This is a genomic window from Roseomonas indoligenes, from assembly GCF_017813365.1.
GTDB lineage: Bacteria > Pseudomonadota > Alphaproteobacteria > Acetobacterales > Acetobacteraceae > Roseomonas > Roseomonas indoligenes.
Window position 1 is genome coordinate 1 of record NZ_JAGIZA010000025.1, and the last position, 53,734, is coordinate 53,734.

At 64.0% G+C, this 53,734-nt stretch carries 38 protein-coding genes and 2 pseudogenes; 25 read left to right on the plus strand and 15 right to left on the minus strand.

Annotated features, from left to right (window positions below):
* Positions 1-17: 17 nt before the first annotated feature.
* The 3 genes from J5Y10_RS24695 to J5Y10_RS24705 are packed head-to-tail and all read left to right on the plus strand — an operon-like array spanning position 18 to position 12,341.
* On the plus strand, positions 18-5,903 hold the full coding sequence (locus J5Y10_RS24695) for a methyl-accepting chemotaxis protein (protein ID WP_209376799.1): 5,886 nt from the start codon (positions 18-20) through the stop codon (positions 5,901-5,903).
* A 1-nt stretch (position 5,904) separates the two neighbouring features.
* On the plus strand, positions 5,905-11,919 hold the full coding sequence (locus J5Y10_RS24700; RefSeq protein WP_209376800.1) for a hypothetical protein: 6,015 nt from the start codon (positions 5,905-5,907) through the stop codon (positions 11,917-11,919).
* A 26-nt stretch (positions 11,920-11,945) separates the two neighbouring features.
* Positions 11,946-12,341 carry a hypothetical protein gene (locus J5Y10_RS24705; protein WP_209376801.1) on the plus strand — a complete coding sequence of 132 codons (396 nt, stop codon included), beginning with the start codon at positions 11,946-11,948 and terminating at the stop codon, positions 12,339-12,341.
* 10 nt (positions 12,342-12,351) lie between these two features.
* On the opposite strand, the gene J5Y10_RS24710 is transcribed toward J5Y10_RS24705, so the two are convergent.
* The 4 genes and pseudogenes from J5Y10_RS24710 to J5Y10_RS24725 form a co-directional block, all read right to left on the minus strand.
* Entirely contained in the window at positions 12,352-12,510 is a 159-nt protein-coding gene (locus J5Y10_RS24710; RefSeq protein WP_209376802.1) for a hypothetical protein, read from the minus strand.
* A gap of 44 nt (positions 12,511-12,554) precedes the next feature.
* A pseudogene (locus tag J5Y10_RS24715) lies at positions 12,555-12,799 on the minus strand (transposase domain-containing protein); the annotation flags it as partial.
* A 135-nt stretch (positions 12,800-12,934) separates the two neighbouring features.
* Positions 12,935-13,471 (minus strand): hypothetical protein, encoded by a 537-nt coding sequence (locus tag J5Y10_RS24720; protein WP_209376803.1) that lies wholly within the window; start codon positions 13,469-13,471, stop codon positions 12,935-12,937.
* A 75-nt stretch (positions 13,472-13,546) separates the two neighbouring features.
* Positions 13,547-14,077 (minus strand): hypothetical protein, encoded by a 531-nt coding sequence (locus J5Y10_RS24725; RefSeq protein ID WP_209376804.1) that lies wholly within the window; start codon positions 14,075-14,077, stop codon positions 13,547-13,549.
* A gap of 289 nt (positions 14,078-14,366) precedes the next feature.
* Between J5Y10_RS24725 and J5Y10_RS24730 the strand changes: the two genes are divergently transcribed.
* The gene (locus tag J5Y10_RS24730) at positions 14,367-14,660 is read left to right on the plus strand and encodes a hypothetical protein (protein WP_209376805.1); all 294 of its coding nucleotides are present in this window, start codon (positions 14,367-14,369) and stop codon (positions 14,658-14,660) included.
* A 68-nt stretch (positions 14,661-14,728) separates the two neighbouring features.
* The gene (locus J5Y10_RS24735) at positions 14,729-15,139 is read left to right on the plus strand and encodes a very short patch repair endonuclease (RefSeq protein ID WP_342453011.1); all 411 of its coding nucleotides are present in this window, start codon (positions 14,729-14,731) and stop codon (positions 15,137-15,139) included.
* Between the two features lie 65 nt (positions 15,140-15,204).
* Here J5Y10_RS24735 and J5Y10_RS24740 read toward each other — a convergent pair whose 3' ends face one another.
* The 4 genes from J5Y10_RS24740 to J5Y10_RS24755 are packed head-to-tail and all read right to left on the minus strand — an operon-like array spanning position 15,205 to position 21,966.
* Complete coding sequence (locus J5Y10_RS24740; protein ID WP_209376807.1) at positions 15,205-18,108, minus strand: Z1 domain-containing protein; 2,904 nt, start codon at positions 18,106-18,108, stop codon at positions 15,205-15,207.
* Positions 18,101-19,126: a PD-(D/E)XK motif protein gene (locus tag J5Y10_RS24745; protein ID WP_209376808.1), complete on the minus strand. Its 1,026-nt coding sequence runs from the start codon at positions 19,124-19,126 to the stop codon at positions 18,101-18,103. The genes J5Y10_RS24740 and J5Y10_RS24745 overlap by 8 nt, the downstream gene beginning before the upstream one ends.
* A 2-nt stretch (positions 19,127-19,128) precedes the next feature.
* Positions 19,129-20,622 (minus strand): ATP-binding protein, encoded by a 1,494-nt coding sequence (locus tag J5Y10_RS24750; RefSeq protein ID WP_209376809.1) that lies wholly within the window; start codon positions 20,620-20,622, stop codon positions 19,129-19,131.
* Positions 20,623-20,664: 42 nt separating this feature from the next.
* Positions 20,665-21,966: a DNA cytosine methyltransferase gene (locus J5Y10_RS24755; protein ID WP_209376810.1), complete on the minus strand. Its 1,302-nt coding sequence runs from the start codon at positions 21,964-21,966 to the stop codon at positions 20,665-20,667.
* A gap of 617 nt (positions 21,967-22,583) precedes the next feature.
* Here J5Y10_RS24755 and J5Y10_RS24760 point away from each other — a divergent pair.
* The 11 genes from J5Y10_RS24760 to J5Y10_RS24810 all read left to right on the plus strand — a co-directional run bounded on the left by J5Y10_RS24760 (position 22,584) and on the right by J5Y10_RS24810 (position 37,025).
* Entirely contained in the window at positions 22,584-25,058 is a 2,475-nt protein-coding gene (locus tag J5Y10_RS24760) for a hypothetical protein (protein ID WP_209376811.1), read from the plus strand.
* 67 nt (positions 25,059-25,125) lie between these two features.
* A complete protein-coding gene (locus J5Y10_RS24765) occupies positions 25,126-28,047 on the plus strand; it encodes an ATP-binding protein (protein WP_209376812.1) in 2,922 nt (973 codons plus the stop codon).
* Entirely contained in the window at positions 28,040-29,857 is a 1,818-nt protein-coding gene (locus J5Y10_RS24770) for a response regulator receiver domain (protein ID WP_209376813.1), read from the plus strand. The genes J5Y10_RS24765 and J5Y10_RS24770 overlap by 8 nt, the downstream gene beginning before the upstream one ends.
* Positions 29,858-30,172: 315 nt before the next feature.
* Entirely contained in the window at positions 30,173-30,562 is a 390-nt protein-coding gene (locus tag J5Y10_RS24775) for a nucleotidyltransferase family protein (RefSeq protein WP_245215069.1), read from the plus strand.
* 2 nt (positions 30,563-30,564) lie between these two features.
* Positions 30,565-30,930 (plus strand): HepT-like ribonuclease domain-containing protein, encoded by a 366-nt coding sequence (locus J5Y10_RS24780; RefSeq protein WP_209376815.1) that lies wholly within the window; start codon positions 30,565-30,567, stop codon positions 30,928-30,930.
* Between the two features lie 377 nt (positions 30,931-31,307).
* Positions 31,308-32,336, plus strand: a complete 1,029-nt coding sequence (locus J5Y10_RS24785) for a hypothetical protein (RefSeq protein WP_209376816.1) — start codon at positions 31,308-31,310, stop codon at positions 32,334-32,336.
* Between the two features lie 78 nt (positions 32,337-32,414).
* The gene (locus J5Y10_RS24790; RefSeq protein ID WP_209376817.1) at positions 32,415-33,983 is read left to right on the plus strand and encodes a hypothetical protein; all 1,569 of its coding nucleotides are present in this window, start codon (positions 32,415-32,417) and stop codon (positions 33,981-33,983) included.
* Between the two features lie 2 nt (positions 33,984-33,985).
* A complete protein-coding gene (locus tag J5Y10_RS28955; RefSeq protein WP_209376818.1) occupies positions 33,986-34,462 on the plus strand; it encodes a transposase in 477 nt (158 codons plus the stop codon).
* 267 nt (positions 34,463-34,729) lie between these two features.
* A protein-coding gene (locus J5Y10_RS24800; protein WP_408901602.1) for an IS630 family transposase occupies positions 34,730-35,628 on the plus strand; the annotation gives its coding sequence in 2 pieces (ribosomal slippage) (positions 34,730-35,036 and positions 35,036-35,628; 900 coding nt in all).
* A 415-nt stretch (positions 35,629-36,043) separates the two neighbouring features.
* Positions 36,044-36,466 carry a hypothetical protein gene (locus J5Y10_RS24805; protein WP_209376819.1) on the plus strand — a complete coding sequence of 141 codons (423 nt, stop codon included), beginning with the start codon at positions 36,044-36,046 and terminating at the stop codon, positions 36,464-36,466.
* A 388-nt stretch (positions 36,467-36,854) separates the two neighbouring features.
* On the plus strand, positions 36,855-37,025 hold the full coding sequence (locus tag J5Y10_RS24810) for a hypothetical protein (RefSeq protein WP_209376820.1): 171 nt from the start codon (positions 36,855-36,857) through the stop codon (positions 37,023-37,025).
* Positions 37,026-37,157: 132 nt separating this feature from the next.
* On the opposite strand, the gene istB is transcribed toward J5Y10_RS24810, so the two are convergent.
* The 3 genes from istB to J5Y10_RS24825 all read right to left on the minus strand — a co-directional run bounded on the left by istB (position 37,158) and on the right by J5Y10_RS24825 (position 40,679).
* A complete protein-coding gene (gene istB, locus J5Y10_RS24815) occupies positions 37,158-37,928 on the minus strand; it encodes an IS21-like element helper ATPase IstB (protein ID WP_209376821.1) in 771 nt (256 codons plus the stop codon).
* Positions 37,925-38,956: an IS21 family transposase gene (istA, locus tag J5Y10_RS24820; RefSeq protein WP_209376822.1), complete on the minus strand. Its 1,032-nt coding sequence runs from the start codon at positions 38,954-38,956 to the stop codon at positions 37,925-37,927. The genes istB and istA overlap by 4 nt, the downstream gene beginning before the upstream one ends.
* Positions 38,957-39,236: 280 nt before the next feature.
* Entirely contained in the window at positions 39,237-40,679 is a 1,443-nt protein-coding gene (locus J5Y10_RS24825; protein WP_209376823.1) for a peptidoglycan-binding domain-containing protein, read from the minus strand.
* Between the two features lie 37 nt (positions 40,680-40,716).
* On the opposite strand from J5Y10_RS24825, the gene J5Y10_RS24830 reads away from it, so the two are divergent.
* A protein-coding gene (locus tag J5Y10_RS24830; protein WP_209376824.1) for an IS5 family transposase occupies positions 40,717-41,489 on the plus strand; the annotation gives its coding sequence in 2 pieces (ribosomal slippage) (positions 40,717-41,035 and positions 41,035-41,489; 774 coding nt in all).
* A gap of 122 nt (positions 41,490-41,611) precedes the next feature.
* On the opposite strand, the gene J5Y10_RS24835 is transcribed toward J5Y10_RS24830, so the two are convergent.
* The 3 genes from J5Y10_RS24835 to J5Y10_RS24845 are packed head-to-tail and all read right to left on the minus strand — an operon-like array spanning position 41,612 to position 44,970.
* A complete protein-coding gene (locus tag J5Y10_RS24835; protein WP_209376825.1) occupies positions 41,612-42,511 on the minus strand; it encodes a plasmid partitioning protein RepB C-terminal domain-containing protein in 900 nt (299 codons plus the stop codon).
* A gap of 3 nt (positions 42,512-42,514) precedes the next feature.
* Entirely contained in the window at positions 42,515-43,405 is an 891-nt protein-coding gene (locus J5Y10_RS24840) for a plasmid partitioning protein RepB C-terminal domain-containing protein (protein WP_209376826.1), read from the minus strand.
* Positions 43,405-44,970, minus strand: coding sequence for a recombinase family protein (locus J5Y10_RS24845; protein ID WP_342453013.1), 1,566 nt, complete (start codon positions 44,968-44,970; stop codon positions 43,405-43,407). Before J5Y10_RS24845 ends, J5Y10_RS24840 begins: the two co-directional genes overlap by 1 nt.
* Before the next feature lie 334 nt (positions 44,971-45,304).
* On the opposite strand from J5Y10_RS24845, the gene J5Y10_RS24850 reads away from it, so the two are divergent.
* The 4 genes from J5Y10_RS24850 to J5Y10_RS24865 all read left to right on the plus strand — a co-directional run bounded on the left by J5Y10_RS24850 (position 45,305) and on the right by J5Y10_RS24865 (position 49,016).
* Positions 45,305-46,330: a PGN_0703 family putative restriction endonuclease gene (locus J5Y10_RS24850; protein WP_209376827.1), complete on the plus strand. Its 1,026-nt coding sequence runs from the start codon at positions 45,305-45,307 to the stop codon at positions 46,328-46,330.
* 6 nt (positions 46,331-46,336) lie between these two features.
* A complete protein-coding gene (locus tag J5Y10_RS24855; protein ID WP_209376828.1) occupies positions 46,337-46,714 on the plus strand; it encodes a hypothetical protein in 378 nt (125 codons plus the stop codon).
* Positions 46,714-47,718: an ArdC family protein gene (locus tag J5Y10_RS24860; RefSeq protein ID WP_209376829.1), complete on the plus strand. Its 1,005-nt coding sequence runs from the start codon at positions 46,714-46,716 to the stop codon at positions 47,716-47,718. Before J5Y10_RS24855 ends, J5Y10_RS24860 begins: the two co-directional genes overlap by 1 nt.
* A 389-nt stretch (positions 47,719-48,107) precedes the next feature.
* A complete protein-coding gene (locus J5Y10_RS24865) occupies positions 48,108-49,016 on the plus strand; it encodes a replication protein RepA (protein ID WP_342453014.1) in 909 nt (302 codons plus the stop codon).
* Positions 49,017-49,574: 558 nt separating this feature from the next.
* Here J5Y10_RS24865 and J5Y10_RS24870 read toward each other — a convergent pair.
* Positions 49,575-50,228, minus strand: coding sequence for a division plane positioning ATPase MipZ (locus J5Y10_RS24870; RefSeq protein ID WP_209376831.1), 654 nt, complete (start codon positions 50,226-50,228; stop codon positions 49,575-49,577).
* A gap of 573 nt (positions 50,229-50,801) precedes the next feature.
* On the opposite strand from J5Y10_RS24870, the gene J5Y10_RS24875 reads away from it, so the two are divergent.
* The 4 genes and pseudogenes from J5Y10_RS24875 to J5Y10_RS28160 all read left to right on the plus strand — a co-directional run.
* Positions 50,802-51,302, plus strand: coding sequence for a hypothetical protein (locus J5Y10_RS24875; RefSeq protein WP_209376832.1), 501 nt, complete (start codon positions 50,802-50,804; stop codon positions 51,300-51,302).
* A gap of 73 nt (positions 51,303-51,375) precedes the next feature.
* A complete protein-coding gene (locus tag J5Y10_RS28150; protein WP_245215075.1) occupies positions 51,376-51,801 on the plus strand; it encodes a site-specific integrase in 426 nt (141 codons plus the stop codon).
* Positions 51,780-51,986 (plus strand): annotated as a pseudogene (locus tag J5Y10_RS28610) (ATP-binding protein); the annotation flags it as partial. The gene J5Y10_RS28150 and the pseudogene J5Y10_RS28610, both read left to right, overlap by 22 nt.
* Positions 51,987-52,176: 190 nt before the next feature.
* A partial coding sequence (locus J5Y10_RS28160; protein ID WP_245215076.1) for a hypothetical protein occupies positions 52,177-53,734 on the plus strand: 1,558 nt, incomplete at its 3' end.

Below are 53,734 nucleotides of genomic sequence, written 5' to 3' on the forward strand. Positions count from 1 at the left end.
CGTGGCGGCGGCCGCCGATGCGGTTGACCCTCGCCAGATCCGACGACCTGATCGCATCGACGCCCGAGGCAAAGGACGGGCAAACCCTGTCCGTCGTCGCGACGAACATCAGCTTCTTCGACCAGAACGTCGCTATCCCGCTCGAACTGTGCTGCGACACGCTCGTCCCAACCGTCTCGGGTGCGGATCCGGACGGCTTCTTCGCCTCGTTCAAGCTGCAAGTGTCCGGGCCCGTCACGTCATGGCACGGACGGCTCGGGTCGCTCGATTTCTTGCTTGCCGAGACGTACCGAAGTGTCAATCAACGCGAGGGTCACGTCCGCGTCGGCGGCAAGGGCAGCGGCGACGGCTTCGGCGGCAGCCTCGCCACGCGCTATATCGACGGCCGGATCGCGGCCGAGATTCGGCTTCCGCTCGCTGTGACGAGCGTGGAGCCGCGCGGCGTCGATGTGCCTCGCTTCGACCGGAGCGGCCGCGCGGCGCCGCTGCTCATCCCGATCCGTACTCCCTCGCCCGTTAGCGATACGGAGCGGGTCGCGAACGAGGATGTGCCGTATTGGCTGGAGGCGACCGAGACCGTCCTGCTGCGCCAGGACCGGCGGCTTACCGCCGAGATCTTCGACACCGCCGCCGAGGTTAGCACCCGCTCCTACGCCGTGCTGACGACCCAGCCCTTTGCGGCGTTCCGGTTCAGCCACCAGCCGCTCTCAAATCGCGGGAACGAGGAGCGGACATCGGTCGCCACCTACTCCGGCGATGACCGGATGTGGCAATACTCAGTCGTATCCCCGCTCTACCGATACGTCCTGCCGCCGCAGGCCATCGGCGAAAGCGCGGACAAGCCGGGCCGCCTTGAACTCCACGACTTGCCTGCTGCCGAGACGCCGAGTGAGACTCCCTGGCGGCCCTTCGTGCCAGACGATTGGACGAAGCCCGGCACCAGCGAAAGCGGATTGCGGCGGCGGGCGGTGGAATACCGGCTCACCCCCTCTGCCGAGATCTGGATCGCGCCGAGCGATGTGGCGCGCGGCTATTTTATGCCGGAGGCGTCCAGCCACGACATCTTCCGTCAAGCCGGCGCTTATGGCATCGGCGCAGCGCTCGCCTTTCTTCGCGCCGAGTTCCTGTACGGCATGCCGGTGGGAATCGACGTGTCCCGTGAGCGCTCGGTCGCGCGGGGCGCCCGTGTTGCGGAGATCGAGGCGCTGGTCGGGCGTCCGACGGACCGGCAGCCCGACCCCAACGCGGAACCAATTCTTAAGGGGCGCTGGGATGCGGTCCGTTCCGCGATCCTGCGTCGTCCCGAGCGGCTGGAGATTTGGGCGCGCGATTTCGACGGGGCCGTCGACTTCACGCCCGCGCGGTTCACCGACGGGGTGCGCTTTGCCCTGCGCGGCACCGCTCTGCACCGTGCACCGGTGGTCGACGCGGACGGTGAGGGAAAGACGGCACATGTCGGCTGGCCGACCGTGGGCGGGATGGAGAAAGCGGAGGTCATGGACGGCATCCCGGACCGTCCTCGCATCCATCCCCAAGGGTTGAGCGGCGGCGCGCTCTGGCCGGTGGAATCGCTCAACCTCCTGAACGTGCTGCTCGAGGCGCCGCAATCGCGCGGCGGGATGATCGAGAACATCGCGCTCTCCCCGACCGGCGGCGATGCGTCCCAGAAAGCCGAGTTCCTCGACGGCAAGATGACGATCATCAGCGAAACGCGGAACGGGCGCGTACAGCGGCAGCAGGTCGAGGTGATCGGGCGGATCTGCGCCCTGTGGCATCGCGCCAAGCACGTCGTCGTCTATGAACGGACGGTCAACCCGTCTGCCCAGTTCGCCCCCAAGGCGGAAGACGATCCGCACCGCACCCGCTCTCGACGCCCGATCCTGCGCAAGGTCCGGGAATATGTCGAGCTGCTGCAACCCGAGCGGAGCTATCCGGACTTTTCGGCGGCCGCGGAGCGGAGCGCCGGGTTCCTCGATCGCGTTCGCTTCAACGCCCGGATGATCAACGTCGACAGCGCTTGGGCAAGCGATGTCGGCACCTTCGGCTGGCAGGTGCCGTTGTGGAACCGGGTGGCGGCGCGGGAACGGCCGCAGGTGTATCCGCGGCCGGACATCGCCTTCGTCACCGCGGCGGAAGGGGAAGGCGACCGCCCAGTCGTTGCGCAGGAAACGACAGATCCTGACTACGTTTATTTCTTTGCGGACTTCAAGGCTGCCACCAGCGACACCGACCTGTGGGTCTCGCGTCCCGCTCTCGATTTCCCGAACGTCCCGGACGCGGAGGCGCTGCGGAAAGAGGCCGATCCCAGGCCAGAGGTGATACCGGGCGGCGCCGACCCACGCCAGCCGCCGGTGGACCGCGTGCTGCCGGGAATGCGGCGCTTCACGTGGCGGTTGATGCCGGGCGCGCAGAAGACCGCGATCAATGCCGGACGGGCCGGCAAGCCGGTCTATGTCGGCGTCGAGAGCGTCAGCTTCATGCGCGCGAGCCATCGCGTCGGGCAGGAACCGCCCGACCAAGGTAAGACCCTCGTTCCGGCGCTGCAATACAGTGCGGGCGCCATCGACGGGGCGGGCTTGTCGCAACTGGGACACTGGCCGGCAGCCGAAGCAATCCCACCCAAGGCGAAGGATATTGCTGCACAACTGGAGGAGTTCAAAAGCAAGATCGTGCCGGGCAACATCTCCGCCGCCAAGAAGGCGTTTGACGACGCCTGGACGGGATTCGTGGGCGAGATCAAGGCGTCCGCTGCCGGAGCCAAGTTCCCAAAAATGCCGCTCGCCAAGGATGCCGTCGGCGGCAACGCGCTGTGCGCCCGACTGAAGGACGATGCGGCCGGCCTCATCCGCCGAAAGGAGATGCTGGCGCGATCGGAACTCTCGGATTGGGCTGCAGAAACGAACCGGCAACTCGCCACGCTTCCGCCGACGAAGGCCGAGCTTGTAGCGGACTGGAGCAAGGTGGGGATCGAGCAGATCCGGCCCTTGTTCGCGCAGGCGACGCAGGACGTCGCCAAGGCAGAGGAAACGGTCGAGCGCGCAAAGGCGATCCTTGCGGATACGCAAGCCGACGTGGACGCGCTGTTAGCAACCCTCCGGCAGCGCGTGCTGCAAATTCGGGCCGGGTATGACGAAGGCAAGCCGTGGTCCAAGGAGCGGCGCGAGGCTTTCAGGGACGGCATTCAGGCCAGCGTCAACAGCGCCGGCGCGGAACTCCAGAGCGCCGTGGATGAGGCGGGGCAGCGGTTCAGCACGGAACTCGGTGATCTCGGGCAGGGCATCGCCGGCCACCTGACGCAATACCTGCGCCAGATACAGCTTGTGGCCGGCGATGCAATCAGCACGGTCGCATCGCTCAGCCGTGTGTTCGAGGGCGTTATGGCGGCGTTCGATAGGCAGCTGGCAGCGTTGCTTGGATCTCAAGGAACGCTGGCCTCGCTTATGACGAGCGTCAACGCGAATTCCGGGCTCGACGCGGGACAGAAGACGACGCTGCTCGGTCTGATCCAAGAGGCCGAGATGGCGGCCAAGGATGCCCGAGACCAGTTCGAGTCGGTGCGTATGCAGTCGGCAGACGTCAATGTCGCGGCAAAGGCCGCAAAGGACGCGATCAACGATCTATCTGCCGTGATGGAGCGGCAAGCGGGCGAGGTCCGAAACGCGGTCGACGCCCTTGAAACCAGGATCGGCACGCTGGCCGGGGACGCCTTCGACGGCCTCAAGACCGCGGCCGCGGACATCAAGGCGAATTTGGAAGCCGCCGGTCAGGACCTGCTCGCCGGAATAGACGGAAAGTTCAAGCGTTTCGGGTCGGATGCGGATGCCATCGTGCTTCCGGCGCTGGACTGGATCGCTGAGCAGTCGGTCCGGGTGCAGGAAACGCTCGCCCAAGCTCCGCAAGCGCTCATGTCGGTCGCCTCCGATCTAACGGACGGCATGAAGGACCTCCGCGCCAAGCTGGCGCCGGATGCCCTGCTTGAGACACAGGTGAAGAAACTTATCACGGACGGCATCGAGACCGTCCTCAAGCCGCTCCCCGACACGCTCGATCCTCAAAAGCATCTCGCGACCGTACGCGAAAGTCTGCGCCTCGTTGCGGACGAGATCGGCACGCGGATGCGGGAGTTCTCGTCGGCTGCCCTCGATGCGGTGTCCGATGTGTCGGACATGTGCCAGCGGCTTGCAGGCAGCGTCGAGCAGGCCCGCTCCCTCCTGGAGGACCTCGGGAAGGGCGCCGAAGCCTATCTGGACAGTACCTTCCAGTCGCTCAAGGAGGAGTTCAACGAGTCCTATAAGGACGTAATCGACACGGAGGAGCAAGCCAGAGCTCTGATCGCCGCCGTCGATCGTCTAGGGAATGCGGCGCGCTCGGTGTTCAACGATGTGTCGCGTGCGGCCGAGACGGCAAAGGCCTTTGGCGACCGCGTCGCCGACGCCTTGTCCAAGCTCAGCGAAGGCGGGTTGATGGCTGCGCCGAGCAACATCCTGAAGCTCTACTCCGCCGTGACCAGCGCGCCGGAACTGGGTGGGCTCAAGGCCGATATAGACCGCATCCGCGCAACATTCGGTGAGATCGACGATCTAATTCAAACTACCAAGGCAACGGCGCTGTTCAACCGGCTGGGGGACGAACTCAAGGCGCTCGGCTTGTCTATCCCGTTTGATGGCATCGCCGACCGCCTGTTGCCGTGCGATCTGTCCGGTTTCGACATCGGCACCGTGTTTCGCAGCTGCGGCGGTGCGAAGCTCGATCACCTGCTCCGCGGCTACAAGATCCCGTCGGGCGTCGCGAACGCGGTCAAGATCACCCATGATTTCGACCAGGCGCATGCGCGAGCCTGGGTGCAGGTCGATATCGACGCCCCGTTTCCCGGACGACGCAGCCTGTTCAGCATCGGCGTCTTCCAGGTCGATTTCGTCGACATGACGCTGACCGGACGGCTGCGGCTCGAAGCGTCCAAGGACGATCCGAACGTCACCTCGACGGGGTTCGGCCGCATCGGCACGACGCTCGACGCCGTGGTGTCCGGCCAGTCGATGGTGAGCTTCGAAAATTTTGGCCTGTCCTTCACCAAGGAGCGCGGGATCGACATCGACTTCGATCCCACCCATGTCCGGCTGAACCCGCAGTTCAAGTGGATCCAGGACTTCCTTTCGTCCATGTTCCCGGATCTCCCCGGCGGGCTGGAATGGATCAAGGAGAACGGCATCCCGGTCGGGGTCCAGCACGCGATCGAGCTGCCGCCATTTGCACTCACTTTCGGCACCAGCGGCGTTTCGAACATTTCGCTCGGCAACCACTTTAAGCTGGTCGCATTCCCGAATTTCGTGCTGGCCAACCGCTTCAACCTGTCCTCGATTGAACGCCCGTTCATCTTCTCGGTGTTCATCCTGGGCGGCACCGGCTTCATCCAGATCGAGTCGGAATACAACCCGATCCGTGACGAGCTGTCGGTCCTGGTGGAGGCGGGCGCTGGCGCATCGGCGCAGCTCGCCTTCGCGGCCGGGCCGTTCGTCGGCCAGGTCTTCATCACGCTCTCCGGCACGCTGTCCTACCGCAAGCTAATCAGCGGTTCCGGTGGCAGCCTCGCCATCGCCATGGTGCTGGTCATCGCCGGCCATGTCGTCGTGTGCGGCATCGCGACCATCGGCATTACGCTCAACCTGCGACTGTCTTATCGCGACAACGGTCAGATCGATGCAGACGGATCGCTGACGGCTACCATCCGCATATCACGCGTTTTCGAGCTGAAGGCACGCGGCCAGGCGAATTACATGATGCGCGGCGGAGAGTCCAAGCTTACGACCAGCGGCACAGTCAAAGGCGAGCCCACCGGCGAAGCGAAACAGAAGATCGACCAGATGAAATCGGCGGCGGAAACGCTCCAGAAGGCGGTGGCTTAATATGAACCTGCTAACTCCGATTATCCATTGCCTGGTCGAGCGCGAACCGGACAGCTTCCACAACGAGTTGCGGTATGCCGTCAACCTTGCGTTCGAGGTTCCTTCCGACGCGCAAGGCAACGTGGCAACAGACGAGGCAAAAGCAAAGACTCAGTTTACGGCATTCCTTCATGCCCTGACCACAGTTCGGTTCTACGCCTACGATCACGCTGGCACGTCCGTGCCTCTTACCGCCGTCTCGGATCGGCCTGGTTCCGCCGATATCGTCAAGTGGCTCGCTGCGCACAGGTTGGCCAAAAAGACAGAATGGTTTTGGACGTCGGCTGCATCGCAAGGGAGCGTCGATGCGGAAGCGGCCGGCGCGTTTCCGATGCTGCGGTCGGTGCAGTCATGGAACGCACCGGTCGGGCATCGCATCGGCCTGACGCATCTCGTCATCATCCCTGATGAGCTGAAGAACCGGCCGCTAGTCATCCTGCCGCATTTCAGCGGGTCGGTGAACGAACCAAGCCTGGGCTTCAGGGCGGGGTTCGTCTTCGAAGCGGACCCGAACGAGGAGGTGCAGTTCGACTACGATCCAGGTCTCGGCTTCGAGGTTGTCGGTCGGACGACCATCGTCGATCCCATGACCGCATCTCCCCTGCCGCTCCTTTCCAGCCCAAAGACGGACGAGGACGGGTTCCTCGGCGTGAACAAGGAAGCCGAAGCGATCTATCGGTTCCTGGCGCGGTTCGAGGAACGCGCGCCATCCCTTTTCGTGACGAACGCCGTCCTCCTGCCTGAAAGGCCGGGCGATTTGGAATGCGTGTTCGGCATTGACCAAGAGGCCAGTCGCTGGAGCAGGACGATCCGGTTTGTCGTCGCGCGTCTGGTGACGGCCCTCGATACGCTCGTGATCGCTGTCATGAAGCCCGGAGATGAGCGGAGCGAGGGTGAACTCCTGGGCCCGCTGGTGTCGGCGCTGCTCGACTCTGGCGCCGCGCCGGATCCGGTCAAGGCGCTGGAGTCAGTCCGGACCGTGCTGCGCGAGCATTGCGCCCTGATCGACCACAGGGCTAAGGCGCCGGCGATCGCACAAGCGCTTCGGCACATCTTCGGCATCAAGGATGCCGTCCTCCCCGTCGCGCCGGGAGACCTCGACTCTCTGATCTCCCTAATGCTGAAGGACTACGCAGGCGGCGGTGACGGCGTGGTGCCGGAGCAGGCGAAAGCGGCCGTCGCGGAGCTGAAGGATCGGTCGGTCGGTCTGCTGTCGGCGCAGCTCCTCACAAAGGAGCAGGATCTGTCCGGCGAAGCCTGGACTGAGCAGACCTTATTCCGACTGTTTGAGACGGCGGGGACGACGGCAAGGCCCTTTCCCGCACTTCTGGCTGATGAACTTGGCGCAGGGCCCGATCTGACCGAGCAAGCATTTGCGAACTTCCGCAAGGTGATCGACGGCTCCTTCAACGGTGCGGAGGCGGCGCGCCGCGCTGTCGGTTCGGCCTTTGTCAAGGCGCTCGTAAGGGCCGCTGGCGAGGACGCGACGCTCGCTGATATTCGCGCACGGGTGGAGGACTCCGATTTCTTCAGGCACCGCCTGTCCGGGAGCAACACTCCGTTGGATGAGATTCTGGTGGGACTGAAGCCGGTCGACCTGCACGATCTCCTGCTGGACCAGCGCCTGACACAAGCCTACGGGCGTGCGGTCACACCGCTGCTGGCCGACCCCGAAATGGGGCGCTTCATCCCGGATGCCTTCCCACAGCCGCTGCCGATCCAAATCGCGTCCGGCATGGGCGCCGACACGCTGGACCGCTTCGCCGAGGCTTTCAACGGCATTTGCGTCGCCATTCGAAGGCTCGACAACCCGAATTCACCCTGGGCCTACGCGAACCTTACGGATCTCTCATTTCCGGTCGCAACGGAAGATAGCCCCGACACGGTTTCAGGCGCGCTCCATCCGTTTCTGCCGGGCGTCGTCGATGGACGCTCGCCGATGTTCATCCGCTATGAAGGTAGGCCGTTCTCGGACAACGTGCATGTGGACGCATTGCGGGCTGATGACGACGATCAGAAGACCAGGCCGCAACCCTTCTACCGCTACCAGCCGCACGCTTTTCCGAATAAATCGAAGTTCCAGAAGACACCGCAACTCGCCTATGGGCGCTGCTTCGAAAGCTTCAGCTTTGCCGTCAGCAAGGCCGGGACGTTGCCGAAGCCACTCCAGGCTCAGAGCGCGCCATGGCTGCCGGAACCAACGATACAAGCGCCCGGCCCGGATCGGATCTGCCCTGCCGACTGCAGCCGCCGGACACCAATTGCGCAGATGGCCATGGTCGAACGGCCGATCAGCGGCCGGCCGGCGCGTGTCGGTGAAAGCATTCCCGGTGTCCATCCTTTGGCGGCAGACTATCCCCGCGTCGGTGCCTTAGCTGTCGACGGCTGCGACGGAGTCATCGACCTGTTCCGGGATGGGGACGGGCACGGACGCATGGCTTTGCCCGAGACGGAGGGCGTGGCCGGAGAATGGACGCTCGTCGAATTCGCCTGGAGCGGCCATCCGGGGATCGTGACAATCTGCCTGTTCGGCGAGCCGTTCGCGAAGCCCGGAGCGGGCGGCACAATGGTCACGATCCCCACCCCCGCGTTCAGCAGCCTGCGCATCCGTATCGAGAGGACATCCGCAGCTTCCTTCGTCCTCGCCTTCAGCGATGACGCGCAGCAGCGGCAAACCGTGTCGTTTCAAACCGACTCCGAGCTCTGCTGGCTCCGTCTCGTGCTGTCGGTGGACAGTGGCACCGGCGCGACGGCAACCGTGTCGCTTGCCGATCCGGACGGGCGCAGGCCCGCGGCGGCCACCCTGCCGCTCCTTCTTCTGGCGCCCCCCGGAAAAAGCGGGACCTGGCAGCCCGGGCTTTCGGATGCGGTGACGCTCGACATGCGCACGCCGCGCGTGGGTTATGCCGATTTCATGCGCTGGATGGGGAATGAAGATTTATGCAGTGATGCCTATGGTAAGGCTGCAAGTCTCACCGACGTCAGGCGGTTCCATCTTTGCCTCATGACGGCAGCGCGCATGCGCCATCTGGACTACCGGCTGGGAGAGTATCTCGACCGATTGCCCGACCCGGCGGTGACGCGGATCCTGATTGAGCTCCATGCAACCGATCGGCTCGTCGAAAGGGATCCCGATCCGGTCGTCAAATCGCTCGATCTCCGGAGCATTCTGGGTACGATTGTGAAGACTGTGCCCGCAAATTTCACGCCGGATGTCCTGATCAACGAACTGTTCAAGCCGCTCGATCAGGCCTTCGCCTTCAGCATCACGGCGCGCTCGGCACCATCATCGGCAAGTGTGAACGCCGCGAAAGTCGTGGATGTGATCGTCCCCAAAGGGATCGTGGCGAAGCTCAGTCTGCACGCCTGCGTCAACAGCGGGCATTTCGTGACCTCGGGCGCACATCCACCCGTGGTCCACACGAACATGGTCCAGTTCGCTGCCCGGACTAGCGCGAGCGAGTACATCTTCCCAGCTGGTGGCCTGCGCATCGAGACGATGGATGACCAAGTTCCCGGCAACGACGATGCTATCCGACTTGTGAACGGGATGCTCGAGGCAAGGGCTGTTCCGGGCAGCCGCCGGTTCGACATCGTCAGCAAGGGGGAGACGGGCGCGGACAGGAATACCTGGCGTCGTCTCGGCGAGATCGACGTCGGTACGCAGCGCTGGCGACCGAGCGGGCGACCGATCTACCACTTCATTGATCCGCGCCAAAAGGCCACAAGGCCGAAGGATCTTCACGTCGCGATACCGTTGATCAAGCCGGACCGCGAGATGGATCTCTTCGAGCGCGAAGCGTTTTTCGATCGGTCCGACGCCGATGCGGTCACCGTCACCCAGCGGCTCGCCCCGTTGCCCGCCGAAACTCTGCTGCAACAACACGTATGGGATCCGCCATCCGCCACCTATTTCCGCCACCGCTTCACGCTGCGGTCGCGCTATGCGGGGGCGCTGCTGACATCGCGCACCGCGGCGGCTTGGCAGCAGAACATGCAGGGCAGGGCGCAGGCGTGGACGCTCCGCGTCGCCATGCTCGCAGACCGCTCGCGGCTGGAGCTGACCCGGCCGCAACTGCGCTCCGTGGTCCCGCTGACGAATGCCCCCAGCAGCGAGGAAGGACGGGTGCCGGTACCGCCGGTCGCCGCTATCCTTCAGGAACCGCCCTTCGCGCGCGGCGGCCTGGCTGACCGCATCACAGCCGAGTTCAAGACGGGCTTTGGCTACGGCTTTGAGAGGACGAAGGTAGCGGACGGGAAGATCACATCGGTGCTGCCGGTCGAGATCCTCGACTCCAGGAAGGAGATCGGTCCCAACCCGCAGCTCACGTATCGCAGCCTTGATGCGGGCGCGGCGCTCGGCCTCGCCTTGCGCATCGAGGGACCCGTGGGCCTCACCTTCGACGCGACCAACACGCAAGCTCCCGCGTTTCCGAATGCGCTGTTCCTGATGCGTCCGCGTTCGCTCAACGGCCCGGAGCCGCAGTTGCAGGAGGCGCTGGCCGGCTTTGCCATGCGCCGCTACATTGATCCGGACTGGCTCGAAAGCGCAGGCGGTGAGGACGCGCCGTCGCATCTCGCGATTGACAGGACGTGGTGGATCGACCTGTCCGATCCGGACGTCACGCTGTGCTACGAAAACGGTTTGTCTGGACGGCTGGGTGCGGTGCTTGAAATCCGGACCTCGCCGGAATCGACGAGCATCTACGCGAGGAAAATAACGGTCGATGGCGTTCCGGGATCCGAAAAGCAAAGCGTGGAGGTCGCACGGATCGCGTCTGCGATGGGATCAGCCCTCAGCATCCTGCACCAGCCGAGCGCGCCTGGGCATTTCTCACTGTCTGTGTTCCTGCGCGTGGAGACGCCGCGGACGGAACAGGGCGACGGAACCGCCCCGCTGCTGGTGTGCAGCTATGAATGGACGCTGCCGGGCGGGCAGAAGGATGGCGTGGGAAAGTCTCTGGTGCTGACCGGAAACGGGGCGAAGCAGTCCCGGGTGCGTCCGACGCTCGCAAGCGGCGCCACTTCCCTGAAGTGGACGCAGTTCAGCAAGGATTTCGATTTCATCAGCATCTTCGATTCGGAGACAATCGAGGCGAGGCGCGTGCGCTCCACCTCCTTGCGGGCAAGCCGGACGGAGAACACGCTCGCTTTTACGGTCAACGGAACCGGCACGCCAGCGCTCCTCGTTTCCTCAACCCTCACGAGCGTCTTCCCGTCGCATGTCCACCGGCATCTCGCCGTGATCGCATCACGGACTTCCGTCGAACCGGGCCGCCCATTTGATGTATTCGTCGCAGCGACGTTGATCGAGCAAGCCTCCGCCAAGATCGCGCTGGCCCGATCCGCGGTACCCGACGTGGTGCGTATCGTGGAAATCGAAACGCCTGCATCCATTCTGTGCGATAATGCGACGGCCGCGCCGCTTCACTTCAAGCAGGCGTATTTCGACCTGCTCGCAACCGGCTATCGCAGGGATAGCACCATCCTGCTGACGGTCCGGCCGGTCGGCCTGCCGATCGGCGTGACAAAGCTCCGGATGCTGCTGTCGCAACCGGGCGGACCGAACCTTGATGTCGGTGTCGATTTCGCCGCGAAGCGGCCGCTCTGCATCCGGCTCTTGTTGCGACCAGTCGGGACGACGATTGATGCTGCGGGCGGGGTCATCTTTACGGACGGCACGCTGGGACCGATCAAGCAGGTGTCGGCAGCCTTCGATTCGGGCAGGCTCGGTTTCCTGCTCCAGATGGAGAAGGCGTCGGCCGCGGCCGGCGAGGTCTGGGCCGATGTCTCGCTGCTGCACGGAGGGACGGCCGGCACGCTGGACGCCATGTTCGATTTCAATTGGGACTGGCTGTTTGCGGCCGACGATGCGGGAGAACCGGCACAGAAGGTCGGCGCCGTTGGCTTGTCCGCCATGGTGGAAGCGCAGGCGCGCATCATCAGCGTATCGCCGCCCATCGCCGTCATGGGCTGAACAGTCGGCCGGAAAGGACCATCGTCATGCCCGACACGAACACGGCGTTCTGGATTAGCCTCATCTTGATGACGGTGGTCCTGTTGTGGGGACTTGGCCTGATCGCCAGGGCGCTTTTGGGCGGCCCGTCCGGCGATGCCCGGGAGCCGCTCATCCGGAGCATGCTGTCGGAACCGGCGGACCAGCCGGCGAAAACCGTCAAAGGCAGCTTCAGCCGCACGGCCGGTGCATTCGGCGCGATGGGACTAGCCGCAAGCGTAGTGGGCATCTCGTATTGGGTCATATTCGATCTGTTCAGCACGAACGGCGATAATCTAGGCAAGCTCAAGGACGTTGGATGGTTCTTCCTCGCCGGATCGGCCCTGTTCGCGCCCTACGCCTTCAATCGACTCTCGAAGCTGTTCGGTGCCGTGTCGACCTGACGCAATGGTCTCATCCCACGCGCGATCGGCGCAGCCCGTTCCATTCCGTGCCGCGGCGGAGCAGCTTGCCCGCCACCATCAGCACGATCCGGGTGATGTCGCACACCGGGCGGAAATAGTTCGCCCTCCAGTCTGCGCCGCCATATATAGACGGGATCGGCTCGCTCACGGCGGGATGGCCGGTACCCATGCGGTGAGGGCCGCGATCGACGTTCACGCAGCGGCTGGCAGCGCTGTGGCCTTGGGCGTCCAGTTCCACGGCAGGAGCTGACCGGGCCTTGAGGCAGGGTAATCGGCGATGCGGGCGAGCACGTCAGCGAACGACGCCTCGGGATCGACGTCTTTCAGCTTGGCGGTGGTGATCAGCGAGTGCATCATTGCCGCGCGCTCGCCACCCCGGTCGGAGCCCGCGAACAGCCAGCCTTGCGGCCGAGGGCGACGCCGCGAGACCCAGCCTCGCGAAGGCCACGGAGTTGCCGGCTTTCGGTTCGACGGCCAGTTCATTCACAGGCGGTGCAGCTGAAGGACCTGCAAAATCAATTGTGAAGAACGCGCCACCGCTCGATCGTTCGTATACCCGGATCGTACGCGCGTCACCCTCGCGTTGCCACGTTTTTCGGGACGAGCACCTCGAGGTCGAAGCTCTTCCCCCCTGAGACGGTGACGTCGATGCCTACAGGTGGCGACGGAAGGCTCCAAAGGTGGCTGAGGATCGTCTCGGAGCGGTCACAGATGCAGCCATGTGTCCAGTCCTTCGGCCGCTTCTTGCCGTGGATGTAATCTCCGTGGTCCGGAGCACCGGCGGCTGGGTTCAGCCGGGAGCGGATAGTGCCCCACTCGACCTGCATGTCCCAGACACCGCCCTGGGCATCTTTGACGTTGGTCCCGACCTTTTGGATCCCGTAGAATGGCTTCAAGGTGCCGTCCGTGTTGGCTTCGTTGGTCGTCTCGTCGCCTCGAATGTCGAGGCGCAGACGGTACTTGCCGTCGTCCAGCGGATTGAAGCCCTTGCCACCGGAGAACGCGGTCGACCTCTTAACGACGGTGGCACCATCAAAGAGTGTCAACTCGCCCGTCACGGCGTTCTCCGCGTTCGTCCCGGTCTTCACGAAGGTTATCTTGAGCGCCATCCACATTCCCCTCGGTCGCGGAAGGATTCCGAAGTGCCCAGGCATTCTGCAGTCGAAACTAATGGCTGCCTAGCATTAGTTTGTTAGGCTGCTGGGATCTGAAAGTCGGCCGGGCGCCCTGAACTGGGAGGCATTGTCATGTCGTTGAGCTCTGGCCGGAACGACGTGGCTGGGCGAGATACCGGAACCCGCGGCCGTGCCGATCGTGCCCGAGGTTGCTATGTGGCCCATGGTGGCGCCGGTGAGAGTGGCCGTGTCGGTGCGTGTGGTGTAGCCGGTCCAACCGCCACTCCGGTAGTCTGCCTCGCGCGCGTCGAGATCCACAGCCCCATGCTGCTCGAAGACGTCCATAGCGTGGTCGACCTGGAACTCGTCGACCTCGGCGGAGACGACATACCCGCCACGGCGGATGCCCTCTGCAAAGGCGACGCGATCCTCCTCCGGCATAAACAAATTGCCCAGGGAAGTACCGGCGGTGTCTTCGCTGCTGGGTGCGAGCAACAAGATGCGGTCGCGGTCGAGGCCGAGCTGCCCGATAAGGTGCTCGACTGCGAGTTCCGCCTCGGCGCGAGTGTCGAATAGCCCCGTGATGGTCCGGGTCGCCATCCCAGCCCTCCTCTCAGCGGATCCAGGTACAGCGCTCCGCAATCGTGACGTGTTCGGTTTAGGTGAGTACGGTCTGCGTACCCCGCAGTCAGGAGCACACTACGTACGAAACCGTAGCAACGGCTCAGAAAACGCCGGACCTACTCTGTTTTCACGTGTTGTTTCTAGAAGCTGGTTGTCCGGAAGCTAAACGATCGTTTGAAGGAATGTGAACCGGCTGGGGACGCGATCAGATGTTATGATAACCTTTGATGCAGTACCCTACAGTTGACGGGCGGAGGGCAGGGCAATGGCGAAGGGACGCAACCGAGAGCGACGCTGGATCGTGCTCGGCACGGACGGCCGCCACGTAACCCTCGGCCGGCAATCCGACCCGACTGAGGAGGAGGTTCTCGCAGCCGAGCGCTCCCTCGCAGCTGGCGGCCTCTCTGGCTGGCTCGCGGTAATGGAGGGCGACTATTACGCCCGCCGCGACAAGCCAGCGGTGATGATGGTGCGCTCGCTCGCGGCGCCAGCCAGCACTTTCGAGGACGCGGCGGCTGCCTTCGAGGCTGTGCGCACCCGGACATTGCAGTCGGCGTAGTGCCAGCGCTCGCGTTCCACTGAAGCCATCACCACCTGACGCGTATGCCGCAGCAGCCCTGGGCCGACGTGCCCGACGCGCGACGCGCCGTCATGCGCGCCAACAAGGCGAAGAACACGAAGCCCGAGATAGTCGTGCGGCGGATGCTGCACGCGATGGGCTATCGCTTCCGGCTGCATCGCCGCGACCTTCCCGGAACGCCCGACATTGTCTTCCCGGGACGACGCAAGGCAATCCAAGTACATGGTTGCTTCTGGCACCAGCACGAGGGCTGCCGGCGGGCTACCCTTCCTGCCACGCGACGGGAATTCTGGGTGCCGAAGCTTGCGCGGAACAAGCAACGCGACGCCGATGCCGAAGCACGGCTCCGCGCGTTAGGATGGAAAGTTATCAACGTTTGGGAATGCGAGCTCCAAGATTTAGGAAGGCTGGAAGCCAAGCTCCAGAGTTTTCTCGCCGTTGCCAACGACGAACTGTAGGTAGCCACTATAAGATTTGATACACGCCAGCACGACGGTAACATCGTGCTGGCGCTTCAACTCGGTCACACGTTAACTACCGCGGCATCGCTAAGGTCGGCGCGGTGTACCGAAAACCTGACGGGTGCTACGATACCATTACTCGGGAACAGGAGCGTAAAGCCAACCGTGAACGGCGGCTTCGGCTTTCCGGTCTTCGGTTTTGTTTCAAAGATCGGATAGTAGATTAGGACGCCGCGTCTCGGCTGGCGGAGCGCCGTCAATTCAGCATTCGCGTTTTGCAGCGTCGTCAGGCACGCAATGTGTTCAGCAAAACGACGATGAATTGGGTCATTGTAAGTGTTGAAGCGGTACTTTTCGTTATCACGCCGTGACCGGAATACGACGTCGAAATCAACACCGGCGAGCGGACGGACAGCGCTGGCCTTCTCTATGCGGGGACCGAGGAGTAGCCAATCGTCAATCTGTGGATCTTCCGCGCCGCGCTTGCGCAAGAACTCCATCTGTAGTCGCATCGGGTTCGTGCCGCGTGGAGCGCCTCGTTCGGTTCCGTACCAACGATATTTTTCCAGGAGTTCAACGACGGCCGCAGGCGACAACTCCACGACGTTCGCGGAGAGCTCGTGAAACTTAGGCTTGTCCTTATCTTTGCCCACAAGATGCGTCGCCGCAAGTTTGACGGGGCGGGCCTTAGCCGTACCGACAATCTTGTCCAACAGTGTATTGTTATAAGCGATGTCGTCGGGTTCGTTAGGCGCAATCGTTGACTCCGAAAGCTTGCCTCCGAAGTTGATATAGGTCAGGATCGCATTATACATTTTATTCGAAGCCGTCGGCCGCAACATGTGCTGCGGTACCAGAGGAGGGATTTGTGCTGGAGTGATACGCGGCTCCGTCACCTCCGCGTAGCGTTTCAGTTCTTCCCGAAAAGCTTCCTCATCACGGCACACAGCACCGAATGCTTCGTAGAGGTTGATGATTCCCCGACCACTCCCAGGTAAGGGCTCCTTCGTCCCTATATGAAGGCGGACAAGATCGCCATACCCACGACGGAAGCCGAACCAGCGTCCCATTTGCATCAACGTGTCCGCCGACTGTGCACGGCGGCGGTAGTAGCTCACCGTAAGGCCCTCGACAGTGTAGCCACGAGAAAGTTTGGTTCCGCCAACCACGAACTTCCAAATGGCTTGGCGTTCGAAGTCTGGTGTCTGATCCTTATTAAGGTTGTTGACGATCCTCACCGCTCCGCGTGCCGGGCCGATAGCGCCGAGGCACTCCCCGATGAACGGCGCAAGTTCCTCGAAACTGCCCGGGAACGGTAGCTCCGCTCCCCTAGCCGCGTGAACACGTTTGAAATCCTCGTCGAAGAGCTTTTCGAGTCTTTCGACTCCTCGACCTCCTTCATAGCCTGCTTTCGCATAGATCTTTCGCACTTGGTCAGCGAGGTTCGCTTGCTCCGCTACTTTTTCAGACGAGTGCACGAGCATGGTGTGGTGACGAAAGGAGGCGGCTAGGCGGGAGTCAACCGTTGCGCGAAACCGTTTAATGGCACCACTCAGCACAAAAGCATCGATCGCAGCTTGGAGGTTTTTTGGCTCTGCATCATCGCCGACTACAGGGCGTACGTAATCTCGCTCATTTGATTTAGAGTCCTTATCTTCCTGACTGCCTTCGAGATCGTAGAAATCGCTCACACCCATATACCCGGTCGGCCGGGGAAGTGAGATAAGGAAGTCTTTAGGAAAGATGTCTTCTTCGTTGTTCGGGTCGACGAAGACATTAGCAAAGGGTGTGGCAGTGTAGCCCACGTATTGCGCACGCGGAAGAAGACCGAGAAGGTGGACAATGGCCTGATTTGTTGGTTTCCGATCCACGGAATCGGCGTCTGCGGTTGGCTTGCTCACGTTGATGGAGGCTTGGTCGGATTCGTCATCAATGATAAGTGCGGGTATCTGATCCAGCGGAGCTCCTTGCCCCGAATCCCTCGTTCTCCGCAAGTCAGTCAGCAAGCGCTTAAGGATCTTGGAATTTTTCTTGACGATCGCAATCCTGGTGCGCGCCCTAAAGATATTTTCCTTGTCAAAAAGAGGCTTTGATTTTTCGGCTGCCTCGAACTGCAACGCTTCCAATCCCGCCTTTAGGCTTTGGTAATCGGAATCTGGTCCCGTGAGACGATGGAAATCAAAACTTCCAAGTTTACTGGGAAGGTTACCATGCTTCAGAAAGCGACTCCAGTCGGCGTCGCTCGCGTAGTTGTCGTCGAGAAGCTCCTGACCAATCAAATCCTTGTCGATACGACGCTGAGTCTGAAATCTCAAAACGTCCAGCGTGCCTGCCAATACGATGATTAGTTTGTAGCCGGCATCTGCGGCTTTCGCGATTACACCAGTGAAATTTGCGGTCTTACCGCTCTGGACGTAGCCGACCACCAGCCCTTTCGACTGGTAAGCCGCCACCGACGTGGGATCCGCCAGTCGCTCGACCACACTCGTCGTGCTGGTGTCGAATTGCCGAATGCTCTCGTCCGTCCACCCCTGCGCCCTCAGCTGGCCCACATACGCGTTCCAGTAGAAGCTGCGCGGCGCGCGAACCTTTTCGTCGTACCAAGCGGTGTGTTCCCTTGCGATCACCACGGGTGGGCTGACGCTATGGAAAGGGAACTTCGTCTCGCAAACGCGGATCCATTCTGGGTCGAAGCCCAGCTTAGTATAGATCGCATCCCTCCGGGCCCGTGAATTGCGTTCTACGCCACCAGTCCAGGCAGCCTCCTCGTTGTCCCATCCCGCCAAAGCCCGGCGGAATACGGTCACCACGTCGTCACCAGCGGGGGCACTTTCCAAATGCCCCCGCAATGTGCCGGGATCGATTGCCTCGACGTCGTTCATCATCGCGCTTGCGACCAATGCCTTGGTCAGCGGCTTGGGCCCGGCTTGCATGCCACTCAGAGCGCCGTTGAGCAGCTCAAACATTGGGAGACTCTCCTGCGTCTACCGGCAAGGCCGGCAGTACTTCCAAAAACCGTGGATCACCGTCCGGCACGCCCAGCCCATGCAAGTCGATCCGATACGTCACGTCACGGATGCGCTCGGCAGCGAACGACGAGGGTATGACGGCAATTGCTTCCGGGGTTAGGCGCGGGAATCCGGCTACGACGGGAACCAGCAGTGATGGCCCTAGTAGACGCCGGCGGCGCGGGTAGCGTGGCGCGTCCGTGGAATGGTAGCCGGATAAAGTCAGCAGCTCGAAGAAGGTCCGCTCCGCTTCGGATCCGAGGCCGAGCTCCGCTGCGATTTCCTCGACAGCCTCCGCGAGCGTCGCGCCACCAGAGCCGGCATGCGTAATCTGAAGCGACACGACGTAGAGGTCGAAACCCGTGCTTGGTACCAGCTGCCCCAATCCATTCACGGTGTGGATGCGCCCAGAGCCAGAAGTCGTCTTCACCTCGAACTCGCTGTGGGCCAAGCGGAAATCATGCGATTGTCGGCGCGGCCCGGTCCAGGCCTGAAGCGCTGCCACTCCCAACGAGCGGACGAGACGCCGCAGAAGCCAAAGCTCCCCAAAGAGCCCTATCTGCCGTTCCTCGCTTAGCGTCTCTGGGTGCCTGAGCAACGCGCTCCAATTCCGCAGCGAACGATCCAGAGACGCGATCGGGGACTCCCCATCCAACACAGCACCCGAAGCCACTTCGGCAAGCATGAAAAAGAAGGTTCGGTAAAGCTCTGGTCTGCACGTCGAGAGTTCGAGACAGCGTCTTCCATCAAACAGAACCTCAAGGAAGCTCACCTCTTCCAAAGGGCTGATGGGGATCGCCGTTGTGGGAGCGATCTCGAGATGCCCGCCGAGGCGCGTAGCACCTTCGTCCAGGAACACCGTGACATAGGGTGTGGCTCGCACCACGACGACGCACGGGATTCCTGTCTCTATGTAGTCACGGCTGAACGCCTCCCATGCTGGTACGACCACGTCAGATGTACCGACGGGCTCCATACTCAAAGCGAACCCACCAAAGCGAACAGCACGCGATTGATGTCGTCCAAGCGCGCTACTTGCTGTTGCGACGACCGGGACCGCTTGAGATCCTCGCGCAGAAGCAGGAAGAGCAGTGTCTTCACCACCGGCACATCGGCGCTGGAACCCCTTGCACCACCGAGGATGCGCGGCCGGTATTTGCTGTTGAGGAGTATTAAATCCTCGGCGGGTTCTAGATCGAACACTTGGCCAGTTGGGAGGGTACGCCATTGGAAATCGATCGTCCGGACGCCACCTTTCTTGGCGACTTGGTCGCGGATGCGGGCTCGCGCGACAGACGGGACTCCGGCACCAATGGTTAAGGGTAGGCCATCGGCCTGCTGAGGTACGCGCCTTGCGGCTGCATACACCTTCCGGGCATCTTCCACGAAGCCAGAGAAGGTTCGCCTGCCGGCATGGGCACGTGATAGCGCCAGCGCTGCGGAAGCCGGAAACTGCACCGCCGACTTCTGCACATTCACATCGATTCCGCCCGGCGGAAGGTCCACTGCGACACGCGCGAGTGACAGGTCCGCGGTATTCCCATCGGGCAATGCCCCATTCCACCCACCCGCCTGGACCAAACGATCGTTGCGATAAAAATAAAAACCCTGGGCATGTGTGCCGGTACGCCTTCCAAGGAGAAAAGCGGGGTCAGCCGAGCGCGCAGGCCAAACGTGCGCGGAGAGAACCAGCTTCCCAAGACCAGGCATCGAGGCTTCCAAGTCGACCGGGTAGGTAGGCTTGCCGCTGACTGCATAGCCGAATGGATTAAGGGCACGGACTTGCCTGGGGAAATGCATCTTGCGGTCAACACGACGGACAGTGAGATGAAGGACCAGCCGTTTTGCACTGATGAAACGGTGGAAGATCAGGCCAAGGTGCACTTCCAGGCGGCCTAGCAGGTCATCGAGGAACTCATCGAGGTCGCTCTCCCCGACGCCCGTTTTCATTCGGTCCAAGTCCTCCCACAGGACGACGGCCCCTCCTCGATGTGGGATGCCTAGTGCAGAGTATGCAGCTGCGAAGCGCTCCGATGCGCTGGACTCCTCGAGCAGTTCGCAAGCCCAGGATCTCATCGAGGCATGCGTCCATCGGCACGCGGAGATAGTTGTTCCGGTCCGGGCAATCACCGCCATCGAGCGGCATTGACTGAAGGACGCCGTCTTCATCCCCATGCCGAAGGTACCAAGGTCGGAGGTCTCGTGACTGGTTTGCGTGGCGAAGCGCATGCCTTCGTGCAGGCGCTCAGCCGTCATGCCACGTCCGTCGTCCGCCACCGATACAGAAACGATACCTTTGTCATCGCGGAAGAGGGTTATTTCGACGCCATGGGCGCCCGCATCGATGGAGTTATCTATGAGGTCTGCGAGCGCGTTTTCTATCTCATAGCCGATTCGCGAGAACGCTCGGGCTGCGCCTTGTCCATCCGGTGGCAATGTCAGCTTACCAACTGACACCAAAGCTTTCAGCATTCGTTGTGCCCCAACAAAACCCAAGCGATCTTAGCGGGCGGATCACTGCCTTCTAGGGGGCGCGGGGTCAGCAGATGGCTTCCACTCGCTCCACTTCCAGAAATTACTGGAGAGGGAATTCACGAGATAGGAAGCAAAAAATCGAGCCAGCTTGGGCGGAACTGCGTTCCCCACCATGCGGGCACCCGCCTCCATCTCGTCGAGAGGATGGAAACGGTACGTCTCTGGGAACGATTGGATCAACGCTGCCTCACGGACCGTGATTGCCCGGATCTGATTGACATCGTAATGGCCAAACCGTCCATTTGAGATGCTGATGCAGCGGGTAGTAATCGTTGGGGAGGGTTGGTGTGGCCGCATGCGTGTGTACACGTCGCCAAAACACCGGTCTTGGAACTTGTCGTTGACCCTTTGATGGCAGGGCAGCGTCAAATCACCATACTCCGTGTCCGCCATGTAAGCATTGCTCTTACCTGGCTTCGATGCGGCAAGTCTCCGGCGGTTCACTTCCGCCAAACCGCGGGCACGGTGGTTCGGCACATATGGGTGGGCTTCGCCAGATTGCAGGGACGGTAGATGACCGATGGCCTCCTGCACGGAAACGAGCGGCGCATCCGGATCAGAATCCGGAACAAGCAATTCCCTGCCAAGGAGGTCGGCGAATCGCTCCGGGTTCGTAATGTACCGCTTTACGCCCATTAGGATGGACCGCTTGCGATACTGCGGGACACCGAATTTGGACGTGCAAACGACCTTAGATCCCGTGGCGTAACCCATCTTCTCCAAATCGCGGTGAAAGCGGTCCCATACGCCACCATATTGCGGGTCGCCAATGCCGGCAACGTTCTCGGACAGAACCATATCCGGCTTGAACTTCCGTATGAAGCGACATGCCTCCTTGAGTAGGTTGGCATCGCGAGCACGCCGTGCCTTGCGTTCGTCAGTCATGCTGACCCGTGCAAGTTTTGTGAATGGCTGACAGGGAGCGCACACCGCGAAGAGCAGTGGCATGCGTGAGGCCCAGTTCCGATAACGGCCGATCAGTTCTTCCAGATCCGCCATCAGCTCCTTCTGCTCGCCGTCAGGATGCTCCGCGGAGCGCGGAAAGATATCCCGATGCAGGAATCGAGGCGGTTTACGGTCCAGTCCGAAGTTCACGTTGTTCAACGGATCAGAGTATGTTGCTTCGCAGCCCGCGTCCTTGTCGATTCCAGCGATGACGTAGCCGCCGGCGTCAATCAGGCCCCGGGTAGTGCCACCAGCGCCGCAAAAAAAGTCCACGGCCAGGAACCGTGCCTTACGTGGAGGGGTAACGGTAGTCTTCACCTGGTCCTCGCGGCTCATCTCGTCGGCTCCAAGGCCTGCTTAATTCGTGCGACGTCGCTGGCGGAGAAGACACGCCAGTTGTTCCGATCGCGCCCGACCTCATCGACCCTCTTCTCCTTGAATAGCCGGAGGAGGGTGCTCTTGGAGATCCCGAGAGCCTTTGCGGCCTGGACCGTCTTGAGTGGTTGCGCCGGAGTCATGCGATTCGCTCTTGATGACTATGGTTGAGTATACTCTTACGGCTCCGTTGTCACGGAACTCTGGCCAGGGTCCTCCTCCGAACGGCGGATGTCACAGAGATTGCCGCTCTGCGGCAATCTCGGTCCTGAAGCTGGACCCGTTTCCGTAGCAATGGTAAATCTACACGCGAGTGATGATCATGTACGCGGCGGAGGTCGCTTTGAGAGAGGCGGACCGGAGTAAATTCGTGCGGTTGGCAGGAAAGCGTGTCAGTAGGGCCATGAATGACATCAGGCTAATCGGTAATCTCTCCAACCGCTCCAACTATGATTATACGGAGGAGGACGTAGCGAGGATCTTTCGGGCTCTCGCCGACGAGGTCTTGGCCTGCCGCAAGAAGTTCAATGTCGCTTCAAAGAAGCAGACCAAACCCCGCTTTGAGCTGGATTGATACTATGAGCCGCAAGATCGACTCCAAGGCGCTCTGCCTGTCGCTGCTGGCCGCAGAATCCGAAGCCGAAATCCAGGCCATCATCGAGGGCGACCTACTCCTCCGTGACCCGAGCCACTGGAAACCTCTCGACGGCCGGGAGACGAATTTCAATGTCATGTCCAACCAGGCCTCGGATGGCGGCAAGGCTCTCACCGAGCTGATGACCAACATGGTGGACGCCGTGCTGATGCGGCATGCCTACGAGAAGGGGATCGACCCGAAAGGGCCGGCCGCTCCGAAAACGATGTATGAGGCTATCGATAGGCTCATAAAGCCGCTCCGGGGCGGCAAGCTCGTGAACCTCGATCCCCGTGATCCTTGGTTGCGCGACTTCGCGCAGAAGAACCTCGTGATCGGCGTGACCGGCGCAAAGAGCAAGAAGGAGGGCCTGCCCTGCTACACCTTCGCAGACAACGGCGAGGGTCAGCAGCCACAGGACTTCGAGCGGACCTTCCTCTCGTTGAAGGAGGGGAACAAGGCGAGCATTCAGTTCGTGCAGGGCAAGTACAACATGGGCTCGTCGGGCGTGCTGAGCTATTGCGGCACGCGCTGGTTCAAGCTGATCGTCTCGCGCCGCCACGATCGCAAAGGTCCCTGGGGCTGGACCTTAATGCGGCGACGTCCCTCCACCGGGGATAGAATGCCGGTGGCCGAATACTTCGTGATGCCGGACGGCAGGGTTTCGTCGTTCGAAGCGGATGAGCTCTATCCCTTTCAGCGGGCCGACCGGAAGCGGTACGATCGGATGCATCTCGCGTCGGGGACGATCATCAAGCTCTACGACTACCAGGTCGGCGCCAAGTTCTCCGGCTTCAAGGGGTCACGCGAGGCGCTGAACGAGAACCTAGTCGAGACGATGCTGCCTTTCCGGCTGCTCGACCTCCGGCAGAAGCCCGACAAGTCACGGGGCTCTGACCGTGCGGAGGGCGTGGACCCCCGTTCCTTCTACGGCATGGAGTACCTCCTCCTCCGCTCCCACCGGGAGGACGAGCACGACGAGGAGGAGGACGCCGTGGCTGGCTCGGAGCGCAAGGACGTGGCGATGATCGAGGACCCGGGCCTCGGCAGGATCACGATCAGCGCCATCCCTCTCAAGCGCGACCTTCCAGGCTGGCTCAAGCCTGCCTCGACGAACAACCGCGTGTTCCACGCGGTGAATGGGCAGGTGCAGTTCAAGCAGACGCGCGGCTACTTGTCGCAATCCTGTGGCCTCTCCGCCCTGAAGGATCGGGTCGTGATCATCGTGGACGCGAGCGAGTTGTCCTTCGCGGCCCACAATGACGTTTGGAAGGGTGACCGCGAGCACATCCGGAACACGATCGTCGGCGAGCACTACAAGGAGAAGGTGACGGAGGCGATCAGGGGATCGTCCGTCCTCAAGGAGATGCAGCAGCAGATCGCGCGGGAGGAGCTGGACCACGCCGCGAAGACGGAGCGCAACGAACTCTTCCAGAAACTCGTGGACGCGGACCGCACGCTTGCGGATCTCCTGAACGACCGCGACCCCGTGATCTTCGTGCCATCCGCTGGCGGCACCAGAGGGAAGGAGGCAGGTAATGGAACCTTCGAGGGCAAGTACAGTCCCACCTTTCTGCGAGTAGAGGAGAAGCTTCGGGACAGGGGCTTGGAGGTACCGCTCAACCGTGCCCGGCCAGTTGCCGCCCGGACCGATGCAGAGAACGGTTATCTGCTGAGGGCCGAGAACCGTGGCACCTTGACCGTGAACGAGGAGGTCCGCTCCCGGTTCACGATGCGGACGCAGCTGCACGATGGCCGTCTCACGGTCTTCCTCGAACCGCTGCCCGGCAAGGTTAGTGCGGGCGAGATTCTCGAATGCAGGTTGGTCCTCCAGGATCCGGCAATGCCGGAGGCGCTGGAAGTATTGCTCTCCGTCCGCATTACGGACGACGAGAAACCCGATCCCAAGCCGAAACTGAAAGCTTCATCGGCGAAGGCTGGTGACGGCAACGTCGGTCCCGACGGGTTGGGTAAGCCAGCGCCGACACACGGGCTACCTGCTTACCACCTGCTGACGCAGGATGGGCGCACCATCGGCGACCAGGAGACGCTACCGTGGCCAGAGGGCTTCGACGGGAACGACGGCGGTGTGACCGAGGACCTCGGCGAGGGGCGCGTCATTTATAAGGTAAATTACGACAATGCCTATCACCTGAAGTATCGTGCGGGCCAGCGCGGAGACGTGGCGAAGGACGTAGTGACGGAAAAGTACATCTTAGGCATGCGTATCCTGATGATGAGCTATGAGCGTGCCCTCCGCACGAACGGGGAGCAGGGCGCGAACGGCGAGGGCATCGCGGAATACAGGGACGTTTTCCGCCGTCTTGCCGCCCGCGGTGCCGCGGCGACGGTATTGGCCCTTGCGGAGAACCTCCCGAAAATCGTGAATAGCGCCGCTGTGGTGCAGGATGCCGAATGATTGGTAGCGAACTGGTTAGGAGGCTTGCGGAACGCGCACCTGCGGCCCAGGACGGGGAGCGCCCACGATGACCGGTTTGTCCTTCAAAACCCGAGCTCGGACAATCGATCATCTCGGCCGGGGACAGATTGCGGATGCGCCGACGGCCGTAAGCGAACTGTGGAAGAACGCCTTCGACGCATACGCGCGGAACGTTGCACTCCACGTCTTCCCCGCAGGTGGTCCCGGCCACACTACGGATGTCGCCGCGATATTCGATGATGGGGCAGGGATGACCCGTTCCGACATCGAGCGCCGGTGGCTCGTTTTAGGTACGGAGTCAAAGATCGAAGACGATGAGGAGGCCCCGGACACGTTCGGCCTGCCGCTAAGGCCGAAGCAGGGGGAGAAGGGCATTGGACGACTATCGGTAGCCTTCCTTGCCCCGGCGACGATCCTTGTCTCACGCAAGGCAGGGTCGCCCTTTGCCGCCCTCCTGGTGGACTGGCGGCTGTTCGAGAATCCATTTTTGCAGCTCGACGACATCTTGTTGCCGGTCGAGACCTTCGACGATGCCGACGCACTGGCCGAAGGCCTCCCACACATGGTGGGACGGTTAACCGATAATCTCGGAACCGACGGGAGTCGTGGTGGGAGGTTGTCGGAAGGGTGGGAGCGCTACGACCGATACGAGGCGCGTCGTGGCCTTCCGTCGACGCGCGAAGCCGTACGCCGTGCCTGGTCAGGGCTTCCGATCGACCGTCATCACCTGGAGGAGTGGCCCGCCTTCCTCAATCTCGTACCGCGTGGAACCGCGATGTTCATGGCGGAAGTTAACCGCGAGCTCGCCGTATGGGTGCATCCCGAAGAGGTAGGTGAGGAGGTGGACCTCGTGAAGGAGCGTCTGCAGGAGACGCTCACCGGCTTCACAGACCCGTTTGCCGATCCCCAGCCAGTGTTCGACTACGAGGTTCTGATCCATGGTCGGGAGGGTGTCCGACGCTTGTTGGGCGCGTCGGAAAGCTTCAACCTCGAGGAACTCCGGCTTCTCGAGCATTCTGTCGAAGGTGGATTCGACGATCGCGGCGTGTTCCGCGGCAAGCTTAAAGCCTTCGGCCAGGATCGTGGGATGATCGAGTACTCGCCAATGGCGTCTCCGATCGGTAGAGGTCGTGACCGGCTCGGTCCCTTCGAGTTCGCGATCGGCACCTTTGAGGTGGACCTGCGAAGATCGACGCACACGGAGCAGGAGCACGCACGTCTAATCAAGCTGGCTGATGAGTTTGCCGGTGTCGCTGTTTACCGTGATGACCTTCGGGTGATGCCGTACGGGCGCACCGATGCCGACTTCCTCGGTATGGAGGAGCGACGCAGCATGCACGCTGGTCGCTACTTCTGGTCTCACCGCCGCAGCTTCGGCCGAGTGGCGTTCACACGCGAGCGGAATCCGGCGCTGCGCGACAAGGCTGGGCGTGAGGGACTCGTCGATAACAGGGCCTACCGCGAGATGCGCTTGTTGGTTAGGGAGCTGTTGAGGCACTTGGCGGAGCGCTACTTCGGGTCCGAGAGCGGGATCCGCAAAAGCGAAATGTCGGCGATCATCGCCCGCAACGCGGCCGCGAAGGCCGCCGCGTCCGAGGCCAACCTGAGTCGCCGGAAAGGTCTTCGGGAGTTCCTCAGAACTGCCGGCAAGGGGGTCCGGGAGGCATTCGAGCGCGCGACTACCCTGAGGACCCTGCTCCAGCGTGTGGCCGCTGGGGAGGATCATACCGAGACTGCCCTCATTGCGGCGCGGCTGGATGAGTTGGGCCGTGCAGCGGAGGAGCTAAGGCCTCCCTCGCCGCCAGCGAAGCTGGGCGACTTGGAGGAAGCTTGGCGAGGCTTCCGGGACGATTACGAGGAACTAAGCGCCGAGATCGATGCCCTTGCGGCAGAAACTGCGGCTCTCATGGCCACGCGACCCGGGCCTTCACCGACTGACGTGGTGAGAGAACGGGCGCAGACACAGAGCACAGCTCTCGCCCGACAGCTCGACGATTACAGTGCACGCATTGACCACCTGCTCGGGGAGCTCAGCTTGACGTGGCGCGCCCGGATTGGCGCCGACAAGGACGAGCTTCGGCACAGGGTAGAGGACTTCCCCGCGACGATAGGGCCCGACCTCGGCCTCGTCGCTGCCCTGAGCGCCCTCGACGTCCTCCGCGCCGAACTCACCGACGTCTTCGCTGGTCGGTACCTTCCATTCCTGAGCACGCTTGAACAGCTGCGCGCCGGGATCAATCTGGGCGATGCCTATGCCGTAACCGAAGATGAGAGGGCGGCATTGGAAGATCGCCTTCGCGATCTGCAGGCGGTCGCGCAGGTCGGCGTCACGGTCGAGATTATCGGTCATGAGTTCGAGACACTCGAGGCGGAGGTCCGTCGAAATCTGAGCAGTCTTCCTGCCCACTGCCGTAGCACGGTGGCCTACCAGCAGGCGCTATCTTCGCATCAGGCGTTGGCAGATCGGCTCCGCTTTCTCGCGCCAATGCAGGTTGCCGGCTACCGGCCCCGAGAGCGAATCACGGGCGAGAAGATCGCGCACTACGTCGAGGAGTTCTTCGGGCGCACGCTGTCCGACCGCCAGGTCACGTTGACAGTCACGTCAGAGTTCCGAGACTTTATCGTTACCGATCAGCCCGCCCGCATCTATCCCGTGTTCCTCAACCTGATCAACAACGCTCTCTTTTGGGTGGCCAAAGCGGCCAATCGTGAGATCTGCCTCGATCGGCGGGATCAGCTCGTCATCGTCGCGGACAGCGGCCCAGGCGTCGACCGCGACGACGTCCCGAGGCTCTTCGAGCTGTTCTTCACGAAGCGTCGGTCGGGACGCGGCGTAGGTCTGTTCCTCTCACGGGCCAACTTAGGTGTGGCCGGTCACCGCATCCGCTACGCACGGCCTGAAGACCCCCATGTCCTATCTGGCGCCAACTTCATCATCGAGTTCAGGGGTCTGCAGACGAATGCCTGATGAGGTGTACACGGAAGCAGTCCGGAGCACGTTTGAGGAGAAGCCGCTCCGCGCGGTCCTGCTCATCGACGACCAGTTCCCGACCTACCACGATCTGGTGACGAGCGGCGTTCCGGCGACGGACCCGGCCTTCCGGCGACGCTTTGGGGAGACCGACCGTGCACACGCACTCTACAATGCTTTCAAAGCGCGTCACATGCTGTGCGACGTTGAGAACTCGATTGAGCACGTAACGCCAGAGCGCATCCGGAAGAGCGACCTAATAGTTCTCGATTACAATCTCGGACCAGACGAAAGCGATGTGGAACGGTCGCTCGGGCTGATCCGCGACCTCTCACGGTCCGATCACTTCAACACCATCGTGGTTTACACGAGAGCGCCGCTCGACGACGTATGGCTCGCAGTCGCCGCAAACCTTCGGGGGGGCTGGAGGGAGACACATGAAGGCGAGACTCAGGACCATCTTGACCGGTTGGTCACGGCCGGACACTTAGTGGAACCGCCGATCGAGCTCGTTCGATCCTACGTTTGCCATGGAAAGTGGACTCGCGTCGATAGGCTCCTCCGCTCTTCGGCGCACCAGGAGCTCCGCCAGGCTGGCGTCCTGCCCGGGGCCGCAACGGCGGTTATGGAGGCCCTGCTTCACAGGACGCTGCGGGTCATGTGCGGCGAGCGACAGGCGTTGGAGCCGCTGGAAGTTCACGGTGACCCATCGAATCATGACGTCCGGTGGCTACAGGCCGGAAACTGCTTCGTCGCCATTGTGGGTAAGGGGGTCATTGACCCCGTCCAGCCGTTCGACCTCGGCGAGATCATGAACGGACTTGCGGATGCCCTGCTCGCCTGGAGACCAAACCTGATCCAAGTCCTTTTGTCCGAGGTCCAGAACATCCTCGAACTCGAAGCGCTGGCCACGGCAGACGAGCAGCTCCGTGACCCTCATACCCAGGTAGGCCTCTGGTATTATCTCCTCCGTGAGATCGTTGGCCTCGATCACCATGATCCGGCCCAAATGCGCGCGCCGCTGGAGGCCATTGTGGACAAGGTATTGGACGGGGTCCGTCGTCGCTTGCTTCTAGATAACAAGCTGCTGGGCTTCATCTCGAAGGTAGCGGCGTCAGAAATTGCCCAGGCAAGGGAGGACGGTCTCGACCTTAGCGCGTCCGGGGAAGGTCTGCTCCGTGCGGCCCATCGGCTGGCTCGAACGCCGGTCCCTCACGAACCTCAGGCAACGATCCGGCGGCTCAACGTATTCCTCTCAACAGAACCTTTCAGACGCGCGCATCTCACGACGGGAACGGTTTTCCGTCAGCCCGGCCGGCCCGGCATTTGGGTGGCAACCTCGCCCGCCTGCGACATGACGCTGCGACGGCCGCCAGCGGCGCACCAGCCCTGGTTGCATGGGCTACATCCAACCAGCGTCGTAGTGGCCATTCGCGCGACGGAGGATGACGGTGCGGCCGCGTTGGAACGAGCCGAGCACGGCCAGCACATCTTCCTGAACGTCAACGGAGAGGACCGCTCTTTCCGCGTCATGGACGACACGACTCGTCAGCCGCCCTACGAGTTCATCTTCCCTGCAGACGGCGGAAGGGTAATTCGAACTGTTCCGGACGCACCCCCCACTTTCGTTGCTTTCTCGATGACGTCGACGGCAGGTGGCGAGCTGGAGTTGCAACAGGTCACGCTCGAAGTCATCGGACAACTACGCTCCTCGAATGCAAGTCGTCTGCTTCAATTGACGGGTCAACACTTATCCCGGATCGGGCTCGACTTCGTTAGCCTGCGTCGTGAAGCGGAGGAGACATAGGCTATTTCTGGAGATCTCACGAACGACCTTGCATCTCATGGTAGATCTTCCATGCGCACGTTCAACAGATCGTTCGCGAACCCGCGGATTAGGAATAATAGGCTGTTTTGCAGGTTGGCCTCAGCCCGTCTGGAGCTTTGTGACAACAGGCCAAACGACCGTTTGGCCTCCTTACGTCGGGGGAGGCCTGGATAGAGGCGTGAACTAACTCCATATTGTGCACATGCGCGCAAAGGTGCTGCCATGCCGTCCCCTGACCCTGTTAGTCCTGCGGCCTTCCTGTCCGTCCGCCTGCCCTCCGCCACTCGGGACCGCTTGAAGATCGCAGCCGCGTCTCGTGGTGAGACAGTGCAGGGTTTGGTCGGTTCTCTCGTCGAGCGCTTCCTGGCCGAGGAGGCAGGCGCTGCCCCCCTTCTCGCCGTCGTGCTTCGCCAACTCCGTGAGCAGGCTGACGACCTGCGAGCCCGCGGCGTCGCCTCATTGTCCGTCTTCGGCTCGGTCGCCCGCGGTGACGCTCACCCTGGTAGTGACATCGACCTGCTGGCCGACCTCGATCCAGCGGCGCGGCTATCGCTGATCCGGTTGTCGTCGCTGCGCGCCGAACTCTCGGAACTTCTAGGCGCCCCAGCCGACCTGGTGGAGCGCGGAACCTTGCGGCCAGGGGTGCGCGATGCGGCAGAACGCGAGGCCGTTCGGGTATGGTGAGAATGGGCCGGCGCGGCACGCGCGAACGGCTGGAGGATATCCGTGCTGCCGCCGAGGATGCCCTTGCCTTCGCGGGCGAGCTGGATGAAGCCGCCTTCGCCGTGCTGGCCGAGACGGACCGTCGCACCTACCGGGCCCTGAAGAATGCCCTGGCTGAGATCGGCGAGGCAGTGAAGCTTCTCCCGCCCGATCTGCTTGGCCGCCATCCTGGCGTGGACTGGCGCGGCTGGGCCGGGCTGCGCGACTTAGTATCGCATCAGTATTTCAGCCTGGAGCTGCCTCGGTTGCGGCCGGCGGTGGCCGACGAGCTGCCCTTCCTTTTGGCGGCAGTCAGGGCAGAGCTAGGTGACGCAACGCACGAAGCTTAGCGTCCGCTCTGATGGTGGAGAGCAAGTTCGCCTCAGGTGCGCAGCTGGACTGCACTCAGGCAGCTCATTGCTGCCCGGAAAGCCGCACGATAACCGATCCCGTTAGCAGGATCGCTGCTCCCACCCGCCACGGACCTGTTCGCGGCTCTACCGCTGATACACGGCCCGGTAGGAGTCGCAGCGCCCAGCCGACACAGGCGTGATTTCTTTCGGCCACCTATTCAAGCCGAGATACTATCTCGCCTCGTCTTGACAGCGGAGCTTGTCCCAAGCTCCGCTCGAACTGGCGATACCTCTGGGACGTGTGGCTCACTCCCAGCCGGCAGCGCGAACCCTCCTACGTGGTCCCCATAAGATCGAATTTTCGAACGAGCAAGATGGCCGAGAAGACTCATACCGGCAGAAAGTCGGAAACAGCATCGCGAAGCAGCTTTATGCCGCCGCGTGTCGGTGCCAACCTTTCAACTTTAGATCGCATCCCGATCGTCTTCGACGAGACGGACATCGCCACCATCCTCAAGGCCACCAACCTAGCAATCCCTGATGACGCGCCCGCACAACTGGCATCCAATCTATCGAGGGCGGGAGCAACCTACGCCTTGGCAGCTTCTCAGCCTGACTGTGATCCCCCCTTCCAGCGCGCCAAATGGACCAAGCCTCTGGCGCAGGATTGCGAACGCCTTCTTCGTCGTCTGAATGCTCATCCAGAGCGGCCGGACGCGAGGGCTTTCAAGGAGCTCGCGATCGCCCTGGAGTGGCGTGATCGACGGCCGTGGGAACTGGATCTATTGCGGCCGGTACGCGAGACCGCCGAGCATCTCGGTCGGAGGGTGCAGGCAAACGAGCTTCTTCGGAAAGCCCTCCAGACCGACGAACAAGCGCAGCTCTTGGAGCAGTTTGATCCCGAAGCCATAACAGAATGGGCTGCCCTCAACTCGGGCGACAAGCTGCACGACGATCCCATCGTAGCCGCGCTTGAGAGGCTGGTAGGATGTTTGGTTTACCTCAGCAACGCCAGTCACCTGGCAACTGACCTCTACAAGGCGGCTCCCCGCAAAGGCCGGGAACTACCCCCGGATCGAGTGCTCTTCGTGACTCTGTGCCGAGTGTTCGAACGGGCGTTCGAGCGGGTTCCGGGGATCTCCAACAACACGGCAACGGGCGAAAGAGACGGCCCAGCTGTGCGGTTCTGCCGAGCGACCGTGCGATGCCTGGCAACCAAGCTTCAGGCGATGAGCCCTGAAATCCCAGACAGTCAGGTAATTGTGAAACGCCTGAAAAGGTTAGCAAACAGTCCTGAGGCTGTGGCGGAGCAGATCAGGCATGCATTAGCCGTTGACGTAATGCGCAACCGGTTCCGCCGGAGACGGACTGGTCCCAAAGACGGTGGCAACTCTGTGAATTAAATTTCTGTTCGTTGCCCACGTCAGCTGTTGGTGACCTGCCGTCATCTTCCGCCGGTTTCAACCCGGCGGAGTTCATCCATGGACATCGAGTACACCCCTCCCGACCAACCTGAGGGGGAGCCCCACGCGGAGCCTGCTCCTCCCTGCACCGTCGCACTAGTGCCCGACGCACAGCTGGCTGGGGCCACCGCCCAAACCCCGGATGCTGACACGGGGCAGGTGTCGGCCAGTCATGACACAGAGCCGTTTGGGTTCGATCCGAACGCGGTCGTTGACTGGGGGGACCAGGACCCGGATGCGGCGCGCGCGGCTTTGGCGGCGAGCCAGACCTTGGCGGTCGTACTGCAGCAATCGGTCCGCGAGGCGGAGGCTGCCGGCGGGCCGCCCTTTCTCGGCTGGTTCGACGACCAGGCTGTCCCGGTCACCACTGGCCGCCTGCGCTTTGCGCTGGACCGTGACCAGCTTCTTGCGGCGGCGGAGAGCCTGGTAGGCCTCGGCTGCCGGCCGAAGAACGGAGAGGCGACGGCCCGCATTACGCTGCGCGACGGCTGCTTCAAGGCTGCGGTCACCAGCGACCGGATGGACTTTGGCGAGGTCGCAATCTCGCCCAAGGGACCGATCGTAGGGCTCGCGTCAGACGCTGCGCCCGTTGCTTTCACCGTGCCGATCCGGAAACTGACCGACAGCATCCGCGCCAGCATGCCTGGCAACCTGCTCCACCTCGAGTTTAACCCCGACGCGAGACGATTGGTGTTCTCCGGCCTGCGCGATGGGCGCCGCCGGGTCCACACCGGCGTGCCCGATGCCTTCGATATGCGGAAGCGTCCGGTCGGCGTACCGACACCGGTGTGCTCCCTCAACCCGGTTCCGCTGGCGGCTGGCCTGCGTCTTCTGGGCACGATCATCAAACCTGCTGCGGGGAAGGAACCCACGTTCTGGGGTCGCGCATACGTCCGCGACGGCATGATCTTCGGCTCCCGCAAGGGCGTCCTGGGGGTGGTCCAGGCCGCTGGCGTCGCGGGGCTGAAGGCGGAGGTCCACGCCAGGGACCTTTCTCCCATCGGCAAGCTGATGAACCGCTTGGACCCGAGCCGCACCGGGCTCTTTGCCACGGACTCTCACGCTCTGATCACTGATGGGCAGACCTGGGTCGGGCTGCACTCGGAAGAGGCTACCCCGTTTCCCCCAGGGGCGCTGGAGTACTTCTTGAGCCAGAAGCCGAGCTATGAAGTCATGCCTTCGTGTGACCAGTTGCTGCCCGCCCTTGAGGGACTCTTGGCCACGGTCAAGGGCGGCCTCGGTGCTGGATGGGTCCGGCTCCGCACAAGGCGCGTGTACGGGCAGATCCGCTTGATTGTTCAAGCCGCGGATCAGCCAAAATGGCATTGCGGCGTTTACGATATTGATTGCAGTGTCAAATCCCACGACGGAACCAGCACGAGCGCGACGAACGTCGATGTGCGTGTGGATCTCTCGGCCCTACGGAACCTCGTCGCCTACGCCCGCGACGTCCTCGAGATCGCCAATATCCCCCTGGATGTAGTGCTGCCCGTGGCCGGCTATCCCAGGCCTATCCTGCGCCTGCGCCATGTCGTCGAGGGCCAGGGCGGTCACGTCCTGAGCGTGTTCCTGATGGGGATACCGTAGCCGTGTCCCCCATCGCGCCCTTGTCCTTGGGACCTGCCGCACCGCTCGAGGAGGACGCCTGCTGGTCGTACCTCGAGCTGTACCTCTGGCCCAAGGGCCCCGTCTGCCCCGACTGCGCCCAGGCCGGTGTGCCGCGCCCACTCCGAGGCCGCCCGCACCGCTGGCGCTGCGCCGTCTGCGGCACCCGGTTCCACGCCGGGCAGGATACGGTGATGGAGGGCACGCACCTACCGCTGGCGTTATGGTTCGCTGCTGTGCAGCTCCTCGCAGAGGCGCCTTGGCTCTCGTCGGTGCGCCTCGCTGCCGGGCTGGGGATCCGGCAGAAGACGGCCTGGTCCCTGGCCCAGCGCATCCGACGCTTGGCCGTGGAAGATTCGGCGCTACACCGCGCGATTGTTGACGCTGGGTGGCAGGGGATGCCGAAGTCCGCTCGGCATCATTCGATGCAACGGCACCCGCTGAGTGACATCAGTCGTTGACGTGCAAGCATGTCACCCGGGCTCTTTTGTCGCGCTCCGCTATCAAGTTGCGGACACGAAAGCGCCTAGGTGCCGTGCTCGAAAGCGCCTAAGCGCTCTGCACGGAAACGCCTATAACAAGGACGAATAATCAATAATTTTATTACTTTAGAGCACTTTCGGCTTGCACGGATTCGGGTGAGGTGATTCGACGCTGCTGATCGGGCAGCGAGGCTGGAGATGACGGCACCCTTGTCGCAGGACCTGCGGCGTCGGCTGGTTTGAGCGGTGGAGGCTGGGGCCTCGGCACGCGAGGCGGCAGCTCGCTTCGAGGTGAGCGCGTCTGCGGCCATCAAGCTGGTGCGGCGGGTCCGCGAGACCGGGAGCACGGCGCCAGCCAGGATCGGCGGTTATCGCAAGCCGCTGCTGGAGGGGCATGAGGGCCTATTGCGCGAGCTGACCGCCGCCAAGTCGGGCATCACCCTGGTCGAGATCCGGGACACCCTGATCGAGCGCGGCATTGGGCGGTTCTCGCTAACGACGATCTGGTCGACCCTGCACCGGCTCGGCCTGCGGCATAAAAAAAGTCGCTCAGGGCCGCCGAGCAGGACCGGCCGGACGTAGCCGCCCACCGTAGGCGCTGGCGCATCTGGCAGCGCTACATGGACCCGGAGCGCTTCGTGTTCCTCGACGAGACCGGTGCCGCGACGAACATGGTCCGGCGCTACGGCTGGGGTCCCAAGAGCGAGCGCCTGGTCGATGCCGCCCCACATGGCCACTGGCGCACCACCACCTTCATCGCTGGGCTCCGCAGTTCCGGCATCGTCGCGCCACTCGTGCTCGACGGGCCCATGACCGGGGATGCCTTCCTCGCCTATGTCGGACAGTTCCTCGCGCCCGTCCTGTCGCCCGGCGACGTCGTCGTGCTCGACAACCTCTCGGCCCACAAAGTCGCCGGTGTCGAAGAGGCCATCAGGGCTGCGGGCGCCAGCCTCATGTACCTGCCGCCCTACAGTCCCGACCTGAACCCGATCGAGCAGGCCTTTGCCAAGCTGAAGGTGCTGCTCCGAAAGGCTGCAGCCCGCACCCGAGAAGCCCTCTGGAGCACCATCGGCCAGCTGCTCAGCACCTTCACGCCCACCGAATGCCAGAACTACCTCGCCAACTCAGGCTACGCATCCGACTAAGATGAAAATGCTCTAGTACACTGCTCCGCACCTCACTCTTGCCGTCGATGGACGGTGCACGGGCTATGCGCAAACGCGGGTGAGCCATGCAGAAAAATCCACGAAATTGGCTACGAAGATGCTGTCAGTCCCGCAATATTCTCGCGGTATCCCCTTGAGCTGTGCCTTCGCGAACGCACGCTGACCGCGACCGCGACCGCGACCGCGACCACGTCGACTACGCTGACGAGATCGTCTACTCCTCCGCCTCCGACACGTTCACCTCGACCTTACGGCCTGCGGCAACTGGCCTGCGTGACGGTGACGATGTCGATACGGATAACGAACCCTGGCGCCAGTGGACGATCAGGTTTGTCCCCTCCGGTGAACTCCTCGTCCAATCCCACGAAGCCAGCAGGGCGAGCCCGAGGACACGATGACGACGAGCACCCCCACCCTCCCCGCCGTCGGCATCCTCTGGTTCGTCGCCCTGGCTCGCCGCATGCACCTCCTCACCCGGGCCGTGCCCCTGGACCAGGCCGAGCCCTACGACGACGCCCTCACCCTCCCCGACGGGCACTACGAGACCTGGCAGGCATGGTCCCGTCGTACCCTGCCCCTCCCCGATCCCGCCCTTCGCCCCCTCATCACCATGACCGAGTACGACAGCTGGCCCCGCGGCCGCGTCGTCTACCAGCGCACGCCCGACCGTTTTGTCGTCTACGCCGACCGGCAGCTCCTCGGGCCCACGCGCCTCACCAGGATCTACGCGGCGTTCGGGCTCACCCCCGACCGAACCATCGCCCGCACGGACCCACACTACCGCTACGCCACCCGCCTGCCTGCGGACGAAGGCTAAGCACCGCACGGGCCCCCACCGGGATCAGCGTCGCGCCAGGAGGCAAGGACAGGTCTCCTGGACGCCAGACCACCCGCACCGTGGACAGGGCAGCCGGCCGACGCACAGCCGCCTCACTAGGCCTTTGTCAGTCCGCTCGCCGAACCTGCGCCTCATCAATCTCCATGGCTGCGGGCCCAGGACCCCAGCGCTTATCGTCCCGGGCAACACGCATCCCTCGGCGGGCTGGCCGATACCACAGCTGCGCCCATGGGCTGATCGGGGGTGAGCCCGAACGCCACGTGGATGCGGGCGAGGCGCGCGGGCCCGAGGAGCTGCCGGCCCCGCGTCTAAACTTCCCGCCCCCTTTGTCGAAGCACCCGTGACCACACGCAAAGGGGCCTCCATCATGCGCGACGACCACGACTACGTCCGGCGCGGCTTCTACGGCACCATTGGCGCCGTCCTCGCTCTCTACGTCACCCGCTTTGTCGCGACCCTGCTCAGCTACCTCCTCGGCCTCGTCATCTTTCTCCTCGTCGGCATCGCGATCCTCCTCCACCACTTCGGCGTCTTCTGAGCAGTGGACGCGGCGCCGGACCCCGACATGGCCGCCCCACCACCCAAGCGGCGCAAATGTGTCAACGCCGGTTGAAAACTGAGCCACCGGTGATGTGGGTCACCGGGTGAAAACTGAGCCACCTCGGGGCGCTCAGGCAGGCTTGGGGACGAGCCCTTCCTTGCGCTTTCCGCGGAGGCGGTAGCTGTCGCCGCTGATTTGGACGACGGTGGCGTGGTGCATGAGGCGGTCGAGCATGGCGGCGGTGAGGACGGCGTCACCGGCGAAGGCCTGGTCCCAGGCCCCGAACGACAGGTTCGAGGTGAGGACAATCGCGCCCTTCTCGTAGCGGCGCGAGACGACCTGGAACAGGAGATTGGCCTGGTTCTGGGTGAGCGGCAGGTAGCCGATCTCATCGATCACCAGGAGGCGGTAGAGCGAGACGGCCCGGTGCAGCACCTCCTTGAGCCTGCCCTGGCGTTGCGCCGTCTCGAGCTGCAGCACGAGGTCAGCGGCGGAGGTGAACCGTGTCTTGATCCCGGCCTGGGTCGCCAGGTAGCCGAGCGCGATCGCGAGGTGAGTTTTGCCGACGCCGGACGGGCCCAGCAGGATGACGTTCTCGGCACGCTCGACGAACGCCAGGCCTGCCAGGGCCGTGATCTGCTGGCGCGGTGCGCCGGTGGCGAACTCGAAGTCGTAGCCGTCCAGCGTCTTGAGGGCCGGGAACCCGGCGACGCGGGCGAGCATCTGTCGCGCCCGCGCCCGGCGCGTCTCCAGCTCGGACCGGAGCACGGCCTCGAGGAAGTCGGGATAGCTCGCCTGTGTCTCTGCCGCCCGCTGGGCCGCTCCGGCGTAGTCGGCCGCGATGCCGCCCAGGCGCAGGTCGGCGCAGAGCTGGGTCAGCCTCTCGTGCTGCAGGTTCACGAAGCCAGTCCCCCGAGCAGCCCCTCGTAGACCGATAACGGGTGCTGGATGACCGGGGCCGGACGACGGATCGGGAGCGGCCGGGCGGTGGGCGGCCGCAGGATCTCGCCCTCCCAGGGAGCAGCCAGCGGCAGCAACGTGCCGCGCTCCTCCATCAGGAGCTCGGCCGGAACCCGGCCCGTCGTCGCGTGCACCCGCTGGTTGGCCACGTCGCGTAGCCAGGTCCTGACCTCGAGGTTGGCGGTCACCACATCGGGCCGCAGCCCCAGCGGGCGCAGGCGGCTCTCCAGCGGCACCCAGAAGTCCTGGCGCAGGTAGCGGATGAAGCGCTCGACCTTGCCCTTGGTGGCGGCCCGGTAGGGACGGCAGAGCCGCGGCACGAAACCATGGTGGCGGGCGAAGTCGCGGAACGCGGGCTGCAGGCGGTGCAGTCCGGGGCCGTAGGCGTCGCGCCCGACGACAACCGTGCGCATGTTGTCGTAGAGCACCTCCCGCGGCGTGCCCCCGAAAGCCCGGAACGCCTCCCCGTGGCAGGCCATCAGGCTCTCCAGCCGCTCGTCCGTGACGAACTCGGCGTAGGCTGCCCGGCTGTAGCCCAGCACCGCGACGAACACCGACAGCGGATCCGGACCACGCCGCATCACCGCCCAGTCCACCTGCATCTGCTGGCCCGGGGCGGTCTCGAACCGCACCACCGGCTCCGGCACGGCGGCCGGGCGTAACCGCGCCAGGTGCTCGCGAAGGATGGTGATCCCGCCCTCGTAGCCGCGAGCCCGCAGCTCCCTCAGCACCACCACCGCCGAGAGCCGTTCCGGCAGCGCCGCCCGGATCCTCCCGGCGATCCAGGCCTCGTGCCCCGCCAGCTTGCCCGGGACCGGCGGCCGCGGCGTGTAGCGCGGCACCTCAGGACCGCGCAGGTAGCGCTCCACCGTGTTCCGGCTGTGGCCCGTGCGCCGCGCGATCTCCCGCACACCCAGCCCCTGCGCATGCAGGATCCGTATCTCCATCGCCCTCTCCGCCAGCAGCATCGGTCCCTCTGGACGAGGTCCCGAGCCTAGCGAGTGGCTCAGTTTTCAACCGGCGAACCGGCTCAGTTTTCCAGCGGTGGCTACAAATGGGCAAACCGGTCCTTCCACGGTCCGCTAACAGTTTGAAAAGAGCGGGCCAAAAGCTGGCTCTCATACCCGGATGGGCCCTTCGGACGATCCAACGGGCTCCAGCACAGCCCCCTGCCTCCGCCTCTCCAGCGGGCCTTTGTCGCCGCCTAAAGCTACGCTCCTGGGCGCAGAACGCTGGGTACGGCTGCCTTCACCACAAGAACTCCAAGCGGATCCGCAGGAAGAGCTGCCCACCGCGCTCGATCTTCTCGTAACCGACGACCGAGTCCCCCTGGTTCGTGAGGACCCGGGCCGTGCACCGCGGCAAACCCATTTGTACGCGAAGAAGGTTCCGGTCCTCAGGCGTTGCTACTCCGGGTGCCCGAAACCGCACCATCATCGTGGGCGTGCGCTCATCAATGGCCCCGTGTTCCGAGGTCAATCCAGGCTCGTACAGTCGCAGCACACGGATGGTGACGAGTGGATTGGACTGCTCCTCCATCAGTCGCTGCACCTGCCGGAGGACGTCCCGGTCGGCACAGTCGAAGACGGGTTCGCGCGCCGCCGCCTCAAGCGTCGCCTGCCGTAAGGCGGCCCGCTGTGCCTCGGCTTGGCGTTGCGCTTCTGCTGCCCGAGCCGTGAAGCGCCGATCGTCTTCCGCCCTGCGCCGCTCCGCCTCTTTCCTCACCAACTCTGCCCGCTCCGCCTTCTCCGATTCCTCCCGTGCCCGCGCGACACGTCGGGCCTCGTCACCTCGGGGGTCCGGCGCAGAACTCACTAGAGTCTCGATGTACTGGCGCATCGCAATGAAGTTCCGCGGGTCGTCGCGGTTCTCTACCAGGCAGGCGTCAATGCGCGCGATCAGCGCCGCGTAGTCGTCCTTTGTCCACCGCTCCTGCGGCATGCCGAACAGCATGGTGCCCGGTCCCCACCTTGTCTGGCGGACAACCCGCAAGCTCACGGCTGGGCACGGCAGCGCCGCGATCGGACTGGCCGGGCTTCCGGCAGCAGGAGAGCCGGTCCGAGGCGAGTTTCCCGACTGAGGCGCCGCCGGCGCGCTCGCCATGACAGACGCACCGGCATCGGCCTGTGGCGGCATCGCTCGCCGAGGAGGCACCCCTTGCGTCGCTGGCACGAAGGCTGACTGCGCGGCGCCCCCGGATCGCCGGAGCGCATCGGCGGTCGCATTGTCCAGGAAGCCGCTCTGCGCGAGCCCTGCCCGAGCCTGGAATGCACGCAGGGAATCCCGCGTCGCCTGGCCGTACACGCCGTTCAGCGGGATGGGCGGTGCACCGCCAGTCGCCCCCGACAGTAAGCGCTGCAGTTCGACGTGCTCGCCCACGTCGCGTGATGTCTCCTCGTTCGCCTCCCGTCCGAGCCATCGGGCGTAGTCTGCACGCTTGCCCGTATAGGCCCGGTCCACGCACGCGACGGCGCTGGCCCGCGTCGCCGACGGGACCGGGCCGGCCTGCGGCAGTCCGCACTCGCGGACGACGTAGGCGTGGAAGGCCTGCGCGTCCTGCCTCAGTGCTGCTTGCTGCTCCTTCTGGAGCTGATGCCGGAGCGCTTGGTAGGCCTGAACGAAGGCAACATCCCTCCGCTTCAACCCGAGCTGACCGGCCGGGTTAGAGCCTGTTAGCACCTGAATCCTCATCCCGGTGCCTGCGTTCTCTGGCTTTCTGGAGAACGGGATGGCGCTGACGGATGAGCAGTGGGCGGTGCTGGAACCTCTTGTCGAGGCCTGCCGCCCGCACGCCAAGGTGCCACCTCAGCACCTGCGCCGGACCATCGGGGCCATTCTCTGGCGGCACGACAACGGCGCGAAGTGGCGGGCCCTGCCGGTGGAGGAGGGGCCCTGGTGGATGGCCGCACAGACCTTCATACGCTGGTCGCGCCTGGGCGTCTGGGAGCGCCTGCTGAGCATGGCGCAGGACCGGGGCATCGGGCTCGGCATGACCTTCCTCGACGGCACCTCCGTGCGGGCACACGCCAAGGCCGCCGGGGCGGCCAAAAAGGCGCGACTGCGACGGAGCGGGATGAGCGTGAGGCGCTTGGTCGCTCTCGTGGCGGCTTCGGCACCAAGGTCTGCGTGATCGCGGACAGCGCAGGCCGCGCCGTTGCCTTCTCACTGACGCCAGGGCAAGCGCACGAACTGCCCCACGCCGTGCCCCTCCTCGCCAGGCTTCCCGGCGTGCCGCTCTGGGTGGTGGGCGACCGCGGCTACTCCAGCCATGCCTTCCGCCAGCACGTCTGGGACCTCGGCGCACGGCCTGCCATCCCGACGAAGCGGAATGAGGCCCCGGTCGCCTGCCCCGACTGGATCTACAACAACCGCAACCGCGTCGAACGCCTCTGGGCCAGGCTCAAGGAGTGGCGCGCCGTCGCAACACGCTACGAGAAGACCGCATCCAGCTTCCTCGGCGTCCTCCACCTCGCCGCCGCCCTCGACTGGCTCAAGCACTAACAGGCCCTAGTACTGACTGTGAAGCAGCTTTGAGGGGGTTTGGTTGTGTAACCCCGTACACTGCCAATCATCCATTTTAAGAAAAATGGTCGCGTGGTGCTGCCGCTAGACTGAGATGGCTTTCAAGCTCCTGTCGGATCAGCTTCGATGATCCGCTGCAATCCTTCGAGGAGTTCGGGATGTGACGCTCCAATGTACTTCACGACCTTTGGGGCAGTGAGCAGTTTTTTCAGATAGCCGATGGCAACGACGAGGTGGAGGTTATCCGTCCCGTAACTTTGCTCTACCATCTTCACCTCTCGTTCAAGGTGCGCCGACTCCCGCTCCATCAACTCCATCTGGTCGGGCGTGAACCCCCGCACCCTCTTCGGTCTGCCGTCTGGGACAAGCCGGTCTTTCGGGGTGGCCGCGAGGAGCGTCAGAAGGTAACCGCGGGAGTAGCGGTTGAAGCCGATCATCATCTCGGCGACCTCGATCTGCCGCAACGGCAGCATGCGGCGCAAGAGTGAGAAGACACTCAGGGCAACAGGTTTGTCCTTCAGCATCTCGACTGCTTCAGGACAGACCCCATCCAGGGCGCGGCGCTTCTGGCGGAGCGTCACGACGTCGATGTTGAGGGCACGGGCCAGCCGCTCCTCCGGCACCTTCTTCTCGATGGCCCGCAAGATCATGCGGTGCTCCTGCACCGCCGCGAGCCGGCTGATCCGCTTGTTGTATGTGAAGGCTTCGTCGTCCGTGGCAACGAGGCAGAGGACATCCTCAGCGCCGGCCAGACGGAGGGCTTCGATCCGAAGATGGCCGTCGAGGAGGAGGTAGGTGTCCAGAGTCCGGGGGTGGCGGACTACCACCGGAGGCTCGATTACGCCCACCTCCGCGATTGAGGCCGCGATCTGCGCGAACTTCGTCGATCTCTGGATTTTCGCGGTCACAGGCCGCAGCAGCTGGAGTTGGTCAAGCCGCAAGCGGATCCCGACGGGTTCGAAAGCCCGCGCGACCGATCCTTTCAGGCCTCCGCCGTCCATCGCCTATGCTCCCTCTGCCCGGGTCCCGAGGTGATCCTTGAGGGGCTTGGGTAGGGTGAGTAGCCCCTCGGCGCGGAGCAGCGTCGCAAATCCTTCATCCGCGAGAAGGGTCCGGAGCGCCTCGACGACGAAGGCGAGGCGGTTCCGGGTGGAGGCGGCGTTGCGAGTAATGACGCGCTTCTTGTCAACATCCGCCTGGTAGGTTCGAAGGAGGGCGTTCACGGTCAGCACCTTCTGCTTGCTGCCCTCTGGCGTCTTGACGCGCTTGCCCTGCACCCGCCTCTGCTGGACGAGGCGCCTCGCCGCAAGGAGGCTGTTGCCGCGTAGCAGGTTTCGCTCGTAGGCCTCCTGGAGAACCTGCTGGACATCGTCGTCCTCCGCGTCGGCGATCGCGATGGCGACGCTCACCGGGAGATGGCCGGCCTCCACAGCCCGTAGCAGACGAGTTTCATTGCTGCCGAGAAGGCGCAGGACACCCCGGACGTACTCGCCAGAGAGGCCGGTCTTTCTCGCGATCTCGGCATCGCTGTGCCCGCGTTTCTTCATGCCGTCGATGTCGTGGAGAAGGTCGAGCGCGTTGTGCTGTCGGCGGGCGACATTCTCGACCAGCCCCATGACAAGGCATTCCTCGGTCCCGGCCGAGACCACCAGGGCCGGGATGGTGGCCTGTCCGAGCTCCCGGAAGGCCTCCAGGCGCCCCTGCCCGCAGATGAGATCGTATCGCACGCCCGGGTCACCCAGCCGTGGCGTGACGGTGATCGGGCGCTTGAGCCCGACGGCAGCGATGCTCTCCACCATCTCCAGGAAGACCTTCCGGTTCCGGACGCGGGGGTTCACTACGTCGATCAGCTCGACCGGGATGCTTTGGATCAGCGGGGTGGGCTGCGAGGACATCAGGTCACCTCCGAAAGGGCTGCGCGGCCCGCCAGGTCAAACAGAGGATCGAGGGAGTCGAAGCGGAAGACATCGAGCGAGAACCCGTTCGCCTCCGCGAGGCGAAGCCGGGCAAGACCCGTCTCGGCGCGTGGCAGGAGGTAGTAGTCGCGGATGGCTTCGTTCCCTTCGTCGAGGCGCGCCGCAATGGTGATGTCGGGACGGAGAGCCGCCTCCATCCGGATGTGCCAGCGGTAGGCGCCGGCCGACGTCTCCTGACATCGGGCGAGGACGAGGGAGGCGGTGAACTCGTCGTTGAGGATCAGGAGGTCCGTGGCCGGATCGCGGACGACGGCACCGCCCGCCCTCTCGATCCCCGCGATGATCGTCCCGACGAGGCCGGGGTACATCGCCCGCAGGGCGCGGTTCACCTCGACGTAGCGGTAATCCCGGTCGGGCGTGAAGCCGACGAGCTGATAGGCCCGGAGCAGACTGCCGAAGCGGGACGCGTAGGCACTACTAGAGGGCAAGCCGTCTGCCTCGTCGATGACGAGGCCCGACAGGAAACCGCGCCTCGACAGGAGATCGCGGAGGGATTCGAGCATCTCCTCGTCGGTCAGGCTCCGCGACCGCTCCCGGATGATGATGTTGGCCGCTTCGAAGAGGAGGCGATCGACGATCGGCGGGAAGATGTCGTCGCGCCGGACCCACATCGCCGCCTCGTTCCTGACGCGGACCCCTCCGAGTTTGCAGGAGGTCCGGTTCCAGACGTTGTGCCCGACGTACCTCTCGTTCGTGAGCACCGCGTGGACCGCGCCACGGGTCCACGGGCGGCCGAGATCAGTAAGCCGGCCGCTCCGGTTCAGGAGATCTGCTATCTCGCGCTCGTTCCGGCCCTCCTCGACGAAGCTCCGGAACATCCAGCCGACGGTTTGTACCTCGTCCGGTGGTCCAGGGACGAGGACGACACGGTCGGTCTGGATGCTCTTCTGCTCGCCCCGGGACAGCTGCGTCTTCGGGGTGCCTGTCCCATCGATCAGTTGCCGCCGCAGGCCAAAGCCCGGCGGACCGCCCTGGCGATAGCCCAGCTCGATGAGCCGGCACTGACCGGCGAAGACCTTCGCTGAGAGCTGCCGGCTGTACTCCCCGGCCATGGCGCGCTTGACGCCCTTGACGATGGTGGCGATCGGGCTGCCATCGTTCTCAAACCCATCGGTACAGTACTCGATGGTGATGCCGGCCCGCTTGCAGAGATACTCGTAATAGGCGCTCTCATCCGCGTTCTGGAACCGACCCCAGCGGCTCACGTCGTAGACGAGGATCAAACTGAAGTCGGCCCGGCCCTCGCGTACGTCGTCGAGGAGCGCCTGCAAGCCGGTCCGTCCCGAGATGCTGAGGCCGCTGCGGCCATGATCAGCATAGGTGCGGACGATCTCGATCCCGCGGGCCGCAGCATAGTGGCGGATGGCGTCCGACTGGTTCTCCGTCGAGTACCGCTGATGATCCGTCGACATGCGGACGTACTCGGCGGCCCGGGTGGGCCGGGCCTCGCTCGATTTCGCTCCGTCCGCCGTTCCTTGTCCCACGCAGCGGCTCCTTTGATGAGCCCGTCCGGACTCCATACTTTTCTCGCAGGACAGGAGTCATCTCGGGATCCACGGAGATTGATCCCGGATGGCAACAACGTGAGAAGTTCACCATTCCGAAGTCGAATCAAAAATTGGGGATCGGCCGGGAGCGTACTCGGTGGCGGCCTTTAATTGCTGCGCCGGTGCTACGAACTGAGCTTGCCCACGCGTTGGAGTTCGACTGCATCATCAGATGCATCAATGAAGGATGGATGGGCCAGCAGCTAAACTTCCAGCCTCTTAGCTTGAAGCGCTAGCACCCTGGCATCCCGCCGGCCTTGCTGGAAGTCCGATGCGCCACGACCAACCCTTTGTCCCGCTTCTCCCCGAGGCGCTGCTCCGCCGCCACCGCTGCCACGAGGCGACCGACACCCGCTTCCGCGCCGCCGCGCGCCTCGCCCAGTCCCTCTGGCGTGAGAGCCAGGGCCTACCCTGCGGCCGCGTGACCAACCCAGACACGGGCCGTCGCCGCCCTCTCGGCAGCCGCCTGACAGCCACCGCCGCCAAGGCCGGCGCCAACTTCCTCGATCCCTCCCTCGTGCCGCTCGTCCGCCGCGAGCTCGCCTGGCGCGAGCCGGGCGCCGTCATTGAGGAGCGCCGCCTCTGGGGCAACCTCCTCTCCAGCCAAGCCCTCGCCTTCTCGCTCTTCCTGCCCCTCAAGCGCGACCTGGCGCTCGCCACTAAGCTGCTAGGTGGGCTCTTCCCCGACCTCGTCGGCATCGTGACCGAGATCCTCCTCGAGCACTCTCCCGGCCGCGGTCATCCCGCCCTCACCGCCGACCGCACCGCCTTCGACGTGCTGGTCCGCTGCACCACCCCCACCGGCCGGCGCGCCTTCCTCGCCATCGAGGTGAAGTACTCCGAGGCGCCCGGCGGCACCGCGGCTTCCCCCTACCCGCCCTATGACGACCTCTCCCGCGCTGCCGGCGTCTACCGCGACCCGGACGGGCCCGCTCTCCGCTCCGGCACCCTCGGCCAGTTCTGGCGCCAGCAGCTGCTCGCCACCGCCATGCTTCGCCAGGGCCTCTACGACGCGGGCCGCGTGGTCGTCCTCGCCCCCGCGCCCAATGCCGATGCCTGGCGCGCGCTGGAGGGCTACGCCGACCAGCTGAAGTCGCCGGAGCCAGCGGTTTCCGGCTTTGAGGCCCTGCCCCTGGAGGCCTTCGTCCTAGCGCTCGCCAAGGCCGGGGCCGACGCGGTCGCGGAGCCGATCGCCCGGCGCTACCTCGACCTCTCGCCCGTCTACGCGGCCCTGGACCGGCATCTGGAGGGCGGTACGCCACCGGAAGGGAAGGAGACCCCGGCGGACGCGGGCTGAGCCGCCATGGCCCAGCACGGAACCAGCGCGGAGGACGGGCCCTCCCCCGCCGTCGCCGCCCTCCTCCGCGCCCTCGTGGCGCACCCATGGCCGCAGCTCGTCCTGCTGCACGTCGACCCCGGGCACCCGGAGGCGGATCTCGCCCGCCGGGCCGCAGCCCTCGCCTCGGTCGCGACGGAGGCGCTCGCCTACCTCGCGGGCGAGGCCCGGTGCGGGCACTTGGCCGACAGCCTCTGGGAGCAGGTTGCGGCCCTGGAGGACGCGCCGGCTATCCGCGCGCTGGTGCCGGACCGGGCCACCCAGCTGGCGGACCACCGCGTCGAGGTCTGGCTGGAGGACCGCGCCCTCGGGACCGGCCCCTTCACGCCCGGGGGGCAGTCGTGATGCGCGCCGGCACGCCTCCGGGCAGCTCCTCCGCACAGGCCGACGTCTACGCCCAGGTGACGGACGCCATCGTCGCCGCGATCGAGGCCGGCCTCGCCAAGGGAGCCGACTGGCGCATGCCCTGGCATCGGCGGCGGGATGCGGGCGCCTCCCCTGCCCTGCCGGTGAACGTCGCGAGCCGGGCCGCCTATCGCGGCATCAACACCCTGGCTTTGTGGGCCGCGGCCGACGCACGGGGCTACCCCGTCGGTCTCTGGGGCACCTACCGGCAGTGGGCCGGGTTGGGCGGCCAGGTCCGGAAGGGCGAGAAGGCCAGCACGGTCGTGTTCTGGCGCTTCCCCAAGCGGGGTGACGCGGGGGAAGACGCTGACAGCGAAGATGCCGCCATCCAGGATGACGGAGCCACGGGTCATAGCCGCCGCGGACCCTGGGCGCGGTCCTATGCCGTCTTCAACCTGGCCCAGGTGGATGGGGCCACCCTGCCCGCGGACACCACGCCCAGGCTGCCGGAGGAGGCGCGGATCGGCCGGGCCGAGGCGTTCTTCGCCGCCCTGCCAAGCTTCGACCTGCGGCACGGAGGCACGGCCGCCTTCTATGCCCCCACGACCGATCACGTGCAGCTGCCCCTCTTCGCGGACTTCCGGTCGGCCGAGGGCTACTATGCTACCTTGGCCCATGAGGTGACGCACTGGACGGGGCATCCCACCCGCCTGGCACGCGATCTCTCGGGGCGGTTCGGGTCCGCAGCCTACGCGGCCGAGGAACTCGTGGCGGAGCTCGGGGCCGCCTTTGTCGGGGCGACCCTCGGCCTTGCAACCGAGCCCCGACCCGACCACGCCCGTTACCTCGCCCACTGGCTCGACATCCTGCGAGGCGATCGGCGCACGTTATTCACGGTTGCGGGCAGGGCGCAGAGCGCGGCGGACTGGCTGCTCGCCGCTGCTGCGGGTCCTCCGGCCCTTGCTCCAGTAATCCGCCATTGCCCGAGGCAGATGCTGACGTAGCAGCCGTCCGTTCCTTGCAAGGTAGCTGGCCTACTTTGGCCGGCACCTCAGACGCCGAGGACTCTTGCGAGGGGCATCAAAGTTCATGTGGACTCTTGCGATGGATGAGACGACCGACTCGGGCTGTGGGGCAAAGCACGGCTGCCATACACCACTGGCATTTATCCCGACGCCAACCGAGGACTGTTGCGAGCAATGCGTGGACTCTTGCGACACGCTTGAACGGCAGATCAAGGGGTTCGGCCAGTTATCCCGTGGACTCCAGCGAACAAGCTAATAATAGAGTCTCTAATACCTCCAAATAGCTCCCCTCGCAGGAGTCCACAGGCGACAAACCCGGCCGCCATGGCATAAGGGTTAGAAGCTTGAGGGAGTGGGCCGTGGGGACGGTGCATCGCCTGATCGAGGCTCAGGGCAAGGCGGGAGCTCTGGCAGCTGACATCGATCGCCGTGTCGTGGAAGCCGCTACAGCGTACATGGCCGACGAAGATTCCAACGTCGGCTTCATCTACTCTGGGTGGACTCAGGCAGCGCTGCCTCACAAACGCCTCGCTGATGATGCTGTCTGGAAGATCAGTTCAGAGCACGTCACCCTTCTCGTCGAACCCGGACGGCGGGCCGTGGACTCTTGCGAGCCCGAATGGGTAGGGGTCCCCTACGGCAGCCGAGCCCGTCTAATCTTGCTCTTTCTCCAATCTGAGGCGCTCAGAACCAAGTCTCGAGAGATTGAGCTAGGCCGCAGTCTCCGTGCTTGGCTGTCCCGCCTTGGTATCCCCATCGGTGGCAAGAGCTTCAAAGATGTACGGGAACAAGCTGAGCGGATCTCTCGCTGCAGACTAACATTCCACATCAAAACTGCAGGCCGGGCGGGGCTGGTGAACCAGAACATCGTAGACACGGCGATGTTCGTGGGAAGCGAGGACCCCTCTCAGACATCACTGTTCACGGACACGGTGCGTCTCTCAGAGAGCTTCTTCGAGCAGCTCCAGCGGCATCCCGTGCCGATCGAAGAAGCGGCGATTAAGGCGCTGTCCAACAATTCGATGGCCCTCGATATCTACTGCTGGCTCACCTACCGCTTGCATGCCCTGCAGAGCCCGAAGCCGATTACCTGGAAGGCTTTGCAGGGGCAGTTCGGCGCCAGCTACAAGGGTCTCCACCATTTCAAGCCCCGTTTCCTGGAGAACCTGAACCTAGCCTGTGCGGTCTATCCCCGGGCCGATGTGGAAGTAGATGAGCGAGGATTGACCCTAAAGCCTTCGCGAGCGCCGGTCATGCCGCGATTGGTGAGGGGGTAAACCGCCTCCCCCCGTAGCCGCCGGGATTCCGGCGTAGTCTGTCGTGGGTCGGGAGGTTGTCTCGGCCAGCATAACCTCCCCGCTCCGGCGTCAACTCCCACTGAGTCCCCTCCTCCGCCGGCTCAAGTCACTCCAGACATCGGTTGCGATACCTACCCAGAGCGTCGAAGCGGTAGCCTCACACAAGATCACGGCCGCCCTCGGCGCTTCGGAGAGCGATCCTCAAGGTCTTCAGGCGCAAGTGTAACTCCTGCGTCACGTAACGCCGTAGTGACGACCTGTTTGAGGGTGAGACCGCGCTCCGCGGCCGCTGCTGTGATGGCTTCCACGCTGCTCAGCCTCATTCGAAGATTTAGAGTAGTGGGGAGATCCTCACGTGACGGCGTAGAGACTCCCACGCGTGGCGCTGTAGGGTTGTCGTTACGTGGGGTCGTGGGGCCATCCTCACGTGACGGCGTAGGCATCACAGCAGGAGGAGTATGTGGTTCAGCCGCTCGGACCTGCTGGACCAATGCGACGGGGTCAATGAGGGGCTTCGCACCCTTGAGCGCCACGGCGTTACGCCCCTACGACAATACGTACAGACGGCATCGCGCCATTCCGCCGTAGCTCATCCACCACAGCTGTCATTTCTTTGTAAGCGGCTCCGGTATTTGGCATCCGCCCGGTGTGCGTCATCGTCTCGTAATCGGCTCGGTGGCCGAGAGTAGCGTCAAGGCGGGCGAGACCAGCCTCCTTGATTTGCTCGGCCGCGTGAGCGGCGACAGCCGTGGTCCTGACCGAATTGAGCACTACATAAGCGGGGATTGTACGACGGGTAGTGACAGCCAGACTCTTCACCTTTGTAGCGGTGGTCCGGGCTTCATAGAGGTCCGCCTCGCTTGATTTACAGGGGATAAGCACCGCGTCTGCCGATGCGATAGCCACCGACGAGCCGAGGTTCTCGAACCCGGCGGTATCCACGAGCACGAGGTCGAACCGCTCTCGCAGGTCAGCGATGAGGTGAGCAAGCCGATCCTCATTGGCCTCGGCCCGATGCTCAATGCTCGGCCCCTCATAGATGTGCCCAAGCCAGCGATGCAGAGCACCATTAGGATCAGCGTCGATGACGGCGAACGAAGTACCCTCACGAGCGAGGAGGGCAGCGACGGCTCTCGCTATTGTGGATTTGCCGCATCCGCCCTTCGACCCGGCTAGTGTCAGCACGCTCACAGCGTCACGTCTCCTCGTAACAGCGGCCCTACGGTCGCACGTCACTGCGTAGACGCGCAATGGCGTAATGCTGAAACTGCGTACGGGCGTAACGCCGTCTCTACAATTAGGTGGTTGGCAAGTGGGAGCACAGGTCACCAGCGTGCTGGATTCCAATGTGCCGTAGTCTGGAAGGCCCAAACTATGCAGCGACCTTCGCCGGTGCGTTCGCCGTCCTCGCGGTCACGACCAGGGATGCTCAACATGTGGAGAGGACCGGCTTCGGGCTCAGCAGGGCAGGGGGCTGACCCCGTGCTGCTCACCCGCGAAGCCAGGAGATCCGGACCAGACCGCCTTCTCCGGCCAAGCACTTCGGCACGATAATCCAACATTATCGTGCCTTTGTTGAGATGAACGGCTGGTTGCCACTCAAGCGTCTGTCCTGGCACACTGAAATCGGTGGGGACGGCAGGCGCGAGGGCGCCAGTTCCGCTGGCCGAAGAGGGCAGGGGACTTGGGGGCAGTGAGCGGGACCGGGATGCGGACCTCAGCAAAGGCTGGATCTTCTCGTTGTGAACGGGCGAGGATGGGCCGGTGACGCCAGCCGATGGCGCCGACGGCAAGCTGCTTCCCCTCGCGGTGCGACGGCTGGTGCAGGATGCGCTGCCGCCCGAGGCGCTGGCCGTGCTCTCCGGCCCGGTCGGCGCGGCGGTGGCCCAGGCCGCCGGCTATGCGGGCCGGGCGCTCTCCGACAACACCCGCCGCGCCTACGAGAGCGACTGGCGCGCCTTTTGTGGGTGGTGCGAGGCGGGCGGCATCTCTCCCCTCCCGGCCGCCCCGGTCGTCGTCGCCGGCCATCTCGCCAGCCCGGCCAAGACGCTGGGCCACAGCGGCCTGCGCTGGCGGCTAGCCGCCATCGCTCAACAGCATCGCCCAGCCGGGCACCCCTGGGAGATGGGCCACCCCGCGATCAGCACCGCCAGCCGCGGAATCCTCGCGACCCGCGGCAAGACCGCCCGCCCCGCCGCGGCGCTGAACTCCATCGAGATGAAGCGGCTGCTCGCCAGCTGCGGGACCGGGCGTTGCTGCTGCTGAGCTTTGCCAGGGCGCTGCGGCGCTCGGAGCTCGTCGCGATCGACCGCGAGCACCCGCACTTCACGGGGACGGGGTGACCCTGTTCATCCCGCGCTCCAGGCGCGACCGGGAAGCGGAGGGGGCCACGATCGGCATCCCGCGCGGGCTGAACCCGCTCCTCTGCCCGATAAGGGCCACCGAGGCCTGGCTCGAGTGGGGCGCGGTCTTCCGCCGGCTCAACCGGGGAGGGGCGCTGGAGGACCGGCTCTTGCCGCAGGGGGTGTGGTGGATCCTGAGGCGTCGGGCGGAGATGGCGCGACTCACGGTGGGCGAATGCGAGCGCCTGTCGGCGCAGGGGCTTCGGGCCGGGTTCATCACCGAGGCGTATCGCAAGGCCGCGCCCGACGAGCAGGTGATGCACCACACCCGGCAGAAGCGCCTCACCAGCGCGCAAGCCTATCGCCTCCGAGCCAGGATTCATCGCTCGACCGCGATAAAATCCTCACGGTCGCCCAGCTAAGCCTCGTCACGCGCAGCGAGGTCATTCACTCCCTGGGCCCGCCCGGGACCGGCAAAAGCCACCTCGCCATCGCGCTCGGCGTCAGGGCGGTGAGGGCGGACCGCAGCGTCCACTTCTGCAGCCTCGCCGATCTGCTCGGACAACTAGCCAGGGCCGAGCGTAAAGGAACGCTGGCGAACCGCATCCAGTTCTTCTGCCGGTCGGAGCTGCTGATCGTCGACGAGATCGGCTATCTCCCGGTCATGCCCGGCGGCGGCGATCTCATACCTATAGCCTCCATCGCCCCTGCGTGCAGGATCAACGGCACTTGCGTAGATTTCGGTATCGCAATTAAATTGCCCAGAGTCATTGGGTGCAGGCCAGGAGGCTCAACCGATGCAATGTGTCTTCAGGCTGTACGGAAACTTCGCCTTACAGGCGCCCGGCAGAGACGGTGTCGTCGAGGTTTGGCTCGACGGTCTGCGCACCATGCTGCGATGGCTGCCGCGCGCCAGCGTCGACACGAGCGAGGACCCGGCGCCAGCTTCCATACCTCCGGGCTCGTCGGCGGCGGCGTTCTTCACCAAGAATGCCGACACGGACTGCGCAGCCTGGATCGACGACATTGCCAAGGCGGGCGGCATTGTCCTCAAGGGCGCATCCCTGATTGAGCAATATTGCGGAGACGTCGTCGATCTGCGCCTGCCGCTCGCGAATGGCGTCGTCTACGGCAACCCGCTGAAGGCCGGTGAACGCAAGACGACCCCGACCTTTTCTGGCCTCCGCGTGTTCACCTGGAAGGGGGCGCCTCGCTTCGGGCTTCACCTGCATTTCCCCTCGCCGGTCGAACAGGCTCTCCGGTCGAACGCCCGCGCATTTCCGATCACGGCGGAATACCTCGCCAACCCACTGCGGGCCGACGTCGCCCCGCCGATCATCGCCACGCTCCGTGGCGGCTGGTCGAAGGATAACGGCAGCGGTGGCACGTCCATCCCACTTGATATGACCCGGATTGCCCAGACCGAAAGGCGGCTGGGCGGCTTCGGGTTCTCCGAGCGCGGGAAGAACAGCGACACCGGCTTCGTGATCTACACACAAGCCACTTCACAGATCGGGGATTACTGGCCGAGCAATGCGGAAACGTTCCTGCTCGATCTGTGTCGACGCTACGGCTTTGCCGTGGGCGGCACTGCCAGCTGGCTTACATTCTCGCACAACAGCCCGGCGGATCTCAGCCTCCGCTTCGACGGCGAGCCGCGGACCCGGCTAATCTACCGAGTCCGGACGAAACGGCATGACCAGGCTTCGCCGCAGGACGGGGCTGATTTCAGGTTCGACAGCGGAGGCCGGCTGGAGATCCGCTTGGCGGCGGAACTCGGCGGAGCCGTGGTCGCGCATGACAGCGGCAAGACCGGCACGGTCGGCGGCTGGCTCGCGTTGGCCAAGGTCGTTTCCGCCGACTGCACGCTCGGCTGGACCATCTCCCAACACGCCGCTTGGAGCGGCGACCGCAGCACGGACTGGTCGCCGACCGTCACGATCCGCATGCATTGGGCCGAGCAAGTCGACACGATCACCGCGAGCCCGGTCACACCCGGCCAGCGTTTCAACGGCGGCCTGCTCGCCTTCGCTGCCAACTCGTTCGAAACGACCCGGGACGCGCTGCCGGCCGGGGAGGCGGGCAATCCGGTGTCGTTCCTGCCATCCCTCGCGCTGGCCAATGGGCAAGCCGTCCGCTTCGTCCTGCACGGCACCCCGATTCCGGCGACCATGGATCAAAGAAGCGGATTGGTCGAATGGGGCTGTCTCGACGCTGAGGGACGGCCGCTCCCGTGGCGGCGGCCGCCGATGCGGTTGACCCTCGCCAGATCCGACGACCTGATCGCATCGACGCCCGAGGCAAAGGACGGGCAAACCCTGTCCGTCGTCGCGACGAACATCAGCTTCTTCGACC

What these genes read in the sequence shown, in the direction of transcription:
- J5Y10_RS24740 (WP_209376807.1), bottom strand. Translation starts at nt 18,108, where the DNA reads ATGTTTGAGCTGCTCAACGGCGCTCTGAGTGGCATGCAAGCCGGGCCC.
- J5Y10_RS24785 (WP_209376816.1), top strand. Translation starts at nt 31,308, where the DNA reads ATGGCCGAGAAGACTCATACCGGCAGAAAGTCGGAAACAGCATCGCGA.
- J5Y10_RS24745 (WP_209376808.1), bottom strand. Translation starts at nt 19,126, where the DNA reads ATGGAGCCCGTCGGTACATCTGACGTGGTCGTACCAGCATGGGAGGCG.
- J5Y10_RS24825 (WP_209376823.1), bottom strand. Translation starts at nt 40,679, where the DNA reads ATGAGGATTCAGGTGCTAACAGGCTCTAACCCGGCCGGTCAGCTCGGG.
- J5Y10_RS24705 (WP_209376801.1), top strand. Translation starts at nt 11,946, where the DNA reads ATGCCCGACACGAACACGGCGTTCTGGATTAGCCTCATCTTGATGACG.
- J5Y10_RS24770 (WP_209376813.1), top strand. Translation starts at nt 28,040, where the DNA reads ATGCCTGATGAGGTGTACACGGAAGCAGTCCGGAGCACGTTTGAGGAG.
- J5Y10_RS24755 (WP_209376810.1), bottom strand. Translation starts at nt 21,966, where the DNA reads ATGAGCCGCGAGGACCAGGTGAAGACTACCGTTACCCCTCCACGTAAG.
- J5Y10_RS24700 (WP_209376800.1), top strand. Translation starts at nt 5,905, where the DNA reads ATGAACCTGCTAACTCCGATTATCCATTGCCTGGTCGAGCGCGAACCG.
- J5Y10_RS24765 (WP_209376812.1), top strand. Translation starts at nt 25,126, where the DNA reads ATGACCGGTTTGTCCTTCAAAACCCGAGCTCGGACAATCGATCATCTC.
- J5Y10_RS24835 (WP_209376825.1), bottom strand. Translation starts at nt 42,511, where the DNA reads ATGGACGGCGGAGGCCTGAAAGGATCGGTCGCGCGGGCTTTCGAACCC.
- J5Y10_RS24695 (WP_209376799.1), top strand. Translation starts at nt 18, where the DNA reads ATGCGGTTGACCCTCGCCAGATCCGACGACCTGATCGCATCGACGCCC.
- J5Y10_RS24810 (WP_209376820.1), top strand. Translation starts at nt 36,855, where the DNA reads ATGCGCGACGACCACGACTACGTCCGGCGCGGCTTCTACGGCACCATT.
- J5Y10_RS24750 (WP_209376809.1), bottom strand. Translation starts at nt 20,622, where the DNA reads ATGCTGAAAGCTTTGGTGTCAGTTGGTAAGCTGACATTGCCACCGGAT.
- J5Y10_RS24860 (WP_209376829.1), top strand. Translation starts at nt 46,714, where the DNA reads ATGCGCGCCGGCACGCCTCCGGGCAGCTCCTCCGCACAGGCCGACGTC.
- istA (WP_209376822.1), bottom strand. Translation starts at nt 38,956, where the DNA reads ATGCTGCTGGCGGAGAGGGCGATGGAGATACGGATCCTGCATGCGCAG.
- J5Y10_RS24805 (WP_209376819.1), top strand. Translation starts at nt 36,044, where the DNA reads ATGACGACGAGCACCCCCACCCTCCCCGCCGTCGGCATCCTCTGGTTC.
- J5Y10_RS24855 (WP_209376828.1), top strand. Translation starts at nt 46,337, where the DNA reads ATGGCCCAGCACGGAACCAGCGCGGAGGACGGGCCCTCCCCCGCCGTC.
- J5Y10_RS24840 (WP_209376826.1), bottom strand. Translation starts at nt 43,405, where the DNA reads ATGTCCTCGCAGCCCACCCCGCTGATCCAAAGCATCCCGGTCGAGCTG.
- J5Y10_RS24730 (WP_209376805.1), top strand. Translation starts at nt 14,367, where the DNA reads ATGGCGAAGGGACGCAACCGAGAGCGACGCTGGATCGTGCTCGGCACG.
- J5Y10_RS24850 (WP_209376827.1), top strand. Translation starts at nt 45,305, where the DNA reads ATGCGCCACGACCAACCCTTTGTCCCGCTTCTCCCCGAGGCGCTGCTC.
- J5Y10_RS24725 (WP_209376804.1), bottom strand. Translation starts at nt 14,077, where the DNA reads ATGGCGACCCGGACCATCACGGGGCTATTCGACACTCGCGCCGAGGCG.
- J5Y10_RS24790 (WP_209376817.1), top strand. Translation starts at nt 32,415, where the DNA reads ATGGACATCGAGTACACCCCTCCCGACCAACCTGAGGGGGAGCCCCAC.
- J5Y10_RS24760 (WP_209376811.1), top strand. Translation starts at nt 22,584, where the DNA reads ATGAGCCGCAAGATCGACTCCAAGGCGCTCTGCCTGTCGCTGCTGGCC.
- J5Y10_RS24720 (WP_209376803.1), bottom strand. Translation starts at nt 13,471, where the DNA reads ATGGCGCTCAAGATAACCTTCGTGAAGACCGGGACGAACGCGGAGAAC.
- J5Y10_RS24780 (WP_209376815.1), top strand. Translation starts at nt 30,565, where the DNA reads ATGGGCCGGCGCGGCACGCGCGAACGGCTGGAGGATATCCGTGCTGCC.